Raw genomic sequence first — 57671 nt, 5'->3', positions numbered from 1 at the left:
ACGGACCTTTGCTCAGGCGCTTGTGACTGTTCCGAATGCTACTTTGGCGAATGAGGCAATTATGAACTGGAGCAAAGCAGGGAAGAGGCAGATTACCTTTAATTTAAAGCTGCCACAGGATACTTCACAGGAAAAATTAAAATCTGTTGTCAAGCAAATTGAAAACTACCTAAAAAATAACCCGGATATTCATCAGGACACAATCTACGTTACCTTTGACCAATATAAGGAAATGGAGATCTTTATAGACTTTTTTACAGTTACAGTTGAATGGGGAGAGTATTTAAAGATCAAAGAAGTGTTCAATTACAAAATCATGGACATTCTCGAACAAGAGAAATCATTGGCGGAGAGCCAGGCATAATGGGAAAAAGTCTGTTTCATTTAGAAGCAGACTTTTTCAATATATCTATTTTTGGTTAGCAGTTAAAAATACTTCCTGTGCCGCTTTTATCCCAGCTCCTGGTTCAAAGGAGTAAGAGAAGTCTTGTAATGCGGCCTCCATTAAGGAAACGGCTTGGAGAACATCACTTGGGAAGCAATAGCCCATATGGCCGAACCTGAAAATTTCTCCTTGCAGGTGTCCAAGCCCGCCAGCAAAATCTAAATGGTACTTTTGCTTTAGGTGCTTAAGAAACTGTGCCAGATCCAGACCTTTAGGGGTGCGGATCGCCGTAATGGTTGGTGATGCATATTCATCGCTCGTTAATAGCTCTATGTTTAGCGCCTTCATGGCTTCACGAACCATATTTTTCATAAGCTCATGCCTGGCAACGGTTTGTGCAAATCCTCCTTCTTCTTCGATAAGGTCACAGACAGCAGCTAATCCATAAATAAGAGTAACCGCAGGAGTGTTAGGTGTCATGCCTTTTGCTGCCCAATCGCGATAGCTCAGTAAATTTAAGTAATATGCTGGGGTTTTATTATTCTCGATGACTTTCCAAGCTCTGTCGCTGACGCTTAAGAGAGCCAGTCCCGGCGGCAGCATCATTGCTTTTTGAGAACCTGTTACGAGTATATCAATGCCCCATTTATCCATTTCCGCGGGTGCTCCGCCAATACAGCTAACCCCATCAACGATAAAAAGTGCATCTGAGTGTGTACGAACTGCATTCGCTAGCTTTTCGATTGGGTTCAAAATACCTGTTGATGTTTCGTTGTATGTAGCAAAAACAGCTTTCACATCTTTCAAGGGCTTTAGGAATTCCGCTAGATCTTCCTCTGTACAAGCCTGGCCCCATTCTTTTTCAAGCTTATGCACATTAAATCCGTATTTTTCACAAATCGAAACGAAGTAGTCCCCGAATGCCCCAACTGTAATAACAACAACGTTTTCTCCAGCCGAGACCGTGTTAACTGCCGCAGCCTCTAAAGCAGCAGTACCACCAGACGGCAGCAGAAAAATATCTTGTTCCGTACCAAAAACTGTCTTCACACGATTGGTTGTTGTACGATATAACTGAACAAACTCTTCACTACGATGGCTAATGATATCTTCAGCCATGGCTAGTTGAACTTTTTTTGGAATAGGAGTAGGTCCTGGGTGCCTTAAAATGTTTTTATACATAATTTTCCCTCCAGTAAAGATTATTTATTGAGTATTTTAGCCTAAAGGCGCGAGGTTAACCACTATTATGATCACCTCTATTAAAGCTTATATTGTTACCATATTTCCAATTTTCTAATTATAATAGTACCATATTGGTAAAAGTTAGTTAAGGTTAAGAAATTTATTTAATAAAACAGGAGGGGTCTAATGGCTACAATAGATTTGCAGAAAAAAAGTGTAAAGATTGTGTTAGAAAAGAAGAATTTAACAACGGTAACCGCGCGAGTTGGTTTAGTTCTAGACATCACCGGATCAATGAGAACATTGTATAAAAATGGAACAGTGCAGAAGGTGGTTGAACGAATATTAGCGATTGCCTCACAGTTTGATGATGACGGAATGCTGGATGTTTGGGTGTATGATAATGAATTCTCAAGATTAAAGCCGGTAACGGAACGAGATTTTGATGGGTATGTTAATCGAATTATTTTGGAAAATGACTTGATCCATAAATTTGGCCGAAATGACGAACCTCCTGTTATGAAGGATGTAATAAAAAAATATATCGATGAAGAACCGAGCATGGATCCAGCCTTTATTGTCTTTATTAATGATGGCGGCTGTAAGAAAACGATCAAGCCCATTATTGAAAGCTCTGCAAAACATCCGGTATTCTGGCAGTTTGTTGGGATAGGAAATGGGAATTTTGACTTTCTAAAGCAAATTGATTCAATGGAAGGCCGTATTGTGGATAACGCTAATTTCCTGCATATTGAGGAAATTGATAAAATGTCTGATGATCAACTCTATTATTCACTATTAAATGAGTTTCCAAGCTGGCTGAAGGAAGCGAAGGAAAAAGGTATTTTGGTAGATAATCGCACAGAGCCGCAGTTAAATGAGCCAGTGCAAAAAGAGCCAGAAAAGAAGGGGTTTTGGAACAGGTTATTTAATAGGTAGATAGGGGTTCGTTTCATTGAATTTGAGCGGTTGGCTGACAAAGTGGTGGAATTGGCTGATAAAGTATCTTATTTGGCTGACAAATCCCTAAATTGGCTGACAAACAGGTCGAATTGGCTGACAAATACTAAAATGCCAACCCAAACAAGTATCTGATAGCTGAATATATAGTCAGCTTTAATATGAATTTTGCAAGAGTAGGTGATTTCTTGATGATTAAGGGTTTAAATCACTTTTTATTCTCGGTTTCAGATTTAGAAAAGTCTATTGAATTTTATCAGAAAGTTTTTGATGCCAAGCTATTAGTGAAGGGGAGAAACACTGCCTACTTTGATTTTAATGGAATGTGGCTGGCGTTAAATGTGGAGAAGGATATTCCTAGAAATGAAATAGCCCATTCCTATACGCATATTGCTTTTACCATTGAAGAAAAAGACTTCGAAGTTATGTATAAAAAATTAACAGAGCTAAACGTGAATATCCTTCCTAGTCGTCCAAGAGACGAAAAGGATAAGAAATCAATTTATTTTACAGATCCAGACGGTCATAAATTTGAGTTACATACAGGGACTTTGCAGGATAGATTGGAATATTACAAGAAAGAAAAAAGGCATATGGAATTTCTCTAAAATGAAATAGGGTGAGAGGAATGGATAAGGAACTTTTTAATGCTGTTGAGCAGTCGATTGAATATATGAAAAATCACTTGGAGGAAGAAATTACTTCAGAAGAGTTAGCTGCTAAATTCGGCTATAGTACTTATCATTTCTTAAGAGGTTTTAAGGAAGTGACAGGGGTAACACCTAGACATTTTTTATCTGCATTACGGATTGAGGCATGCAAGGAGATTTTATCAAGCCCATCGAACTCGATACTAAAATCTTTATTAAGCGTAGGCTATAAAAGTATTGGGTCTTTTAGTTCGCGTTTTAAACAATTTGTAGGACAATCTCCAAACCAATTTAAGACCAAATCGGATTTTTTATATCACTATATTCATCAATACAATGAGAAGAGCGGTTATCCATCCCAACTAACAGTATCCTCAACAATCACTTGTCATATAAACTCACCCCCAACATTTAAAGGATTAATTTTTGTTGGACTGTTTCCACGCCCAATACCTGACCAAAGGCCGATTTTGGGAGGTGTTTTGAATAATGGAGGAACATATATTTTTTCCAAAGTTCCGGAAGGCACCTTTTACATATTGGCTGCTGCCATTCATTGGAGCAAAAACCCGAAAGATTATTTCGTACTGAATAAATCACTGCGAGGGAAATTTGATCATGCAATTAAAGTTAAAAAAGAAACGATAGCGGAAGTAACTATTAATTTAAGAGAACCAATGCCTTATGACCCGCCTATTTTAATTAATTTGCCAATGCTTTTATTTGAAAATGAGCAATCTAGAAGAAATTAAATGATTAATCTTTCGGTAAAATGGTGTTTGAAGAAGGAGGAGATGTCATGTTAAATAAAGTTTGTGTGCTTACTGTTCGTGTCAAAAATCTTCAAGAGTCCGTTGATTTTTATACTAATGTATTAGGTTTCGAGGTTTCAAAATATTATGGAGATAAGATTGTAAGTCTTAAACATGATGAAATACCAGTTGTGTTAGAGGAAGACGAGGAGGCTTATCAGGAGCCAAAGCAAAATGTACTATTAGGTGTACTGTCAAAGGATCTTGACAAGGATATCTCTGATTTTAAATCTAAAGGTGTGAAAATTTTGTTTGATGAACCAAGACCTTGCCCCCCTGGCCGTTACACGATCATTGAAGACCCTGTGGGGAACCAAATTGAAATTGTAGAATTTTCCGAGTGAGATAATGATTAATCATCAAACATACATAAAGGCTTCCTTAGATAAGGTTTATGAAACTTTAACTACGGGAGAGGGCTGGAATGCATGGTTTACAGATCATACAGTTTTACACTTGGATGAGAATGGGGAAGGGATAATAACCTTAAGATGGTCCAACTACGGTGTAAATAAAGAGGATATTGAAGACGGCGGGGATATTTTGGCTGCCGTTCCGAATAGATTGTTTTCTTTTCAATAGTCCCCTGGCAAAAATCCAACTACTGTAAAGTTTGAAATGCAGCCTTATCAAGAAGGAACACTTTTACTTTTAGAAAAGGCTGGCTATTCCACATCTTCCACCGATCTTTCAGCTTGTATAGGCTGTGCAGTTGGATGGGGAGAAGCACTGGCTTTGTTAAAGATGTACCTTGAGTATGGTATTGTGTGCAAAGAGGATTATCGCTTTTAGGTTGAGGGGGCTAGTAGATTGGTTTATGAAATAACGATTCAAATCAGAGTAAATGATTTCGAAAAAGGCCAAACATGGTACCAAACATTATTAAATAGGCAACCTGATTTTAGTCCTCATCAAGGCTTTGCCGAATGGGAGGTCATTCCCGGCTGTTGGCTGCAAGTGGCAGAAGGATTTCCTGCAGAGGGGAGCGGCCCGATCCGATTAGGTGTTTCAAATCTGGAAAAAGAAAGAGATAGATTAGTGAAGGAATTAAAAATAGAGGAATTTGAGATATTCGAAAGGGAAGGTGTTCCTGCTAAATGGGGGACCTTTCAAGACTCATGGGGAAACCAATTGGGCTTATTTGAGTATTTGGATGAGAATGAGAAGCAAGAAAAGATAAAATCGATCTTAGGTGATGTTTAGAAAATGAGCAAAAAACGAAGGGAAAACTAAAAGTCAGGACTCCAATTAATAGAAGTCCTGATTTTTCCTGTTCTAAATTTTGTTCAATTTTGAAAAAAGTTCAGATTAATTTACGCAATAATAAAATCCCCATCCCTTTCTCCATAAAAATACAACCGATGCAGTGGTCTTGTCATGGCCACATAAAGAAGCTTAATATCTAGTTCAGAGTCGCGACAGAATGATTCCTCAAGTGAAATTATGATAACAACGTCAAACTCCAACCCCTTTGCCAAAAAAGAAGGAACAATCACAATTTCATCTTTTGGAATCTTAGCTTGTTCTGCAAGCAGTGTGACAGGTTCATCTGAATGCTCCTCGAAAAGCGAATAAAGAAGCTGACAATCTTTCATGGTTTTGCCGATGACCGCGAAAGTTTTATAGTTTTCCTCTTTCAGACTAGTTACTTGCTCTTCAATTTGCTGAACAAGTTCTTTTCCGTTTTTTCTTTTTATAATCCTAGGCTGTTCTCCATGCCGGACAACGGGTTCTACTTTCGGAAAAGAGTAGGGAAGAAGCTTTAACAGCTCGTTTGCTTTCTCCATAATCTCAACGGTTGTTCGGTAGCTTTTTTGCAATTCTGTGTAGGTAGCTCGCGGAAAAATGTCCTCTAAAACTCCATTCCACGATGTTAAGCCTCTATAGGAATGAATTCCTTGTGCAAGATCACCCACTAGCGTAAACATATCAGTATCAAGTGCTTTCTTAAGAGATAGCAGCTCCATGAAGCTGTAATCCTGTGCTTCATCAATGACAATATTTTTGGCTTTAAACTCTTTTGGAATGCCAAAAAGGTTTACCTGCAAATAAAGCAACAGAGCAAGGTCTTCTCTTTCATACTTCTTTTTCGCAAAAAGGGTCTGGCTATATTCGCATAACAATTCTGCATCCTGTTCGGAGAGACCGCCCTCGGCCCATTGGCAAAGCTTAATAGGATCACTAAAAAGCTCGTGATAATACTGTAGGAGCGTTTTTTTCGGGAATTGTTTCATATAGGCAGGTACAGCATTACGAATGGCTTTTTTGATTTCCTCAAGCCTTAGCTCTTTTTTGTCTAGTGCATAAGAAACATACTGTCTCCTTTTCTCCGGATCCTTTCCACGATAAAGAGCACTTTCTATTCGTTCATCATAAAAGGTTTCGATTTTGCTAATTAAATTTTTCTTCTTTTTCGCCACGTCATTTTGCAAAACGGCCTTTAGTTTATCCAGCCTTTTAAAAAGAGGAAGATAGTTATAGTCGGCCTTAAAGAGATGAATAAACTTCTTGTGGCTGAATAGGCGAAATTTATCGACCACGAAATCTTCTGTAGGAAAAAATGTTTTATAAATGCTTGTTAGGTAGTTGGATAGAATGACATGAAAGACAGGAGATCCCTTTACTGATGAAATCCATGCTGAGATCTGGCAATCCTTGCTTTCGGGCTCTTCCAGCAGCCGAACCAATTTATTATTATTGACTATATTAAGCTTTTGACCAAGGCATACTTGCACATATTCCTGATAAGTGGTTTGCCGAACTCTCTCAACACCTAGTTCAGGCAGCGCTTCAGATATATAATCTATAAACAAGCGGCTTGGCGCCAAGATCATCAGCTGCTCTGGTGCAAAGTTTTCCTTGTACTGATAAATAAAATAACTGATCCGGTGGAGGGCAATCGTTGTTTTTCCGCTGCCGGCAGCCCCTTGAACAATAATGGGCTTGTTTAAGTCGGCTCGGATAATTCGATTTTGCTCTTCCTGTATCGTTGAGATAATTTCTGTGAGGCGGTTGCTTGAGCTTTTGGAAAGCGATTCTTGAAGCAATTCATCTGTTGTGGTTAAATCAATGTCACGAATTTCTTCGAGCTTGCCTTCCTCGATCATAAATTGCCGCTTTAAAGATAAATAGCCGTTAAAGCTTTCCTCGTAAGAATCGTAATGAACCTCGCCAAGTCTGCCTTCATAGTAAAGATTGGCTACTGGTGATCTCCAATCCACAATGATTTGCTCCTGATTTTCCCTTGAATATAAGGAAGTCTTTCCGATGTAGAGAATTTCCTCATCTTTAAGATCCTGTCTTTGAAAATCAATTCTGGCAAAATAAGGTTTGTTTCGAGCGTTTTTTAAGCTTTTTAATTCATCACGAGACATTTCGAAAAATCTGGCATTCGTTAATAGTGAAGAATAGCTTAAGCTCGATTCCAGCCAGTCTACATCTTGGAAAGCCTCCTTCATGTTTTCTTGAAACTGGTCTTTACTTGATTCAGCGGTCTTGATGACGACATCCATATACTTTTTCGTAAAATCTAATCGTTGAATTTCTGCTAGAAAATCGGGGTGTTGTTGAGATGACATTCAATCTTCCTCCCATTTCATTTTCAGCCGCAATGGGGAAGTAACGTTGGAGCATGAGTGATAAGAAATTTATATTATCAGAAAAATCCATAGGAAGCAATATTTTTCCAATGATTGCGACGATCGTACTTGGAAAGATCACAGTAAGTGCCGCTCATTTACCGAAGAAGGAAAAAAGGAAGCCCGCGGTAAATGAAGGCATAGTTCATTAACTCCAAAAGGGTCATGCAGAAACTTACGGGCAATGAAAAGCTTCTAAATATTTTACTCCGCTCTCTTCCCATTCTAGCTCCTAACAATTGTACACACTTGATTTATTTTCCAATTTATTATATAGTACATTACAACAGTAATGTACTATATGTGAGGAGGCGGTGACGATTCTTAATACAGACGGAACAAAGCCTATTTATATACAAATTGCGGAATGGATTGAAACGGAGATTATGAATGGACATTTTAAAAAGGATGATAAAGTCTATTCCCAATATCAATTAGCTGAAATGTATACCATCAATCCGGCAACTGCTGCAAAGGGACTTAATCTTTTAGTTGATGAAGCCATCCTCTACAAAAAAAGGGGGCTGGGCATGTTTGTCACAATGAATGCAAAAGAACAGATCATGAATAAACGAAAAAATCAAACATTGAAGCGGTTAGTGCAGGAAATTGTGTTAGAGGCAAATCGCTTGCATATTAGTGAAACAGAATTAATTGAAATGATAAAGGATGCACAATCTGGGGAGGGTGAGCAATGAAGGTGATAGAGTGCAAGGGCTTGACGAAGACCTATTTTCGGAGAAAGGTTTTAAATAATCTCTCTTTTACAATTGAAGAAAATACAATCACTGGATTAATTGGCCGAAATGGAGTCGGCAAAACGACTTTACTTAAAATAATTGCTGGTTTCATTAAAGAAACATCGGGAGACATTGAGGTTTTTTCGGAACGCCCTTTTAACAGTTTAAATGTCTCAGTGAATTCCATATTTGTAGATGACCAGATGAACTTTCCTCCAGCCCTTCAGCTCTATGAATTATTAGAGGAGGCGAGCAGATTCTATCCAAATTGGGATATGGAATTGGCCAAACGCCTGATTAATTATTTTTCCCTTGACCCAAAGCATTATCACAATCGCCTTTCAAAAGGGAAGACTAGTACATTCAATGCCATTGTTGGTTTAGCAGCCCGTCCATCATTAACGATCTTTGACGAACCTACAACAGGAATGGATGCAGCGGTCAGGAAGGATTTCTATCGTGCCTTGCTTAAGGACTATCTTGCACATCCAAGGAGCATTATCATCTCTAGCCATCATTTAGATGAGATTGAAGATTTGTTGGAGGATGTTCTTTTGATTAAGGATGGAAGAAATCATTTGCATATGCCGATGGAAGAACTAAAGGAATGGAGCATCGGTTTAAAAGGGGAAACAATCGTGATTCAAGAGTTGATTAAGGACCGTGAGATTGTTTATGAAAAGCTGATTGGAGGAAACACACTGTACGCGATTGTGAGAAATGATTTCTTAGAGACCGAATTGCAGAAAGCGAAACTTGCAGGAGTGGAGATTACTGCTGTTGCTCCTAGTGATCTATGTGTCTACTTAACGAACGAAACGAAGGGGGGAATTGACGATGTCTTTAAGGGCCGTTAATTTAACGGATATTGTAAAAAGGCAATATCTGTTCAAGCTAAAGGCGAATATCGATTCATTTAGTGCCCTTGTCGGAATTCAGCTGCTAGCTATGCTGTTTTCAATGGGTGGGGCCCATTCATTTCATTCTTCATCAGATCGCATGGTTTTAAGTGTTAATTATTTATCTGCAGATGTTGTCATTGCTTTCACAATGATTTGGGCTTTAGTTACCGGTATTACGATTACAACGAAGCCCCATCGTCATTTTGATTTTACGTTCGTAACTAATCGTCTGAGCAGCAGCTTAGCCAATATCATCTTTCTATTTTCAGCAAGCATCCTCGGCGGAATTACGGCGATGTTAGCTAGAAGCTTACCTTTAGTTGTAAGGTATATTTTCTTTGGTGAACAGTTTAATAACATGCCGATAACAACTGCAGAATTTCTTCTTGGTGTTGTCGCAACGATTCTATATTTGTTCTGTATCAGCGCAATTGGCTATTTTATTGGGTCACTCGTACAAATAAGCAAGCTGTTTGTTGTGTTAATCCCTGTCCTGATTATAGGATTGATGTTCCTTGATGGTTTCATGAATAGGGAGCCATTTTTAGTAAATATTTTTCAATTCTACCTTCAGGAATCATCCATCGGATTGTTCATTATAAAAATGACCGTTACGTCTGCCTTATTTTTCATTGGATCCATTGGAATCCTAAATCGGATGGAGGTTAGACGATGAATATCATGGGAACCTTATTGCTGTTTGCTGCATTTATTATCCTGGTTATGATTGTTACTAGCTTAAATGCAAAGAGAAAGTTTATTACTGTAAAGGTTACGCATTGGCTGCTAATGATATATGTTGGTGTGCTCCTGATTTCTGGATTTTATCTGGCGTTATTGCCGCAAGACCGTGCTGCTAGTCGGGAGGCGAAGGAAAATTGGAATGAAGATTGGGCAAGAGACCATTTCTACAATTCTTTACATGAAGGGAATGTTGATCAATTAGAGGGCAGGCAATTAATTCATGCAAAGACTTATGATTATGCAAAAAACACACTTAATATTGAAATAACGGGGTATGCTGACCGTATTTATGTGGAGCGAAAAGACGATGATGATGGTGTAATCGAAGCTCGTGTTTATACGGATGGTTTGATTGTGGGCGGATTTGATTTTTCGAATAAAATACCCCCTGTTAATTTCGGGTTAAACGATGATAGACTAAATATAAACTATCCTAACCATCAAATAATAAATATCTCAGTAGCCAGAAAAGAATTTACGATTAATCAATTTACCGGTCAACAGCCAATTAATGATGTCATTGGAGATGGAGTATTAGCTGTATATTTAATTATTCCTAAATCACTTCAATTGCAAAGCGAAATTGCAGATTTTCAATATGTTAATGAATAGGGGCTGTCCTAAAGCAAAGATGCCAGGCACCACGATTCATGATGATGTTTATCGTGGAGCCAGGCAACTTATAAAACAGCCTCAGGGAGGATGAAAACTTTGGAACAGGAAAAACAGCCTTATATGTCAAAGGAGCTTGATGAGGAGACTCTTTTTATTGTATCTCAAACCTTTAAAGCCTTATCAGATCCGACTCGAATCCGGATCCTGCATTTATTATTTGAAGGGGAGCATTCGGTAAATGAAATTGCTGAAAGTCTATCATTGCTCCAATCAACCGTATCACACCAGCTTCGTTTCCTGAAAAATTTACGCTTAGTCAAATTTAGACGAGAAGGTACGTCCCTTTTTTATTCTTGTGATGATGATCATGTGATGGATATATTAAAACAAACAATTGAACATGCGAACCATCATTAATTACAGCTTCCATGATGATTCGGGCAGCCGAATTCTATTTTTTCAACCTGAATGGTACTATGCTCAATCCCAAAGTCATCGTGGAGAATGGATTGGGCATGGTGCAAAATGACATCATGGATCCCATCATTTTCAATGACAAGATGGCAGCTTAACATCGGCATTCCAGATGTAATCGACCAAATATGAATATCATGAACCGTATTGACGAAAGGAATTTTATGAAGAGCTGTCATGACCTTCTCAATCTCAATGTGAGCGGGGGAGCCCTCCATCAAAATGTGCAAGGATTCCTTCGTTACCCTCCAGCCGCTTACGATGATGAGACCGGCTACAATGACGCTGGCAATCGGGTCAGCTATTCCCCATCCGAAGAACATCATTAGCAGTGCGGCAATGATGGCGCCTACCGATCCAAGCATATCTCCAATTACATGAAGAAAGGCACTTCGGACATTTAAATTCTCCTCTTTATCCCCCCGCATTAAAATCCAAGCTGCCAGAATATTGACTAATAATCCAATGGAAGAAACAATCAGCATTCCGACACTTTGAACTTCAGGCGGATTGAAAAATCGATGATAGGCTTCGTAAAAAATATAAAGTGAAATAAGAATTAATGTGATTCCATTTAAAGCAGCAGCAATAATTTCAAACCTTTTATAGCCAAAAGTCTTTGAAGCTGAAGCTTTTTTTTCTCCAAGTTTAATGGCAAATAGACTCAAGCCCAATGCCGCTGCATCACTAAGCATATGGCCTGCATCGGAAAGAAGTGCCAAGCTATTTGTCATAATCCCGCCAATTACCTCAACAACCATGAATGCAGCTATTAAGAGAAAGGCTATAAATAACGCTTTTTTATTTTCAATGCTTCCATGAGAGTGGTTATGTCCATGAGCATTACCATGGTAGTGACCCATAGTAAAACCTCCTATTTTCTTATATGAATACATAATCATATATATAGTATGACAAAAGCCGCAAAATGTTTCAACTATTAGTTGGAAAAACGAAAAAGAGCTGCTTCCTCAGGAATTGAAGGGAGCAGCTTGTTTGAAGAAAAAATTGATTTAATATTACATATTAATTTTACAATACCTTACTTAAAAATGCCTTCGTACGTTCATGCTGAGGGTTCCCAAATAACTCATTTGGTTCATTTTCTTCCACGATATAACCGCCGTCCATGAAGATAACCCGGTCACCTACTTCACGGGCGAATCCCATTTCATGTGTTACAACTACCATGGTCATTCCCTCTTTAGCCAGCTGCTTCATTACCTCCAACACATCACCGACCATTTCAGGGTCAAGTGCAGATGTCGGCTCATCAAATAGCATGATTTTTGGATTCATAGCTAAAGCTCTAGCGATGGCAACACGCTGCTTCTGACCGCCAGATAATTCCCCTGGATAGCTATTGGCCTTATCTTCAAGCCCAACCTTATCTAGAAGATCAAGTGCAATTTTCTGAGCAGCCTCTTTTGTTGTTCCGTGAATCTTTATCGGGCCAAGTGTAATGTTCTCCATGACTGTTTTGTGAGGGAATAGATTAAATTGTTGGAAAACCATTCCAACCTCTTGTCTGACCTTGTTTATATTTATTTTTGAATCTGTAATGTCATGTCCGTTAATGATGACCTGACCGCCCGTAATATCTTCAAGACGATTCATGCACCGTAAAAAGGTGCTTTTTCCAGAGCCAGAAGGTCCAATTACGCAAACTACTTCTTTTTCTTTAATATCAGCGTTAATATCTTTTAATACTTCTAACTGGCCAAATGACTTTTTTAGATTTTTTATTTGTATAATACTCATCGTAATTCAAATCTCCTTTCTAGGAAGCTAGCAAGCAAGGAAATTAAATAAATAACAATAAAATAAATGACACCAACGGCAAGCCATATGTTAAATGCATCAAAAGTAGCTGCGGATTGAATCTGGCCTTGCTGTGTTAAATCTGCAATTCCAATGATTGAAAGTAGGGAGGTATCCTTTAAACTAATAATTGATTGATTCGTAATGGTGGGAAGCATTCTTCTAAAAGCCTGAGGAAGTACAATATAACGCATAGACTGAGATCCTGTTAACCCAATAGATCTTGCCGCTTCGGTCTGACCTTTATCAATAGATTGTATTCCTGCACGGATGATTTCTGAAAAGTAAGCACCAGCATTAATAGCAACCGTAATAATCCCTGCTGTTGTATTGTTCAATGAAATAAAGCCTAATGTATTTAATCCAAAGTATATAAAAAATAATTGAACAATAAACGGTGTTCCGCGGATCGCATCGACAAATATCTTTGCAATAATATTAAGAATCTTAAACGGGGAAAGTCTAAATAATGCCATAACAAGTCCAATTAAAAAGCCAAGAATGATTGCAATGATAAAAATATAGGCAGTTACTTGCAGTCCCTTTAATAAATAAGGAAGAACAGATAAAATTGTCTCCATCTTGAAGTCATCTCCTTTCAAAAGAAAGCGCGCTTGAGGGCGCGCTTTTATGTTTGTTTCCTAGAATTATTATTCACCAAGGTAAGTTTTTAGAATTTCATCATATTTTCCATTTTCCTTAAGTTCAGCAAGACCTTTGTTGATCTTTTCTAGAACTTCTTGATTTTTGCCTTTTAATACAGCAATACCGTATTGGTCGTTATTTAAGCGGTCACCAGCAATTTGTAATCCAAGGTCTTTTTGAGCGATTGCATAAGCGATAACTGGATAATCTTCAATAAGAGCATCAGCATTTCCGTTTGCTACTTCTTGGAACATAGCTGGGCTGTCATTAAATTGAACGACTTTAAAGCCTTTGCTATCAGCATTTTCTTGTGCAAATAGTGCACCTGAAGTTCCTTTTTTTACAGCTACTGTTTTGCCTTTAAGGTCATCTAAAGTTGTAATATCGCTATTGTCCTTTTTAACGACTAATGTAATACCAGCATCAAAGTATGGTTCTGAGAAATCAACAATTTTCTTTCTCTCTTCTGTAATACTCATACCTGCAATGGCAATATCAAGCTGGTTAGCTTGCATAGCTGGAATGATTCCGCCGAAATCCATTGGATTTAAATCAATTTTAATTCCTTGGCTTTCTGCAATAGCATTGATTATTTCAATATCAATTCCTTTGTATTCTCCGCCTTCTTCAAATTCAAAAGGAGGATAAGTAGTATCAATTCCAACTTTATATACTTTAGAATCATCACTAGATGAACCTTCTCCTGACTTTCCTTCACTTTTATCTGTGCCACAAGCAGCAAGTAGAAGGCTAAGGATAACAAATAAACTAAATAAACTGAATTTCTTCATTTTCCAATCACTCCCTATATTCTGATTATTGATGTTTTACGAATATTTAACAAATATATCATAAAACATTAAAAACGCATACTAAATTCAACAAAAAATAGTATTTCGCATTTAAAAAAATTCTTATTCCAAAATAGTTTATTTTTGGATGTTTTATTGATGCTTTTAATAAATTCATTTAATAATATTATTATTTTCATAATATAAAGAAGGTTAAGGGTGCTGCAGCCGTTTAAATAATTATTACAAAAAAATCAGGACCGAATCAAAAATAGATTTGGTCCTGATTTATCTTAAGTTTACTTTAATGGCTCTTTTCGTATATAGTCCGAATACTGAAGAATTTGCAAGGTGTTATTAATCTTTTTTTGCAATTCTTTTGTGTTCTTGGATTTCTTCATGGTTTTTCGATCATATAACGAAGCAGGGTGCTTAGCACTTGGTGCAGTATACAGTATGTTATTGCTGATAAACGATCCGCCGGGCATATAGTAACGCATCCCAATAAGGTTATTTTCGTATTGAAAAAGATTATGGCCGATCATTTGCCTATCATGCTCAATTCCAAGAAGGTTTAGAAGGGTTGGCATGAGGTCTATTTGACCGCCAAGTCTAGAGTAAGTTTCCCCCATAAAAATATCCGGCGCGGTGAAAAGAACAGGTACAGTAAAGCGGTCATGGAGATTATAGCGATGACCTAGCGTTTCCTTCAACAACTCCTGGTCCTTTTCTGTTACGGGTGCTCCGTGTAATCCTGAATGGTCTCCGTATATTAACAAAATCGAATCCTCATAAATCTCAAGATCCTTTAGTTTTTGGATAAACAATCCGATTTGTTCATCCGTATAGCGTACTGATTGTAAATAGTTTCCGACATATGTCCCATTAAATTCTTCGGGCAAATTAAGATATTCCATTTCAGCTGGCATTTCGAAAGGGGTATGACTTGTAAGGGTGATGATATTTGAATACATTTTTTCCTGTGATTCCAGCTGGTCTGGTAATTGTGACACGACAAAGTTAAATAATATTTCATCGGCTGGGCCGAAGCCAATTAGTTTCTCGTTCGGGATTTCACTGTTTGTATATACATAGTCAAAACCAAGTGCAGGATATAATTTATCACGGCTCCAATAAGTAATATCATCCGCATGATAGGTAGCCGTTCCATAACCATGTTTTTTCAACGTGCGGACTAGTGAGGGGATCTTATTGCCATCAATGACATTTACAGTTGGATCCATGCCCTCTGGATAAAGGGATGTATGCATAAGCCACTCTGCATCCGATGTGTTGCCAGCGCCAATTTGCTGATACACATTATTGAAATAAGCACTATCCTTCAAGAGGTCATTTAGATGCGGCGTTATTTCCTGTCCCTCAATCGTTTGATTAATAGTGAATTCCTGTAAGGATTCTACTTGAATCACAAATACATGACGATCCTTTGCAATGCCATAAGTTCGATGCTCAGTAAAAGGCACATACACATTGCCTTTTAATTTCGCTAACTCCTCATCTGATAAGTGTTCATTTTGAGCAAAGGCTGTGCCAAACCCGCGTTCATACAATTGCACAAATTGGGATTGAATATATCCATGCTTTTTGGCGAAATAGGATACATCCACTAAAGGATAGAAAAAGGCAAGAACGGTAGTAGCGAATCCTAAACAGCTTAATCCGATCGCCCATCTTTTTGCATTTAAGAAATTGTTTCGTCTATTTGATTTTGTAAAATACCAGATTAGCGGAAGAATCAATGCTACATCTAAGAAAAATAAGAAATCATAAGGAGTCCCAAGCAAAGCAACTGTCCCTTTGACAGAGTTTGATTGGTAGATTTGTTTTACATCATAATAGGAAGGGACTGTTGAAAAATATCTTGTGTAGAAAACAACAACGATAAAAAGGACAGATAAGCCAAGATTATAAAGCCAGATCGTTAGCCATTTTCGTTTTTTACTTAAAAGAATGAAGATGGTTAAGCCAAGTGCCCACATTGGAAACTCTATTAACAGAATGTGGAAAATGGATTTGTTATCAAAAATAACAATTTGAAAAGCTGTAATTTTTAAAAAAAGAACAAGCATGATCAAGGTAAATGGATGGCATAGTACATTTTTTACTTCTGCAAGCCGAAACTTATTCATTGGAGAAGGCACCTCTTGACGTATTGATCATCCTAAACTTTACCAAACAAACATCAAGTCTTGCAAACAATATATATGAGATTGTAATTAAATTATGTAGGAGAAGTTCCTTGAAGTTTTTGGAAACTTTTTTTTCTGTCCCTCTGTGACTTAACAATTTATCACCATATAAAATGGAATCTATTCGATAACCAAACCATTATTATTTGTGTGTTAAAGATTTTTTTACTATTTGGTTTAACTTAGAAAAATATAGAAAAAATAATAATTAATGAAAAAGTACTTGTTTTTTTTATGAAATCCTTCTATAGTAATCTGGTAATGACAACTGTCAAGACAGGGGGGAGAACAACATGGCAGAGAAAACAATTTCACAGAGAAAGCTACTAGGCATTGCAGGGCTAGGATGGATGTTCGATGCAATGGATGTCGGTATGCTTTCATTTATTATCGTAGCACTTAAAACTGAATGGGGCTTGACACCAGCTCAAATGGGCTGGATTGGAAGTGTTAATTCAATTGGGATGGCTGTAGGTGCGTTAGTTTTTGGTTTGTGGGCTGACCGTATTGGTAGAAAGAATATTTTTATCATTACTTTGCTCATGTTTTCACTTGCAAGCGGATTTTCAGCATTCACAACAACACTTGCAGCATTTCTAATTTTACGCTTTTTCGTTGGGATGGGGCTTGGAGGAGAATTGCCTGTCGCCTCAACACTCGTTTCGGAAAGTGTATCAGCTAAAGATCGTGGGCGGGTTGTCGTTCTGCTTGAAAGTTTTTGGGCGTTTGGCTGGTTGCTTGCTGCTATTATTTCATATTTTGTTATTCCTTCATTTGGTTGGCAAATCGCACTTATTCTCGGTGCACTTCCTGCCTTTTATGCCATTTACTTGCGTTTAAATCTGCCGGATTCTCCAGCATTTTCACCAAAAAAAGTGGAAAAACGGACGGTTAGACAAAACGTTCGCGATGTCTGGTCTAAAAAATATGCCCGCTCCACCTTGGTGTTATGGACTGTCTGGTTTACAGTCGTTTTTTCATACTATGGCATGTTCCTATGGCTTCCAAGTGTCATGGTCATGAAGGGTTTTAACATGATTCAAAGCTTTGAATATGTTTTGATCATGACACTCGCTCAACTGCCGGGTTACTTTACAGCAGCATGGCTTATTGAACGTGTAGGACGGAAATTTGTGCTTGCTGTCTATTTACTTGGCACAGCCGTTTCAGCTCTTGTTTTCGGCAACGCTGAAACGACAGCCGTTCTTATAACAGCGGGAATTTTATTGTCATTCTTTAACCTAGGAGCGTGGGGTGCATTGTACGCCTATACTCCGGAACAATATCCGGCTGTCATTCGCGGCACTGGCTCTGGAATGGCCGCATCCATCGGCCGGGTGGGAGGAATACTTGGACCGCTGCTTGTGGGTTCACTTGTTGCTGCAGGCTATTCAATTGGCTTCATATTCGGCATATTTTGTGTGAGCATCATTATTGGTGTTATTACCCTTGTTTTTCTTGGCAGGGAAACACGCCAAATTGAATTAACATAATTAATACTAACTAAGAAAAAAAGCCAAAGAGGCGGCATTGTCCGCAACTTGGGCTTTTTTTCTATTTTTTCCAAAAGGGTATAAAGGTAAATGATATAAAAATGAGTAGGTACTATGACATGCATTGGGGACTGAGTATTCGAAAAATATTATACTAAATAGTCCTACTTTTACTTCTAAGAAATATATATAGGGAGAAGGCTTGTATTTCAAAAAGAAGAAAATAGGAGGGTCAGTATGAAGTTTAAAAAGTCTTTGGCACTATTGTTAACTGGAGGTTTAATAGCAGGTATATTAGCTGGCTGTGCTGAAAAAACAGAAACAGGAAGCTCAGGTTCAGGTGAGCAAAAGGATTCGGCCGTTATAAAAATTGCTACACAGACTCCGCTCTCAGGTGGAAGTGCAACGATAGGGGAAGCTATTAAATTAGGTGCACAGCTTAAATTAGACGAAGAAAAGGCCAAATTTAAAGAATTGGGTTTTGAGTTGCAGCTTGTTCCTTATGATGACCAAGCGGATCCAAAAAAAGGCGTGGCCAATGCACAATTAATTGGTTCAGATAAATCGATCCTCGCTGTTGTCGGTCACTTTAACTCAGGTGTGGCGATTCCTTCATCAGAAGTATATGAAAAATATGCGATCCCGATGGTTTCTCCTGCTAACTCAGCAACAGATGTTACGGATAGAGGATTAAAAACTGTCAACCGAATCGTCGCTCGTGATGACTTTCAAGGTCCAGCAGGCGCTGAATTCGCAGTTAACACATTAAATGCAAAGAAAATCTTTGTTGTTCAAGATAAAACAGCATATGGTACTGGTCTAGCAGAAGCTTTCAAGAAAGCAGCGGAAGAAAAAGGTGCTGAAATTCTTGGGTTTGAAGGGATTACAGTCGGAGAAAAAGACTTCAATGGTGTTGTTAACCAAATTCTTTCCAAGAAGCCAGATTTAGTATTCTTCGGAGGAATCTATTCAGAAGCAGGTCTGTTAATTAAACAATCCCGCGAAAAAGGCATCGATGTTCCGTTTTTAGGGGGAGATGGACTGGATTCTTCTACTCTTGTTGAAATTGCTGGAGATGCCGTTAAAAATACGTACATCACTGCTTTAGCAGGGGATTCTACTAAAACTGAAGAAGGTAAAAAATTCATAGAAAAATACAAAGCCACATTTAATAAAAATACGGAATCCTACTCAGTTTACGGTTATGACACAATGGGGCTAGTTTTAAAAGCGATTGAAGATTCGATAAAAGCAAATGACAACAAATTGCCAACACGTGAACAAGTAAGAGATGCCGTTCGCGCCGTGAAGGACTATCAAGGTGTTCTGACAAAAGTTAGCTTTGACGATATAGGAGACAATGATTTTGCTAAAGTATTTATTTATCAATTTGCAGAAGTTAGCTATCCGCCACAAGCTGTAGGTGAAATAAATAAATAAGATTCATTGGCTGAAAGGGGTATAACCCATTCTATTGGGAAAATACCCTTCTTTGTCTAGCCTCCAGCGCCTACCCCCTCGAGGTCACAAGCCAATCCTCCCAGAAAGGTAAAGTACACCTTTCCGTGAGGATCGACTTGTGCTTGTCGGGGGTGACCAAGGCGCTTACGCTTTTCTATTTTCTACATTTGAAAGAGGAGGTAACGTATGCTGACTGAATTATTGCAAACAATCCCTCAAGTTTTAATTGACGGTCTGACCTTAGGAGCTGTGTATGCTGTAATTGCTTTAGGGTACACGATGGTTTATGGGATATTAGAATTAATCAATTTTGCTCACGGTGAGATCTTTATGACAGGTGCTTTTATCGGTACAGCGATTCTCATCGTTTTGACAGGAATAGGGTGGGTTTCAGCGGTGCCTGCAATTGTTATGCTGATTACGGTACTTTTATTAACAGCTATCCTAACTGGCTTTATAGGGATGGGGATTGAACGAGTAGCGTATCGACCGTTACGAAAAGCACCTAGATTAATCCCCCTTATCACTGCAATTGGTATTTCGTTTTTATTACAAGATATTGTGAGATTCATAGCTGAATTGAAAAAAGGAAACTTTATCGTAACGGGACCAAGTCTTTTTACAAATCAAATTTCAATTAAAGCTTCTTCCATTAGCTCTATTTTTAACGATGCATCTATTAAAACATCATTTGTTATTGTGCTTGTAACGGCCATAATTATGATGATTGGTCTTGACTTCTTTGTTAATCGAACAAAATGGGGAATGGCTATGAGGGCTGTAGCTCAAGATCGTGAAACTGCTTCCTTAATGTCAGTCAATGTGAATAAGGTCATTTCAATCACCTTTTTTGTTGGGTCTGCTCTAGGTGGAGCAACGGGGGTACTATTTGCCGTACAATACGGAACAATCGATCCGTATATTGGGTTTATTCTAGGGTTAAAGGCATTTACAGCAGCAGTATTAGGCGGCATCGGAAATATTCGTGGTGCTATGCTAGGGGGGCTGTTGCTCGGAGTAATGGAAATGTTTGCATCTGCCAATTTAACACTATTAACCGGTGGATTATTCGGTGCCGAATACAAAGATGTCTTTGCCTTTGCCATCTTGATCATCGTGTTACTTTTTAAGCCGGAGGGTCTACTTGGCAAACCGGTCGCTGAGAAAGTGTAGGTGGGAAGAATGAAAACTCTATGGGATAAATATAAACAAAACAAAATGGCACATGGAATTTTTCTTTTAATTTACATCGGAGTTTCTTCATTAAGTTTATTTATGGCACAAAGGTCAGTTACTGCATTCCTGCTATTATTATCTTCCTTGTTATTGCTATATTTTACAAATTTCAAAAATCTGACGAAATGGCTGATTGCGGGAATTGTTCTTGTGTTTCTACTCCCGTTCACAGCAAGTCAAGGAGATGCCTATCAATCCTATATGGAAGTTGCTACACTTGTTGGAATCTATATAGCAATGGCTCTCGGATTAAATATTGTCGTTGGAATGGCTGGTCTTCTTGACTTGGGATTTGTCGCCTTCTTTGCTGTTGGAGCATACACATATGGGATTTTTGCTACAGCCCAAGCTTCGAATTTTATGCCGTTTGGTACGTTTCCACTTTCAGGAGAAAGCTTTTGGATCTTTATTATTTTGGGCTGTTTAGTTGCAGCGTTGTTTGGAATTTTACTCGGAATTCCGGTTCTTCGGGTAAAAGGGGATTATTTAGCAATCGTTACATTAGGGTTTGGCGAGATTATTAGAATTATTTTTAATAACCTTGACCGCCCGCTTAATATTACAAACGGTGCAATGGGAATTCCTTCTGTTACCCCGCCTCGATTGTTTGGAATAGATTTTCTTTTTCCAAGTCAATTTTATTACATTGTACTCGTACTCCTGTTATTTACCATTTTTACGGTCCGTCGTTTCGAGCATTCAAAAATTGGCCGTTCATGGAAAGCGGTCAGAGAAAATGAAATTGCTGCTCAAGCGATGGGTGTTCCTTTAGTGCGGACAAAACTAATGGCTTTTGCAATCGGTGCCTCCTTCTCAGGGATGATGGGTGTCGTATTTGCTGCAAAACAAGCCTTTGTCGATCCTACAAGCTTTACTCTTCTCGAGTCGATTACGATTTTAGTTATGGTACTCTTAGGCGGGATGGGCAGTGTCCCAGGTGTTATTCTAGGTGCGGCTGTGATGACGATTCTGAACCTTCAAGTATTAACTGAAATAACAAATTGGTTGAATCAGTTAAGCTTGTCAGGGGCAATTTCAATCCCAGATGCCCTTTCACCGGCTAAAATGCAAAGATTAATATTTGGTTTGCTATTAATCTTGTTTGCTTTATATAGGCCAAAGGGACTTTTGCCGGCAAAAAATCGTGTCTATGATGAAAAGGTTTTACAAGAGGGAAGCAGTCAAGCTGCTTTAGGAATTTTACCTGAAAATGAGAAGCTCAATGCGAAGGAGGTGTAGATGCATGTCTATTTTAGAGGTCCAAAATTTAACAAAGCAATTTGGCGGCCTTACTGCTAATCAAGATGTATCGATGAAGGTGGAAAAAAGCTCAATTACAGCGGTGATTGGACCGAACGGGGCAGGAAAAACAACATTTTTTAATATGATTACAGGTGTGTACCAGCCAACATCCGGCAGTATTTTGCTTGAAAATGAAAAAATAAACGGTTTAAAACCGGATGAGGTATCAAAAAAAGGAATATCAAGAACCTTTCAAAATATCCGTTTGTTTAATGAAATGTCAGTTCTCGAAAATGTTCTTGTAGGCATGCATACACATTTAAAAGCAGGACTTATGGGGATTTTATTCAATCTTCCAGCCATTCGCAAAGAAGAAAGAGCATCTGAAATAAAAGCGTATCAATTATTGGAATATGTAGGACTTGCTCCCCTTTTAAATGAGAAAGCAAGCAATCTAAGCTATGGTGCTCAAAGAAGGCTAGAAATTGCAAGAGCTCTTGCTGCGGATCCAAAGGTCTTATTACTAGATGAGCCTGCTGCAGGTATGAATCCAAAAGAAACAAACGAACTTACTCAGCTTATCAAAAGAATGAGAGAAGAATTCAATCTGACTATTATTTTAATTGAGCATGATATGAAGCTGGTCATGAAGATTTCTGAACATATCGTTGTACTGGACCATGGCGAAAAAATTGCAGAAGGAAAGCCTGAAGACATTCGAAACAATCCTAAGGTTATCGAAGCATACTTAGGAACTGGGGCTGTTCAGGTTGGATAGGGGGATAAAACATGCTTCAAATAAAAAATGTTGAAACCTACTATGGCGGGATACAGGCCTTAAAAGGGATAGATGTTGCAGTGGATAAAGGTGAAATTGTTACTCTTATCGGCAGTAATGGAGCAGGAAAATCAACCACTTTAAAATCCATTAGCGGCCTAGCGAAAGTAACGAATGGTAACATTGTCTATAACGGATCAGAAATATCAAATAAGCCTGCCCATGAAACGACTTTGTTGGGGATTGCACATGTGCCAGAAGGCCGAAAGATTTTTCCAAAACTGTCGGTCAAGGAAAACTTATTAATGGGAGCCTTTTCTGTAAAAAATAAGAGTGTAATTGATCAAAGAATGGAAAGGGTTTTTCAATATTTTCCTAAGTTGAAAGATCGTTTTGAGCAAAAGGGCGGTACGATGAGCGGAGGGGAACAGCAAATGCTTGCCATCGGACGAGCCCTTATGATGGAACCTGATTTATTAATGCTAGACGAGCCTTCAATGGGGCTTGCGCCAATCATTGTGGAACAAATTTTTGAAATCATCAAAGAACTAAATCAAGAAGGCATAACCATCTTACTGGTTGAACAAAATGCTTATCAAGCTCTGCAAATTGCCCATAGAGGTTATGTGATTCAAACAGGAGAAATTAAACTTCAAGGAGACGGCAATGAGTTGCTTAAGAATGAAGAAGTCCGTGAAGCATATTTAGCATAAGATAGCCTAAATCTCATATTAATCTAACGCTTAGATACTTTCTATCCAAGCGTTTTTTTGTTGTTCTGAAAACTATTGAGAGGTATTATTCCATATTGGTTTTTATTTTAGAAAAAAAATGATACTATCACTAGGTATGAGTAAGGAACAAAGCTAGCTATAAGTTTAAGAAAATGGAGGATTTTATGGAATCCTGGATTCAAGATTTAATAGAGCAATTTGGGTATTGGGGAGTATTTTTACTAATTGCCGTTGAAAATATTTTTCCTCCCATTCCTTCAGAAGTTATTCTTACCTTTGGGGGATATTTGACAAATAGCATGAATCTAAGTGTCACAGGTGTTATTATCTCAGCAACATTAGGCTCTGTCATGGGAGCTGTTATATTGTATGGTCTTGGTTTATTAATGGATGTAAAGAGATTAGAAAGAATCATTGATCGGTATGGACGTTTTTTGCGTTTGACAAAAGATGATATTTATCGTGCAGATGCTTGGTTTGATAAATATGGAATTTTGACTGTCCTGTTTTGTCGATTAATTCCTCTTATTAGGAGTTTAATTTCTATCCCAGCTGGAATGTCCAATATGAACTTTTGGTTATTTTTACTTTTTACAACTATAGGAACACTCATTTGGAATACAGTTTTAGTTAATTTAGGAGCCGCGGTTGGATCTAATTGGGAGTATATTGTAGAAATTATGGATAAGTTCTCGACTGTCGTTTATACACTAATCGTTATATTATTTGTCTTGGTTATTGTTTGGTATATTAAAAAGCGAAAAGAGAGAAAACCTAATAGCTAATTTATAGAAAAAGTTGAGTAACTGCCTAAGTTGGATTAGGAGGGCGGTTGCTCTTTTTCATTTGGATGGGAGTTTCAATTTAATTAATAAATTGATAGCGACAATTATTAAAAATAGAGCATTTTCTTAATGTAATTTGAATCAGGGTATACAATGTATTAGGATAGAAAATAATACCACAAAATAATACAATAAAATTATAGAATTAAAAGTTTTTCTGAGAGGACAGATTTTCATTGGAAACTAAAAAAGCATTGCCTATTTTATTTTTAGTTATGTTTCTAGTAATGGTAGGCTTCGGAATTATTATCCCTGTCATCCCTTTTTATGCAGAAGAAATCGGGGCAAGTCCAGCCCAGCTAGGCTGGTTAATGGCTGTGTATTCCTTAATGCAGCTGCTTTTTGCGCCAGTGTGGGGGAGAATATCAGATCGAATTGGGCGGAAACCAGTCATTGCAATCGGGATCGCCGGATTGTCGCTTTCGTTTTTTTTAACGGCATTTTCAAGTCAGCTTTGGATGCTGTTTGCTGCAAGAATTATAGGAGGAATGTTATCTTCTGCTAATATGCCAACAGTTATGGCATATGTTGCTGATATAACGTCAGAGGAGAATCGCGGGAAGGGCATGGGGATTATAGGTGCCGCTACGGGTTTAGGCTTTATTTTCGGACCGGCTATCGGCGGTATGTTCTCAAAAATAAGCTTAACGATGCCCTTCTACATAGCAGGTACAACATCGGCATTAACGCTTATCCTCGTTTTATTCATATTAAAAGAGTCTTTAACCGAGGAATCCAAACTTAATCAAACACAGAAAAAAGCTTCGATATGGAGTGCATTCAAAGGCTCGGTATCCATTTTATTTATGCTCCAGCTATTTATTTCCTTATCGCTCTCTGGCTTGGAAGCAACATTTGCTTATTTCGCTGCGAAAAAGGCTGGATTAGGAACCGTACAATTAGGTTATATCTTTATGATTATGGGACTTGCAAGTGCCGTTGTTCAAGGAGGGCTCATAGGGCGATTAACGAAGAAGTTTGGTGAGGGAACTGTTATTCAAGGCGGAATTATCGTTTCAGCCATTGGGTTCGCCTGTATTTTGCTCGTTGATAGCTTTGCAACTGCTGCTCTGTTTTTAACGATTTTTGGGGTTGGAAATGGTGTAATTCGTCCTACTGTATCAGCTTTAATTACGAAAAGGTCGATGGCAGGTCATGGAAGCTCAACAGGACTGCTATCTTCCTTTGATTCGCTTGGCAGAATTATTGGCCCACCATTAGGAGGCTGGCTATTCTCGATCCAAGCAGGACTTCCATACATATCTGGGGCTGTTTTATCACTCATAGCCTTTGTTTTATATAGAATATATGCAATAAAATCTAGTAAAACAATTTTTTATAAGCCCGAGCTAAATAGAAAATAGAGCAATGTGAACATAATAATAAATCCCGAATCTCTATAAAGACTCGGGATTTTTGCTTTATTTTATTATTTAGTTGCACCTTCAACGTTTGGTCGGTTGTTTTCATCAATGAAACAGACGGCAATTGTACCAACAAGGAGCAAAGCACCAGCGAAATAGAATCCTGTGTTTAAGCTTCCTGTAACGTCTGTAAGGAATCCGGTAATGTAAGGTGCTAGGATAGAACCACACATACCGATAAAGTTATAAACACCAAATGATGTACTATAAGCATTTTTTGGCGCATTATCAGCGATAACCGCAACTAAAACAGGGTTTGTACTGATTTTACCGAAAATACCATATCCAATTAAAGCGGCATATAATACTGCCATACTATCGAAGAAAACAATGGATACTAGTGCAATGATGGATAATGGCATCATGACTAAAAGAACAGGCTTACGTTTACCCATTTTGTCTGCAATCCAGCTGAATAAAATGGAGCCTGGAATCGCAGCCCAAGGAACAAGGGATGATACGAATGCAACACTTCCGCCGGTAATGCCGCGCTCCTGCTCTAAGTAGAAAGGAATCCAAGTAATAACTACGAAGAATGCATAGATGGCACTGAAAATCGTGATATAAGCTGCAATTAAATTTCGATTCTTAAATAACTCTCCAATTTTAAGCTTTTCGCCATTATTTTCTGCAGCTTTCTCTGCTTTCGATTTTGGCTTTTCTTTTATTACCCACCACATAGCTAATCCGATTAGAACGACAGGAATAGCGATGATGAAGAATGGTGATCTCCAGCTCATTCCAAACTCATGAACAGAATAACTTGAAATATAGTAACCAATAGAGGTACCGAAAGCCATTCCGCTGTTAATGATCGCGCTACCTAATGTAATACGGTGTGGAGGTATCGCTTCAGATGATAGACCGTAAGATGGACCATAGAAGAAGCCTTGGAAAATACCTACCATTATCCAAGATGTCATAAATAGGAAGAATGTTGGCATCATACCAGTTACTGCGGCAAAAACACCGAATAGAATAACCCCTGGTACAAGCACTCGCTTTTTCCCGATTTTATCCCCTAGAATACCTGAAGGAATGTTAAGTCCTGCATATCCTAAGAAGAAAATACTCATAATTAAACCAAGCTGTGAATTACTTAAACCAAACTCACTTTGAATGTCGCCCATGATCGGGTTCAGAATTGTACGAGTAGCATATAGTGCGACCCAACCTAAAAAGAATACGGTTACAATTTTGACCCAATATGGGATTCCGCCTTTTCCAGCGGGCTCATTTTGCTCCAAAACCTTTGCCATTTTGTCTTCCTCCCATTTGATTATTTTTATATGCTGGCAGTAAGGAAAGGTATTAATAACTACAATCTCACTATAAGTCATCTTGCGTTGCAGACGAATAAAAAAGGTAAGGTTAACATTACAAAAAGATTAAATTCAAAAAAAATACCCATATTGCATCTAGCAATACGGGTAACAAAAACATTAAATTTTCGGTATGCTTCTGAGCATATATCCAAGACCGGGATACGTTACAATATATTCTTCTTTACTGTGCAAAAGATCTTTGATCTTTCGGCGTATTCTTGCGATACTGACACGCAAATATTCTACATCATCTCGGTATTGCGGACCCCAAACTTCTGATAATAAGGTTTCATGCTGGACAACTTTATCTAAATTAAGCGCTAATATTTCCATAACTGAATACTCAGTTTGAGTAAGCTTAAACTCTTCATTATTAATCCAGCATCGCTTGCTGCCAAGATCGAGTGCTAAATCTCCCGTTCGAATAATCGGAGTTTTTGCCAATCCAGGCTCAGCATAGCTTGATTGACTTCTTCTCAAAACAGCATTAACCCTGGCAAAAAGCTCATCTAATGAGAAAGGCTTTGTTAAGTAGTCATCTGCACCAACATTCAAACCGTGCACTTTATCATGTGGATTGCTTCTAGCTGTCAGCATAATGACAGGAACATCCGAGAACTTGCGAAGTTTTTCAAGCACATCGAAGCCATCCTGTCCAGGCATCATAATATCAAGCAGTATTAAATCAGGTGAAATAAGGTCGAATCTTTCAAATAACTCTTCACCTGAATTGACCGTTGTTACTTCATAACCAATGGATTTTAAGTTGGCAGAAACAAATCGCAATATTTTTGGTTCGTCATCTACAATACAAATCTTTTGGCCCTTCAATTCATTCTCCTCCTCTCATGATCGGGAAATATAGAATAAAGGTACTTCCTTTATTAAGCTCACTCTTCACCTCAATTTTTCCATCATGAGCTTCCATAATCCCTAAACAGATGGAAAGACCTAAGCCCGTACCGCCTGTTCTTCGTGTTGCTGTAACATCTACTTGATAGAAGCGATTGAAAATCTTTGTTAAATGATCCTCTGATATACCGATCCCATTATCAGAAACCGTAATTTTAATATAATTATTTTCAATCTCTAGCGTAATATCGATTTTCTTTTCAATGGAATCGTTGTAACGAAGGGCGTTCGTAAATAAATTGACTAGTACTTGCTGAACGCGTATTTTATCTGCGTAGAAGGTGAAGCCGTCCCGCAGTTTGTTATTAAACTTCAAACTAGCCTCTGCTTTAAGTGATAAAGGTATTTGTTCTATCGATTGTTCAATAACATGGTCCGCACGAATCATGTTTCGTTCCACATACATAGTTCCTGATTCAATCTTAGAGATATCCATCCAGTCATTAACTAAATGTAAGATCCGTTCAATATCCTCGTGAACGCCTTCTAAAAGCTCCTGCTGGAATTCAGGCTCCCATTCAACCTCAGAACGAAGAAGCGTTTCTACACTGCCTTTAATATTTGTTATCGGTGTTTTAAATTCATGAGAAGTCAGCGAGATTAAATTGTTTTTTAATGTATCAATTTCCTCTTCCTCTGTAATATCTCGTAAAACTAAGCCTTCACCGATAATGTTTTCATCTAGCATAACAGAGAATTTATGAAGCAAATAATATTTTGGCTTCTTTGATTTATTCTTTTCCTCTAATTTAAGTTCTCCTCTTTCGTTCGCGAAGAATGCGGACAAATCTTCTTTATCCACATCAAAAAGAGTAATAAAGCGTTTATATACATCATCTATGCTTACTAATCCGTTACGGTACTCAAACTCATACTCAATTTCATCGTCAACGTCTTCATTATTTGCCACAACGTTCAAGAAAAATTCATTTACATACTCCACTTCTTTTTGATTATTCAATAGCATTAATCCTTCTGACATACTTTCCAAGACAGCCTCAAGTATCGCATGCTTATTGCGAATTTGTTCAAATAAAAACTTGTTTTGCAGCATAACGGATAATGAACTGGCAAACGTATGAAGGAATTCTTGATCACTGGCCTTAATTGATTTATCGCTGGTCATGTCGACAATTAGATATCCTTTATTTTTTTGTTCTATTTGTATTGGCTCCAAATACTGCTGATCTCCAATCATATTTTCACTGAGATACTGCAGTAAATTTTGGTTTGTACGAATGGAATTGTTTGTAACAGCTAAATCTAGAAAGAATATATGAATAGAATAGTCCATAAACGCTTCAATTTCTTTCAAACAGTGCTGAATAAAATGGGCCAAGTCCTTATTAGAAGAAACGGAGGTAATCAATTTATTTACTGCTTTTAATTCTGAGTTTTTATGCTCTAGGACAGCCGTCCTTTCCTGCACTCTGCCTTCAAGCTCTTTATTTAGTTCCATTAAGCCTTTTTTATTTCTTTCTACCTCTTGAATCATGTTATTAAAATAATAAAACAACTCTTCCATTTCCTTGGGTCCCTTAATCTTCTTTGTTATTCGATGCTTCTTATTGATGCCAATCGTGTAATCTTTAATGTAATTCAGCAATTGATGAATCGTTCGTTCCAGCCGATTTGTTAAGAGCAGGCTGACGCCAATCATCAGAATGACTGTAATAAGCAGAAAGACTACTATCATCATAATGGCATTTTTATACGTTTTCATAATCGCATCAGTCGGTTTTTCTATCCAAACAGTCCAATTAAGAGGGGGGATCTTCACATACGTAATGTAAAATTCCTCCTGCTGATTTTCAATATTAAAAAAACTGCTGCCCTCATCATTACGCTGTTCTTCGATATACTGTGTAACCTCTGACCCTGAAAAATTGACGAGCTCTCTTCTCGTATCAATGGTTGGATGAACAATCACATTTTTATCCTGGTCAATCACAACAGCTTGGCCGCCTTCTCCAAAGGTGCGTTTTTTTATATGTTCACCTAATGCGTTCAAATCTAATGCTCCAAGCACATAGCCGATCATGTCTCCGTTGTCATTCTTGATCGGAGAAACGATCGTCACTAATAGAGTGTCTGTTCCGCCCCGGCCATGGAAGACGGGAGAGATGACAGCGTCCTTCGTTTTTAATAATTCCTTATAGTAGGATCGGTCACTGAAGTTATGATTCTCTCTCTCTACTCCATCTGTGAATACTTCGGGATAGAAAACGATGGACTGTCCCTTAATATTTCCAACATACATATTAACGAATCCAGGATAGTTTTCTTTTATATTTTTAAGCTGGATTTGAATACCTTCCACATCTTGATTCATAAACTTTTCTTGGATAGTAAGTGACTCTGTTTGAATGGCTCTTTTATGTTCTAATACATAGTTTCGAATATAATCAGATAAATAATTAGTCGTTTGTGCCTGACTTTTTTGATTTTCATTAATTAATGAATACAACTGATAAACCTGGAATACTCCAAGTAACGCAATCGAGAAAAAAGTTATAGTTAAGAAGGAAGAAATAAGTTCTTTTTTAAAGGAACGGGGTTTTTTCATGGTTTCTTTCCTTTCGAAAGAGGTTAGTAAAAATGGTATCTGCCCATGCTTTATAATAAGCATAAACAGACACCATGTTAATACACTTTGAACGGCTTCGCAATGAATATGAATACTGACCAGAAGCTTGCCGCTTTTTACGGTTCCAATAAAAAACAAATGATTTCCCATAAGGATGTTCATACGGTTATAAAAAATTCTTTTGTATAGCTCCAACCTTATTGTTTACAAGGAATAGAGGAATATTCTTTTCATATTCCTCCATTCAAATAAATTTGTTCTTTGATTATATTAGACAAGGCCTAATTTAATTGCGTATGCTTCAAGTGCTTTTTCGAAACATTCTTTTGGAGCACGCACTGTTCCGGCACCAACTTGTCCTACACCGGCATTTTTATGAGCGATACCTGTGTTAATTACTGGTTCAATGCCAGTTTCTACGACTTTACGTGCATCAATTCCAAGACATGCTCCTTGGAAATCCCATGTCGGGATCGTGAAGTTGCTGTTTTGATCAATACAGATTTCCATCATTTCATTACTTGTGGTAAGGGCATCATTAAAACCACCTGCTCCAACGAAACGAGTTACACCAGGAGCGGCGATCATAGCCATACCACCTACACCGAATGTTTCGGTGATGGCACTATCACCAATATCTGGGTTAGCATCATCTTGTGAGTATCCAGTAAAGAACAGACCTTGAGGAGTGTTAACAGGAGCTGTAAACCACTCATCACCCATACCGCTAATACGAATACCGAAGTCTTTACCATTCCGGCACATAGCTGTAACAACTGTACCTTCCTGGATTTGTCTAGCTCCATCCATGACAGCTTTGCTAGTTGCCATAGCAATATTTAGGAAGAATTGATCAGTATCAGCTAAGAACTTAATTACATCTTTCAGATCCTTACCCTCTATATCTAATTGTACAATATATGGGCTGATTTCTTTAAGGAAAATAAGGGACGCAGCAATATTACGCTGGTGGAATTCATCACCCATTGTAATGGCTTTTGCAATCATAACGTTCAGATTTAAACCATCTTCTGTAAGCTTTAATGCTCTAGAAATAGTCGGTCCTAACACATTTTGCATCCATTTTAAACGATTGATCACTTCATCAGAATAAGCACCGAAACGAAGAACTTTACCAATACCTTCGTTCATGATACAGTATGCTTCGTTTCCATCTAAACGGTTTTCCACAACAAAGACAGGCATGTTTGCAGAAGTAATACCGCCCATTGGACCTACAGCGTTTACATGATGGCAAGGAATAAATGTAACTTCCCCATTAGCAAGCATTTGGATAGCTTCTTCGTCAGAACTAGCCCAGCCTTCAAATAAAGCAGCACCAATACAAGATCCTTGCATTGGACCAGTCATATCATCCCATTTAATTGGCGGTCCAGCATGAAGAAGGACTTTGCCTTCATTTAATTCTTTAATTTTTTCCTTTGCGGGGACTACATCAACTAGAAAAGGAGCTGCTCCAGAGATTTTTTCTATTACGGCTTTGTTTGCTTCGTCCATTGAATTGTGTTGGGTGTTTAACTGAGCAAGAATTTTTCTCATTTTTTCATTTCCGCCTGCAATTGGTCTCCAGTCATATTGAACGACAGAAGCGCCATTTGCAACTAATGCATCAGTAAAGCTCTTTAATCCAACATTGATGATGGTTGGCTTATTATTTACGAGCTTGGAAATTTGTTCTGAAGTTGTTAAATCAAAATCCTTTGCTGAGGATGCTGATTCTTCATGCGCTTTTTTCACATCATTTACTTCAAGGCCAACAATACTTAAAGCCGTACGGACTGCTTCATTATTATTATCCTTAACAATAATTCCAGCATCTGCAAGACGCATTTTGTGGCCGTTATAATCCTGTGGATCGTTTAATGTTCCGCAAACGGATGCAACTACATACAGGTTGCGGCCATTTTCTTTCGCATGTGCCACTGCCTTTTGAATAGAAGGAAGCAATGCAGTAGCCATATCCTCATGAGAACCGTAGCCAAGTACGAAATCAAGCAGGATAACAGCTGTCTTCTCATCTTGTGCAGCTTTTTCAATAAATTTAGCACGTGTTTCAGGGTCAATCATTGGATGCGGTTTACCTTGTGTATATTTGTCATCACCAAGGTCAACTACTTCGTGGCCATCTTGTCTTAAAACATAACCCTCTTCATTCTTGATTTCAGTGCCAAGTCCAAGTGCATCTGAAATTAAAACGGCTGCCTCAGAAGCCATTGTTCCGCCTGAGAAAAGTCCTTTAATTGAAGTTTGTGCAGGTGTTAATGAAACATCAGCCACTTTATAGTCGCCAGCATTATATTCTTCTTTAATTGGATTTCCTCTTACAAGGTCAACAGCAATTTTTGCAGTTTCTGCAAGTGTATAAGCTTGATAAACATTGCCTTCATGCTTTGTTGGCTTTTCTCCAATGAAAATCGTTACAACTGGCTTAGATAAGCTGTGCAGCAATTCAACTACCTTGTTGCGTACTTCTTTTGCTGGCGGCTTAGAAATAACAACAATAATGTCTGTTTGCTTATGACTTTCTAATGCTTTAATTCCATCCATCATCGTAATGGCACCAATTGAATCTTTAAGGTCGCGTCCGCCTGTTCCGATTGCATGGCTAACACCTTCACCAAGACGATCGATAATTGTAGATACCTCTTGAATACCTGTTCCAGATGCACCAACAATTCCAATTCGCCCTTTGCTTACAACGTTAGCAAATGCTAGTGGAATCCCGTCTAAAATACCTGTTCCACAGTCAGGACCCATAACAATAAGTCCCTTGTCATGCGCCTTTTGCTTAAGTCTAACCTCTTCCTCCACAGGAACGTTATCACTGAATAGGAATACGTGAAGACCTGAATCTAATGCCTTGTCAGCTTCTTCCGCCGCATACTGACCAGGTACAGAAATAAGTGCCAGATTAGCATCAGGGGCTGACTTAAGGGCTTTATCCCAAGTACGAACCGTTTCAAACTGCTGGCTTTTTCCGCTGATTGCTTGATTTTTTAAGTATTCTTCTACCTTTTCAAGAACTTCAGCAACTTTGCTTTCATCATCTGTATCAACAACAACGGCCATATCGTTTGATTCAGCAGCGCCTAATTCATCTGTATACAAGCCTGCATCCTTAAAAATATCTTTGTTAGAAGGGGTTGCCATCATGATTTGAACTTTGTTAACTCCCTCTGTTGTTGCCACAGCATTCGTGAGCAGCATTAAGTTAATAGAATCTTGATACGAATTCTTTTGAATAATTGTGTGAAGCACTCGTAATCACCTCTATATGATTTTTGTTGGCCAGACTTGAGAATTCTTTTTGACTATCCCAACTAAGCCAATCCTATCTCTTCTAATTTATCGTAGCCTAACAACCATTACATTCGAATAAAATAGTAAGCGATTACATTAAAAAAACATAAAAATCTCATTTTAGGCGGGTTTTCTTTGAATGGCGTAAGAAAAACTATCTAAGTATTTTTGATTTCGTTTTTTTATTTGCCAAAACTCCACAAATTGCTTTCCTATTAGTATTCATTGAGTAAAAGCATACAACGTAATTGTTCCGAAATAGACCAGAATATGTATTTTTTTAGAGGGACAAGGTGTGAAAAATAACGGAGAATGATCAGATGAGGTAAAATTGTGCAGTATTTTTGTTGTTTAATCCTTGGCATTACGACCGATATAAGAAATGACCAAAAATAGAAAATATTAGAGGGGAAAAAGTATGAAACTAAATCTTAGAACTAAGCTCGTAGCCATTACCTCTGTATTGTTAGCCCTCCCAATATTGGTTATTGGAATCGTTAGTTATACTTCTGCAAAGGATAGCTTGGACGAGTTAGGGGCAACCGGATTGAAAAACAACGTCAAGATGGCTATTCAAATGATTGATGTATTGAATATGGAGGTAGAGAAAGGAAGTCTGTCTCTTGAGGAAGCTCAGGAACAGGCAAAGCTTAAATTACTCGGGGAATTGAATGCAGAGGGTAAGCGCTCCATCGATACAGAGGTGGATATGGGGGAATATGGCTATTTCTTCGTGCTGGATAAACAGGGGCTAGCCATTGCTCATCCTATGAAAGAAGGAGAAAACCTTTATAATTCTCAGACGCCAGATGGTACATATTCCACTCAGGAGCTCATTAAAAAGGCTGAAAGCGGCGGGGGATTCGTTACATTTGACTTTGCCGTTCCCGGAAATGAAAAAAGCATAGAACCAAAAATTAGTTATGCAGAGATTGATCCTAATTGGGGGTGGGTAGTGATAGCAGGCTCCTACTTGATGGACTTTAATAGTGGAGCAAACCACCTCTTATCAGTGCTCTTAATTGTCCTAGGTTGTTCCCTCTTAATTGGAGGCACTCTGATTATCTGGTTTTCAGGGCATCTCTCTAAACCAATTAAATTAGTTACGGAGCAAATTGCTAAAGTAGCAGAAGGCGATTTGAGCTCCGAGCAGCTAATGGTAAAAAACAAGGATGAAATTGGGCAGTTAGCTAACTACTTTAATCAGATGACGGCCAATTTAAAAGAGATTATCAAGGATGTCTCAAATACATCTTTACAAGTGGCTGCAACATCGGAAGAACTATCAGCAAGCAGTGAACAAATGAGTCAATCCGTTGAACAGGTAGCCGTTTCTATTCAGGAATTAGCGATAGGCGCGGATACTCAAAAAGAGAAAACATTGGAATCGAATCAAGTCGTTTCAACCATTTCTAATAAAATTGCCCACATTGCAGAAAATGTAGAGATTGTTCATGGGATGTCGCAGCAGACTACTTCTGTAGCGGAAAATGGAAATGATGTCATTAAAAGAACCATTAATCAAATGAGACAAATTCAAAGCCAAACAGACTCTACAGCAAATCGAATGAATGCTTTAGAAGAAAAATCAAACGAAATTGACAAGATAGTTTCGATGATTACGAGTGTTGCCGAGCAGACAAACTTACTTGCACTGAATGCGGCTATTGAAGCTGCAAGAGCGGGTGAACACGGAAAGGGATTTGCCGTAGTTGCTGATGAAGTTCGTAAATTAGCTGAGCAATCAAGGGAAGCAGCAAAGCTTGTCAATCAACTCATTATGGGTGTTCAAGAAGATATTAATCAATCCGTATTAGCGATGAACGAAGGCAAGCTTTCAGTAGATGGAGGAATCGAACTAGTCAATCATGCCGGTGATTTCTTCCAAAAGATCGTTGAGGATATTAAACAAGTATCCTCTCAAATGAATAAGGTATCGATAGCAGTCCATGAAATTTCTTCAGGTGCTGAATCGATGGTATTAAAAATAGAGGAAACAACCAATATTGCTGAAGAATCCGCTAATCATTCACAAAATATTGCAGCGATCGCGGTAGAACAAAATGCTTCAATGGAAGAAATCGCATCAGTCTCCGATGAGCTGGCAAAAATGGCAGAAAAGCTTCAGGATTCGATCAGAACTTTTACAATTTAAACAGATTTAAAAAACATGTAAGCCGCTCCGGGATTTCCCTCGAAGCGGCTTATAACATTTAACCCAGAAACTACCTATGCTATTTGGCCGAAATTATTGATTATCTCTTGCACGGTTAAGTAATTGTATGTCAATATCTATATAGCGAAGAATATCGTAAAAAGGTATTCAAGGAGATGAGAGTTTGAATAATAAAGCTGTAATTTTAGGATGTAATTATTATATAGGTTTAAGTACAATTCGTTGTTTAGGGATTCATGGCATATATACAGTTGCTGTTGATTATTCAGAAGAGGACCGATATGGCTCTGAATCTAAATATTGCTCTGAAAGGCTAATTGCCCCGTATTATAAAGAAGACCCAAAAGGGTTTATTAATTATTTAATAGATTATGCGAAAAAGCAGAGTGTAAAGCCTGTTTTAATTCCTTGTCATGATTCATATGTAGAAATCGTTGATGAGCATTTAGATGAGATAAGAGAGCACTATCTTATTCCTCAGACCGAAAAGGGCCTTTACACGAAAGTTATGAATAAAGAAGCTTTGCATGCTTTAGCTGTGGAAAAAGGAATGGCTGTCCCAGAAACGGTTAGAATAGATGAAGAAAACTTTATTGAAAAAGTGGAAACAACGCTTAAATATCCGTGTATCGTAAAGCCGACAGATTCACCGGCCTTTGTTGCGCATTTTAGAAGAAAGTTGTTTAAAGTTTCTAATCGGGAAGAATTATTAGCTGCTCTTGAAAAGTCGAAGAATGCCAATTTAGAAGTTATCGTACAAAGAATTATTCCTGGCTTTGATGATCATATGTACACATTTGATGCGTATTTAAACCAGGATGCAAAGGTTACTCATTGGGTGACATGTCAAAAGCATCGCCAATTCCCAATTAATTTCGGTGCATCCGTGTATACAGAGCAGAAATATGTTCAAGAGCTGTACGATATTGGGGCTCCATTTTTAGAGTCCATCGGGTTTAAGGGATTTGCGGAAATTGAGTTTAAAAAGGACGCTGAGACAGGTAAGTACTATTTAATTGAAATCAATGCCCGCATTACAAATCTAAACAATCTATTATACGAGGTTGGGGTGAATTTCCCTTATATTACTTATCGAGAACTAACAGGATCCCCGCTTGAACCATATGCAGTAAAAGAAGATAAACACCGTGTGTTTTGGTATGCCTATGAAGATTTATTGGCCATCCGCGGCTATATTAAAACTGGGCAGCTAACAAGAAAACAAGTGCTGCAATCACTGATGAAACGAAAGTCCTATGCTATTTGGGATTGGAAGGATCCAAAGCCTGGACTTGTTAACTTTAAAAAACTCGCAGGAAAGATATTGAAGAAAAATTAAGTAAATACTTATTCCACAACGATTGTTTGCTGATGCAGAAAAGAGGTAAAAACGATGAAGCTTGAAACACTTCTTCAATCAATACAAGTTAAAGATGTTATGAATGAACAAGATTTAAATATATACGGCGTTTCATATCATTCCCAAAAGGTTACGAATGGACACCTTTTTGTTTGTGTGCGAGGATATAAAACGGACGGGCATAAATATTTGGCACAAGCTGCAGAAAACGGAGCTGTCGCAGCGGTTGTAGAGGAATTCCAAGAAGGAATCGATATTCCTCAATATTTAGTAGAAGACAGCCGGATTTCTTTAGCCCGATTAGGTGCTCACTTTTATCATCATCCGTCTAAAAAGCTGAATATGATTGGAATTACCGCGACAAATGGAAAAACAACCACTTCTTATATGACGAATGCCATCCTAGAGAATGAAGGCTTCAAAACTGGATTGATCGGAACAGTCTCTATTAAAATTGACGATACTTCGATCCCTTCTGATTTGACGACACCAGAATCTCTAGATTTACAATATTACTTAAACGAGATGGTGGAACGAGAAGTTACTCATGTAAGTATGGAAGTTTCGTCCCAAGCTTTAGAAATGCACAGGGTCGAGCAAGTGGATTACGATATTGTCTCACTTAATAATGTGAGCCGTGAGCATATTGATTCACATGGCTCTTTTGAAAAATACTTTGAAGTTAAATCTAGTTTAATTAGAAATGCGAGTGAAAATAGCTTCGCCGTCCTAAACTTAGATTGCCCATATTCCTCTTCTTTAGTCAATGCAACAAAAGCACAAGTCGTTACATTTGGTGTGAAAAGCAAGGAAGGGCATATTCATTGTAAAAACTTAGATTTATCGACTGGAAGAGCTAAATTTACAGTGGAAATTTTAAAAGCGTTTAAAGTAAAGGATACAGAATATATCCCGGGAGAGTTCGATATTGAACTTGCTGTTCCAGGGTTGCATTCTGTTTATAATGCAATGGTAGCCATTACAGTGGCACTGCTGTCCAATGTTTCTGTTTCAACAATCCAAAAGACTCTAAAGACATTTGGCGGAGTAGAGCGCCGATTCGAGTTCATTTTTGAAGATGATTTCAAAATCATTGATGATCATTTTGCGAATGCTGGGAATATTAATGTGACTCTTGAAACATTGAAATTTATGGATTATAAGAAGCTTCATTTAGTTTATGCAATCAGAGGAGAAAGAGGTCCTACAGTCAATCGGGAAAACGCGGAAACCATTGCAGACTGGGCTCCAAAGCTAGGCTTTAATGAGGTGATTGCCACAAAGAGCATCTCCCATGTCACGTCAAAAGATAAGGTGACAGATGAAGAGCAGCAGGTGTTTGAAGAGGTAATGGATCAAGCTGGCATAAAGGTTAAGCTATGTGATGAGCTTCCGGATGCCATCGCTAAGGCACTGGCAAGAGCAGAAGAAGGCGATTTAATTCTTCTGGCAGGCTGCCAAGGAATGGATCACGGGGCTGAAATTGCTTTACATCAAATTGAAAAAATCAAGGTGGATTTTTCAAAAGAAAAATTATTCATGCCTCTTCGAAACCGTGTTTCAGGCCAGTGAGAAATGGTGTGAAATTACAATTTGCATGGCGGGGGCCTCAGGGTCCCGTTTTAAGGTTAACATTCTAAAATAAAGGTGATATAAAATGTGCGGTTTTGTTGGTTTTGCTCATGCTAACCCAGAATTAGATAAGAAACAAACAATAAATGATATGATGGATACCATTATTCATAGAGGCCCCGACAGCGGAGAATCTTATACAGATAAGAATATTGCCTTTGGCTTTAGACGCCTAAGCATTATTGATTTATCTGAAGAAGCTGGTCAGCCGATGTTTAATGAAGATAAAAGCTGTGTGTTAATTTTTAATGGGGAAATTTATAACTATCAAGAATTGAAAAAAGACCTATTAGAAAAAGGCCATATTTTCAAAACAGATACAGATAGTGAAGTATTAATCCATGGTTATGAAGAGTACGGCGTAGACTTATTGCAGAAGCTTCGAGGGATGTTTGCTTTTGCTATTTGGGATACGAAAAAGGAAACGATGCTCCTGGCACGTGATTTCTTTGGAATTAAGCCTCTTTACTATACACAAAACACAACAGACAACTCCTTTATCTTTGGTTCCGAAATTAAATCATTCTTAAAGAACTCAAGCTTCAAAAAAGAATTAAATAAGGATGCTTTAATGCCTTATTTAACCTTCCAATATTCAGTTCTAGATGAAACCTTCTTTAAAGGTGTGTACAAGCTCAAGCCAGGTCATTACATGATCTATAAACAAGGCAAAATGGAAATAAAGCAGTACTGGAATATTAACTTTGATGAGCAAGAGAATAGCTTGGATTACTATATTGAACAAATTAATAGCACGATGAGAGAATCGGTTAACTATCACAAAATCAGTGATGTAAAGGTTGGCTCCTTCTTATCAGGCGGTATTGATTCCAGCTATATTACGGCATTACTGAAGCCTAATAAAACATTCTCAATCGGATTTAAAGATCACGAAGGGATCTTTAATGAAACGAATTTGTCTAAAGAGTTATCAGACATTCTCCATATTGAAAATTATAGGAAGCTTATGAATGCTGATGAATGCTTTGAGACATTGCCAACGATTCAATACCATATGGATGAGCCGCAGTCGAACCTTTCTTCCGTTCCTCTATATTTCTTATCCAAATTAGCTAGGGAACATGTAACAGTCGTTTTATCCGGTGAAGGTGCAGACGAGATTTTTGGCGGATATGTATGGTATCAAAAATCAGCCAAACTAGAAAAATATGAAAAGGTTCCATACGCGATCAGACGTGTGCTATCTAAGGTCGGCAGTGCCCTTCCACAAAATAAAATTACAACCTTCTTAGTAAAAGGCGGCCAAAAGATCGAAGAGAAGTTCATTGGACAGGCTAAAGTCTTTGAAGAAGAAGATGCCTTTAAAGTGTTAAAGGATGGGTATAAAAACGGGCCTACTGTACAAAGTATTACGAAACAAGTATTTGATCAAGTTAAGGGGAAAGATGATGTAACGAAAATGCAGTATCTTGACCTAAAACTTTGGCTGCCTGGAGATATTCTTTTAAAAGCGGATAAAATGAGTATGGCTCATTCCATTGAATTAAGGGTTCCATTCCTGGATAAAGAAGTCATGTCAATGGCATCCAAATTGCCTAGCTCACTTCGCGTGAACCGCAAAGATACAAAGTATGCATTGCGGGCTGCTTCAAGTGAGGTGCTTCCTGATGAATGGGCAAATCGTCCAAAGGTTGGCTTCCCAGTCCCGATTCGTTTTTGGCTGCAAGAAGAGAAATACTATCAGATCGTGAAGGAAATGTTCCAATCAGATATGGCGAAAGAGTTCTTCAACACGGATGAACTTTTGAGATATTTGGAAGAGCATTATACAAAGAAACATAACTATGCCCGCTACATTTGGACGGTTTATGTGTTCCTTGTTTGGTATAAGAAGTTTTTTAAAGAAATGTAAGAGATTAAAGTGGAGGCGCATTTAAGCGCTAGGGCCAGACATAAGTTATAGGGGATGAATATGAGTGAGGAAAATAGTAGTCAGCACTATTTTTATAGTCCTTGTATTTGTCGTTTATTTGACAATAAACACGGTAAATAACCAATTGAAAGTAAACAGCAGTGCTAATTCGGAAATAGACTTTACAGGCATTGAGGCCATTACAAAACTCAATGTTCCGACTTATGTGAAGAGATATGACTGGACAAAAGAAGGCCAGATGAAAATAACAGAGGTTTTTATCCCTGTTCAAACAGTCAAACAATTGCCGGAACTCCCGCATGGCTGTGAAATTACTTCTTTAACAGCTATTCTGAAAACGTATGGTTATGAGGTTTCTAAAACGAAGATGGCAGATCAATATTTGCCTAAACAGTCATTTTCCACGAAGAACAATCGCCGATATGGAGCCAATCCTTATAAGGCGTATGCCGGAAACCCTAGAAGCGAGACTGGCGGCTTTTTCAGCTATGCCCCTCCAATTATTACTGCAGCGGAGAAGTATTCTGAGGTTGCGGGTGAAGAGATTCAGACCCTCGATTTAAGCGGAAGCAAGAAAGAGGACATAATTCAACAGCTTAATAAAGGAACTCCTGTATTAGTTTGGGTAACTTTGGATCTCGGGAAGCCCAAACTAAATTATTCTTGGTATTTTCATGATACAGGGGAGAAATTTACTGCTCCAACTAATTTACATGCTGTCGTTTTAAATGGCTATGATGAAAAAAGAGTACATGTTATGAATCCTTTAGTCGGCCAAATGACTTATGATAAAAACGCATTTTTTAAAAGCTACCAAGAGCTTGGCAGTCATGCGATGACCGTAATAGTCAAAAGTGGAAACTAAACAGTGAGAGCAAAAGAAATTCCCGCTTCATTTAGATGCAGGTGAAATTTCTTTTGCTTTTCATTTTCTGATAGAATACGAATATAAAAATGTCATTACATTAAGAAGGATGAGACATGCAAAAGAAAAGCTTAGGCGTTATTGGTGGGATGGGGCCAATGGCCACATCTGTCTTTTTTGAAAAGGTTATTGAAAATACGGTGGCGAATTCTGACCAGGAACATATTAATATGGTTATCCTAAACCATGCGACATTACCTGATCGCACAAGTGTAATTATAAACAAGAAAGAAGAGTTATTTCTAAACGCAGTTGCCAAGGATATGAAGCTTCTTGAAGCGGCATGCGTTGAACACATTGCCATACCATGCAACACCTCCCATTTTTTCTATAATCAAATGCAGGAAATGACGAGCATCAAGATTATTAATATGGTAGATGAAACTTGTAAAGAAATTCATCGAAAACATGGAGATCATAGCAAGGTCGCGATACTAGCTACTAACGGGACAGTTAGCAGCGGCATCTATAGACAGGGATGTCAAAACTATAAGATGGAATTACATATCCCTGATGAGGTCTCTCAAGAGCAAGTAATGAATACAATATATAATATAAAAAGTGATTTGAAGGTAGATACTGCTGCAATTGAACAAATCATTATGGATCTTATATATAGAGAAAATTGCTGCTGTGTTATTCTTGCTTGCACTGAACTATCATGCATGGACTTAAGTGATGATGTCATGAAATATTGCATCGATGCAATGGATGTTCTTGTTGAAAAGTCGATTGAATATTCCGGTGGCATTGTTAAGAATTCAATGAAGTGGGGCAAGCCTTAATCCTTTTGCTTGTGATGTTTAATAGGAACGTTGAATCTTTAAAGGGAGGGATTAATCTTGAAATTAAATGAAGCGGAAAAGTTTAGAGAGTTTTTGAAAGAATCTTTTGGTGATGGAGTCAACATTAGAGAATTAAGGTTATCTGATGAGGAAACAGAATACATTAAAAGAATTTATCCAAAGGCTAGTTTAAATAAAAGCATCCCAACTGAAGCTCCTGACGGAAAGAGATGGTATAAAGTATCCCTTCAGCCTCCTAAGAACGACAGAGAATTACAAGTAAATGATCATCTGGCAGCCATTCAACAAGAAAATCTGCGATTGAAGCGAGAACTTGAAAGGTTAAAGAAAGATAAAAGACGAGCCGAATAATGACTTTTGATAAATATTATAGATTCAAATATGCTGCCGCCAAGTTTTGCTTGGCGGTTTTTTATGTTTGGAGCCCACTTTATTCGACAAACAGCACATTCTCTTGAAATATATTTGTAATAATTTTCGGGATTAATTTTTGAACGGACAATGTTATAATATAAAATGTGCGATTATGGGACAAAAAATGACCAATATTGCGAAATTCTTCCACCAATCTCTTTTATGAAATTCTACAATCAGTTACAATTTTCAACATTATTAGTTTTCATACATAACTTTGTATCATTGCAGATTGGAAGATAAAAAGATTAACAGAAATAATATACATACTGACATGCAAGAAAAAACGAATTAGGTACATAGAAGGGAGAAACGGAACAAAATGAAACGGAAATTTCTCATTCTAGGAATTGGAATCATCGTTGGGCTTGGCAGCTTATTTCCTCCGGTTTCTAATACAGCATACGCAGTCCAAGTGAATAAGCAGCTGGAAAATAAAAAGAAGGATATACAAAACAAACGCTCAACCATTCAATCTGAAATTAATGAAACTCAAGATAAAGTGAATGAAATCAATGCTGAACAGGCAGCTACGACAGCCGAAATTAAAAAATTAGATTTTGCCGTTGCGGATACAAATAATCAAATTCGAGAAAAAGAAGCGCAAATTGAAGAGGCACAACTAGAAATTAAGAGGCTCCAAGAGGAAATCGCCATCCTAAAGGAGCAGATTAAGAAACGGGACGAGCTTCTCAAGGAACGTGTTCGCTCTATTCAGGAAAATGGCGGGGTCATCAACTATGTAGATGTTCTCCTCGGTGCACAAAGCTTTGGCGATTTTATTAATCGTGTAAGTGCTGTAACGACCTTTATGCAGGCGGACAGGGATTTGCTGAAAACTCATCAAGACGACAAGGCAGCCCTTGATCTGAAAGAAGCTGAAATGAAGCAGCAGCTTGAAGAATTAAGCCAGAATAAGGCACAGCTTGAGGAAATGAAGAAAAAGTTAGAAGGTCAAGTAGCTGAGAAGAATAAGCTTCTTGCTCATTTAAATGAACAGGAAGAAAAAATGCATGAGGAGCTTCATGAGCTTGAAGATCAAGCTGGGCTTCTTGCAGCACAAGAAAAGGCCATTAAAAAAGAAATAGAAGCTTGGAATAAGAGACAGCGTGAGCTTGAAGAACAGCGGAAAAGGGCAGCGGCAAGCGGGTCATCCGTTGGGCCTATCCCAACTATTTCAAACGGGGCTTTCATGAATCCAACAACAGGCAGACTTACATCTCACTTTGGCCAACGCTGGGGAGCGTTCCATTCGGGGATTGATATTGGGAAAGGCGGCCGTGGGGGATCGATACCAATCGTTGCAGCAGCAGCAGGTTCAGTCATTCGTGCGAATTACGATCGAAGCTATGGAAATGTCGTGATGATCACACACGTTATCGATGGACAAGTAATGACGACTGTATATGGACACATGGAAAGTCTTAGTGTTTCAAACGGCGCCCGTGTTGAAAAGGGACAAATGTTAGGCTATATGGGTAGTACGGGTCATTCTACCGGACCACATCTTCATTTCGAAATCCATCATGGCCCATGGAACGGGAGCAGAACGAACGCAGTAAATCCACTTAAATATGTTTCTTATTGATAGATAATCTTAAGATTGAGAGAATGCAAGAAGTTCTTGTGTACTCTCAATCTTTTTTTGAAAGAAATAATGTTTGTAGGCCCAAATTAATAAGCCATTATATTTAGAAATTAATCTTCAGTAGGTGGGATTGCGTTTATTTAGGTTTAAAATAGTGGGAAAAAAGAAGGGAATTCACCTTTTTTTGTCGAATTATTCGTATAATTGGGTCAACTATACTAATTTTGAAATGGGGAGGGGGAGGCTTATGAAGATTATTAAAAATTTTAAAATAAAAAACAAGCTATTTATTTTAATTATAACTTCCATCATATTTCTTATGACGATTAGCGCCATTGGTTATGTATACATGAGTCAAATGTCTAATAATACGAAGGAAATGTATACGGAACGGTTAATCCCAATAAAAAATATTAATCTTATACGGAATAACAATCGTGCGCTTGATTCTTATGTACTAGAATTAATAATAACGGATGATAGAGCAAAGCAGGTTGATTTAGAAACAAAAATTAATGAGAGATTTGAGCAAAACAATCAGCTTATGAAGGAATATGAAGCGACTGAATTGGATGGGGATGAAAAGCAAAACTTCACACATCTTCAAGAGCATCTGAAAGCTTACGAAAGAGAGCTTAATGGAATTGTTGATTTGGCTTTAGCAGGTAAGCGGGAGCAGGCCTATTTGGCGTATTCTACACAGCTTAATAGTGTTAGGGTTTCTGTTAGCGGATATTCAGATGTAATTAGCGACAGCAATATTAAAGCATCTGAACATCTAAATCAGGTCAATGAAGAAATGAAGAACCAGGCAACGATGATCATGCTATTTGTTTCTTTGCTTGCGGCTATCCTCTTTACAGGCATTGGATGGGTCATTATTAATCTTATAACGAAGCCCGTGAAGGAAATTCAGAATCTTATGTCAAAGGCTAAAAAGGGCGATTTTACTATACAAGGTAAAATTGATTCCAAAGATGAAGTTGGACGATTAACTGAATCATTTAACAGCATGATAAACGGAATTCAAGGGCTGATCAAACAAGTTACCCTGACATCTGAACATGTTGCCGCTTCCGCCGAAGAGTTAACAGCAAGTACAGAAATGACAAACAAAGCAACAGAGCATATTGCAAGGACTATTCAAGAATTAGCATCAGGTACAGACCAGCAGGTTCATAGTGTTGGAGAAACAAAGAAAACTATTAATGAAATGTCTGATGGTGTTCGTCAAATAGCTGGTAATGCGCAAAATGTGTCCGATGCGGCATTAATTACCTCTGAAAAAGCATCTGAAGGAAATGAAACCATTTCAAATGCTATTCTCCAAATGAATTCAATCAATCAAACCGTATCGTTATTAGGAGATACAATTAAGGGGTTAGGAGAGCGGTCAAAGGAAATCGGATCTATTATCGAGGTGATTACAGATATATCAGCTCAAACAAACCTTCTTGCCTTGAATGCGGCAATTGAAGCTGCTAGGGCAGGGGAAAGCGGACGAGGATTTGCTGTTGTAGCTGATGAAGTTCGAAAGCTCGCAGAACAATCAGCTGGGTCAGCTCAAAAAATTTCAACATTAATTACCTCCATCCAAAGTGAAACACAATCAGCTATTTTATCAATGGAACAAGCTTTTACTGAGGTAAATGAGGGAATTGGAATCGTAAATACAGCAGGAGAATCATTCCAGCAAATTCAAAGTGCTGTTAAAGAGGTAGCTAGTGATATACTTGATGTCTCATCGGCTGTCCAGCAAATGGCTGCAAGTTCAGAGCATATTCTTAATGCGATTAATATCGTGAATGAAGTCGCGGCCACAGCTGTAACCGGAACAGAGGAGGTTTCATCTGCAACCGAAGAACAGCTCGCATCCATGGAAGAAATAGCTGCGTCTTCCCTTGCTTTATCGAAAGTGGCAGAGGAATTGAAGCTGTTAATTGGAACCTTTAAAGTGTAGATCTGTAAAAGTGAAATAAAGAAAAGGAATATAAAACGTTAAAAAGCCCGAATCTAGGCAGGTTAGACATTGCCAAAGATTCGGGTTTTGCCATATCGGTTATTTGCTGCCGGGTGCGGGATGGTCAACACCTTTTACCCGATGACGATGGCCATCGCTTTCAGTTGTATAGAAGTCATAATAATGAACATGCATGCCATTGCCGACAGGGATTGCAGGGCCTGAATAAGCTTTGTAATGGTGATTATGACCATCCTCAAAAAGGACATATCCCTCTGTATAATGAATATGATTCCCGTCCTGGGTTTGGATAGGTGGAGAAGTAATATCTAAACACTGATGGACATGTCCGTCACTAACAGAAGTATAATCTACAGAACCATGATTATGATGAGGCACAAAGCCTAGCTTAAAATCATCTTTTCCTACTCTATTCAACGCACTCACCCCAAAAATAATATTTTTCCCTCTAAATGTATATGCACATAAATTGGATAATAATTCTTGAGAAGTTGTAAACAGATCTTAATTTGGAATTAATGGAAGGATTAAATTATGGATGGAGGAGAAGTGAGGGAAATAATTAAAAGTTATTTTTGCATAATAGTTAAACATGATTAAAGATGTTAATCAAGCGATTGATTAATACGTTATTTTTCAAATTCAATCAAACGTTTGATTAATGATCCGTGCTTACAGCCCCAAGCAATTAAAAATTAATTAAACGTTTGTTTAAAGGCTGAAATCTGGATATTAATTAAACGTTTGATTAATAAATTCTTGGTCAAAATTCACGTGTTTAATCAAATATGGAATAATATTTTTTAGTATGTAACAGAGTGCAAGGTTATTTCGAGCATTAAGGACAAGTTCTGCTAAAGACGATGACGATTTGTTTTACACTTAAATAAAGCACTGCTTATAAATAAATTACCACTTTGATTAGCTGTGAAAATAGCACACCCTCAGAGGATTATGAACTGAGTACTTTAAAATGATGAGTGAACAATAACGGAACCACAGTCCGCTTTAAATTTTTTCGGACATTTATTCCGCTAATTATTAAAAATCCCGCTACTTCCAAATGCAAGCGGACCCCAGTGCCGTTAATCGATGAAATTATACAAAATTTATCCATTTTAACCGTAATAGAGGAGCCTAAGTCCGATAAACTATGAAATAAAGACTATTTTGCAAAATAGCGTGACCATAGTCCGCCAATTTGCTCACCCTGAACAATTCTATCCGCTTTTTACTTCCTATTTCCATTTAGTATTTTAATATTCATACGAAATCAAGGGTAGTTTGATCTCTTATTTACAATGTTTCTTCACAAAAACAGACCCACTCATTATTTAGACCCACCTCTAAATAATTTCTTACAATAACAAATAATTTCCACCAGAATTTCAATCAAATGTTTGTTTAAATGGCTTTTTTCATAATTTAATCAAACGTTTGATTAGCCGTTTAATGCAACAGCCCCAAGGGGTTGAGGGTTTAATTAAACGTTTGATTAATTAGATTTTATTCGGATTTAATTAAACGTTTGATTAAAACTTTTTCCCGAAAATGCCATGATGCCCCCTGTATTTCGAATAATATCTTTCCACATTGGACTACTCATAATAAAGGGAAACCATTATATTTAGGAGAATAATATAATTAAACAAACGGGACATCATTCATACCATGTTTTAAGGGGTGTTTGCTATGGATATACACATACTCGGTAAGGATTCATTAGAAGCTCAGGGAATCCGCTGGATTATTGAATCACATTTAGCTGGAGTGAGGCTGAGTCAGTGGGATACTATTGAGGAGCTAATTCAGTCTGTACATAAACAACTGCCACAGCTTGTCATAGTGGATATGGATCGATGGGGCCCCGAAATTGAGCGGCTATGCAGCAGGCTCCAGCAGCTAAAAATTCGCTGGCTGGGGATTTCTTCGGAACGGATTTTTCAAACGGCGTATCGGGCTCTCCGATTTCGGGCGGAGGATGTTTTGTTTCGCCCTTTTTCAGCAGATGACCTAGTTAAACATATTCAACAGCTTCGTTACCAAACGCGTAATGAACAACCCTTCTATTTGAATCAAACAGCTAGTAAACCTAATGCTGATATGATCGATTACCCGGACCTTTTTTTATCAGATAGAAAGTATAGCTTTCCAATCACAATGGTAGCGTTCTTAACACCTAATCCGGATACTCTTCGCCTTGTGTATGATGCCCTGCAGCGATACTCTTTTCCAGGTAACTATACATTATTTGCCCTATCCGATTTTATCCTTTGTGTTCAGGAAACGGATAAGATTGAAATTTTACAGGAGGTTTATCAATCTTTTTTAACGAAGTGGAAGGAAAGGATGGACGAGCCTTTAGCTATTGTGATTAATATCGAGTCGACCGAATTTTCTCTAAAGGCTAAATACCAGCAAACACGGCAGCTGACGAAGAGGATTTTCTTTGAAGGATACGATATTATTTTAGCGGAAAATGATCAAATGCTTTCTAGAGAATTAGACCCCTTCCTCACTCCTCTTGAACAGCGGCAATGGATTGAGATGCTGGAAAAGCAAAATATACGGGCAATTAAGGACTGGGTAGAACATGAATTTCTGACATATGAAAAGCCATACCCCGATCCTGAAATGGTTCGTATTCGTCTAACAAGTGTGCTTGCCCAAATTCGCAGGCATATGAAGTCATATAATCTTCAAAGTGCAACATTAGAAGCTGCTTACCATGAAATCTTTCAGCAAATTATTCACAAACCAGTCATTTATCAAATTGTTCAAGAGCTTCTCACTTTTACTAGCCGTTTGCTTAATCAGGTTGAAGCCCAGCTTCTTCAGGAAGGTCCGCGTTCTCTAGTTGAAAAAGCAAGAGAATTAATAGAAGCAAATTATTGGGATGCAGGATGGAATCTAGCGGCTTGCGCTGAGGCTCTTCGAATCAATAAAAGCACACTTAGCCGGCGTTTTTCAATGGAATCAGGAATATCCTTTAGGGACCTCCTTCATCAAGTAAGAATTCGGGAAGCAAAACGCCTGCTTCAAGAAACGAATTTGCCCTTAGAGGAAGTAGCAAGATTAACGGGCTATTCCCATCAAACGTACTTTAATTCTAAATTCAAGCAGTATGAATCCTGTACACCGTCAGCATACCGCAGCGGTTATAGTAATTTCTAATATGTTATTGAAAATCATCAAGCTAATGAAACATTTTATAAAAAACAGTAATAATATAAAAATCAATGCAATAAAGTATAAGATTATCATTATTTTATAAATAATTATCTGAAATTTCCCTATACAATAAAAATATAAACAAAGGGAGGTAAAGATAATGAAAACAGTTGCAAGTGAAAAGGTTGTACGTTACCGAGGAACAGAATTGAATACAAAGGGCTGGCAGCAAGAAGCGGCACTTCGTATGCTTATGAATAACTTGGATGCTGATGTTGCTGAGCGCCCGGAGGATCTCGTTGTATATGGAGGAATAGGCAAAGCCGCGCGAAACTGGGAATGCTTTGATGCCATTGTAAAATCCTTAAAAGAACTCGAAAATGATGAGACCTTACTTATTCAATCAGGAAAGCCAGTTGCTATTTTTAAATCACATACAGATGCACCGAGGGTTCTTCTTGCAAACTCTAACATTGTCCCTGCCTACGCGAATTGGGATACTTTCCATGAACTCGATAAAAAAGGTCTAATGATGTATGGGCAAATGACAGCAGGCAGCTGGATTTATATTGGTTCACAAGGGATTGTTCAGGGAACCTATGAAACGTTTGCTGAGCTTGCAAAGCAGCATTTTAATAATTCGCTGAAAAATACGATTACCGTAACAGCTGGACTTGGAGGAATGGGTGGCGCTCAGCCTCTTGCGGTTACGATGAATGGCGGCGTTTGTATTGGGATTGACGTTGATGAAACGAGAATTGACCGTCGAATCGAAACTCGTTATACAGACGTAAAAACAGATTCTCTCGATAAAGCAATTCAGTTGGCACAGGAAGCTAAGTTAGCTGGAAAGGCTCTATCCATTGGCTTAATCGGAAATGCATCTGATATTTTACCAGAAATGATTGCAAAAGGATTTATTCCAGATGTTTTAACAGATCAGACATCTGCTCACGATCCACTGAACGGCTATGTTCCTTCAGGAATGTCTTTGGAGGCTGCAGCTGAATTACGCCAAGCAGACCCAGTAGAATATGTGAAACTCTCTAAGGCGTCAATGGCAAAGCATGTTCAGGCGATGCTTGATATGATGGAAAAAGGCGCGATTACATTTGATTACGGCAACAATATTCGTCAGGTTGCGAAGGATGAAGGAGTAGAAAATGCATTTGCGTTCCCTGGCTTCGTTCCAGCCTATATTCGTCCACAATTCTGCGAAGGAAAAGGACCTTTCCGCTGGGTAGCTCTTTCTGGCGACCCTGAGGATATTTATAAAACAGACGAGGTAATTCTGCGTGAATTTAGCTATAATACCCATCTTTGCAACTGGATCCGGATGGCTCGCGAAAAAATTCAATTCCAAGGCCTTCCATCCCGTATTTGCTGGTTAGGCTACGGAGAGCGTGCACGATTTGGAAAAATCATCAACGATATGGTAGCAAGAGGTGAATTAAAGGCGCCGATTGTGATAGGACGTGACCATCTTGATTCTGGTTCAGTAGCTTCACCGAACCGTGAAACAGAAGGAATGAAGGATGGATCAGATGTTGTAGCTGACTGGCCAATTTTGAATGCGATGATTAATGCAGTTGGCGGCGCAACATGGGTTTCTGTCCACCATGGCGGCGGTGTTGGCATGGGCTATTCACTGCATGCGGGTATGGTTATTGTTGCAGACGGAACGAAGGAAGCGGAAGCCCGTCTTGAGCGTGTGCTAACAACTGATCCAGGTATGGGAGTTGTCCGACATGTCGATGCAGGTTACGAGCTGGCAGAGAAAACAGCGCGTGAAAAAGGTGTCAATATTCCGATGCTAAAAAAAGGGAATGAATAAGAATGGTAAAACCGATTTGGATTAAACATATTACGCAGCTAGCTACACTTGCTTCGGAAGTAAAGGGGCCGCGTTCTAGGGAAGCGATGTCTGAGCTAGGATTAATAGAGGACGGAAGCCTATGGATTGAAGATGGTGTTGTTCAGGCTGTTGGGACTACGAAGGAACTTGAAAAGCTTTACGCCGCAAGAGTACAAGATGCTGAAATTGTAGATGCTGCTGGGCACTTAGTTACCCCAGGGCTTGTTGATCCACATACACATGTTGTTTATGGCGGCAGCCGTGAACGTGAATTTGAAATGCGTCTTGAGGGCGCAACCTATATGGACATTATGAATGCGGGCGGCGGGATTCATGCAACGACCCGCATGACCCGTGAAGCATCTGAAGAAGAATTGATTGAACAAACAACACACAGACTTAATTCTTTCTTAAAGCATGGTGTGACAACTGTGGAAGGAAAAAGCGGCTATGGGATGAATCTTGAAACGGAATTGAAGCAATTAAGGGTGATGAAAAAGCTGCAGGAATCTCATCCTATTGATCTTGTTCCGACCTTTATGGGGGCGCATGCGGTTCCGTCTGATTTTAAAGGAAGAGAAGATGAATTTGTTGATCATTTAATTGAAGAAATGCTGCCTGTAGTAGCAGAGGAAAAGCTAGCAGAGTTTAATGATGTTTTCTGTGAAAAGGGTGTTTATACTCCGGAACAATCAGAGCGTATTTTAGAAGCAGGGAAACGATTAGGCCTAATTCCTAAAATACATGCGGATGAAATTGAAGCGTATGGCGGAGCGGAGTTAGCGGCCAAGGTTGGTGCCATTTCAGCTGAGCATTTATTGAAGGCATCAGATGAGGGCATTCAAGCAATGGCCAAATCTGGAACGATTGCTTGCTTACTGCCGGCGACTGCCCTTTACTTGCGTGAGCAGGCAGCGGCAGGAAGAAAAATGATTGATGAAGGTGTTGCAGTTGCCATTTCTACTGACTGCAATCCTGGATCTTCACCAACTACTTCTATGCCGCTCGTTATGAATCTAGCTTGCATCTCTATGAGACTCACACCTGCTGAAAGCTTAACAGCAGCAACCTATAATGCAGCTTGTGCGATCAATCGTCAGGAAAAGATTGGGTCTTTGGAAGTTGGCAAACAAGCAGACATCGTTCTCTGGAATGTTAAAAGCTATCAAGAATTGCAATATTTATTCGGCGTCAACCATGTGAAATCAGTGTGGAAAAAAGGCGTTCAGGTGGTGTAAGAAATATGAAAGAAAATTGGCTTCAAAAGCCGGAATGGTCTTGGAATAAAGGAGGAGAGCCCACTTATGTTCATCATTGGGTTCGTCTTCTTCATGAAATGAAGGAACAGCCTGATCTGATTTTATATGGGGCACCGATTTCACGGTCCTCTATAAGCGTATCTGGCGCCTCATTGTATCCGACTGAATTTCGGCGGATGTGGAAAGGCTTTTCCACCTATAATTTAGATGAGGATGTAGACTTATCTGCCTATCGTGTGGCAGATGCGGGCGATGTTGCCATGCATACAACAGATATTTTGTTATCCCAGCAGCGTATCCAATCCTCTACAGCATCAATAGTGGAGGCTTATCCGGAAACGGTAACGTGCATGATTGGCGGTGACCATTCCATAACTGCCTGCTCTGTTCGCGGGATTAAGGATGCTTTTCCAAATGAAACGATTGGGATTTTGCAGCTAGATACCCATCTTGATGTAAGAGATCCTGCCGAACTAGGACCAGCCAATGGAACCCCTATCCGTCAATTAATTGATGGTGGCATCGTAAAAGGGGAACATGTTTTTAATATCGGACTGCACGGTTATTTTAATGGAAAGCCGCTTGTTGATTACGCAAAAGAGCATCAGATTCAAATGGTGACTTTAAAGCAGGCACGTAAAAATGGAATGATCAAAACCATTCAGGATGCCTTAACAAAACTATCAGATCAAGTTGACCGCATTTACGTAACTGTTGATATGGATGTGCTAGATATATCCCTAGCACCAGGTGTACCTGCATCAACTCCAGGTGGAATGACAGCTATTGAATTATTTGAAGCTTTATTGGAAATCGGACAGAATCCAGCTGTAAGACATATTGATTTTGTTTGTTTAGACCCAAGTAAGGATTCCGCTGTGGCAGAAACGGTTAAGACAGGGGTTTATGCGTGGATGCAGTTTGTGACGGGGCAAGTAAAAAAGGTCAAGTAGGATTAATTGCATAAATTGATTTTACGAGAAATGGGATCATCTCCTATTTCTCTTTTTTATGCGGCCTAGTATTCTATTGGAAGTACCAAATTGACATCCAATATCCAGTTTTGTATAGTAAGTGGCGAGGATTATGATGGGAGTGAATCATTTGATTTCAAACTCTGAATTACAAAATTTAGATCTTATCGATTTAATAAGTGAACGTCATAGCTTGGTCCGAAGAATTTCAGAGAAAGCCTGGAACGATAAAAGTGAGATTTATATCTCAAATTCTGAATGGTATATTATGGCCAGGATTTATAAAAAGAGACCTACTATTTCTTATGTTACAAAAAATGTAAATATTTCTCGCCAGGCGATCCATAAGTTTATTAAAAATCTTTCTGCCAAAGGATTAGTAGAAGTCCATAATGTAGAAAACAACAAGAAAGAAAAGTGTATCCAGCTAACAGCCTTAGGTGAAGAGTGCTACGAAAAAAACGAAGCCTTAAAAGCCCAGCTTGAGAATAAAATTGCTGAAAAAATAGGCACTGAACAAGTAAATATGCTTAAAAATTTATTAAAATTAGAATGGGACATTTAATAGCTAAAAAGAAACTAAAACCCCTCGCTTTGTTAATTTTGTTAACGAAGCAGGGGTTTTTTTAGATCAAAGCATTATGAGAAAAATTTATCTATTCAATTCCCTTAATCAAGTTTATGACCATTTCATTTACCGCATCAAAAGTAAGATTCAATGAAATAGCTAATTCTTTAAACAAAATATTTTGTGTAGAGTTCAAAAGTTTACGGTCTTGTTCATAAAGTTTTTTTTCGTTCAGCTCATATTCTATTTTTTTCCTCATCAACGTGTTAACCACTTTAGCAATTTCTTTTCGATCACCAGCATTTACTATTTCACAATAGTCATTGTAACGCATGTTTGCATGTTCAATCCACTTTACCCCTGGATCTTTAAAAGATTCAAGTATTTCATTGGCTTCCTCTTTACGAATTAATTCAAGCATGACTACTTTATCATTATCAACAGGAGTACTTATCGTTAATTGATGATCATTTTCCATGGGGTGTAATACATAATACGGTCTTGTAATACCTGCAACTGTTTTTTCACAAATATCATCAATTTTACAAATGCCATGTGCGGAATAGATGATTAAATCTCCAATATTAAACATTTGTTCCTCCTCAGATATATTGTCAACTAAGTTAATAATAACTTAACAAAAAAATATTGTCAATTTGGTTGACATAAAGAAAAAATTTTTGATATATTTATGAACATTCGGCTGGTATGCAGGAGGTTACCACGAAAATGGATACAAAATCGCTGATAATCGACATCGCGACAACGATTTTCCAACAAAAAGGAATTAAGGGTGTTGGGTTTATTTAATTTAAAAGGAGATAAAGAGATTTTTATGAATACACAAATTCAAGTGAAAAATCCTAAGACAATGGCATTAATCCTAATGCTAGGTGCTTTTATTGGGTTATTTGGCGAAACAGCATTAAATATGGCATTATCAAATATTATGGAACAATTCTCCATCACAGCGGCTACTGCACAATGGCTGACAACAGGCTATTTATTAGTCCTAGCCATTTTAGTGCCGATTTCAGCACTGTTAATGAAATGGTTTACGACTAGACAATTAGTTATTGGGGGACTTATTATTTCGCTGTTGGGAGCGGTTTTAGCAGCATTATCCCCAAGTTTTGTTGTATTATTAGCTGGCCGTTTAGTTCAAGCAATCGGAACAGGTATTCTGATACCGGTCATGACGAGTGTTCTTTTAATTATTTTCCCTGTTCATAAACGTGGAGTTGTAATGGGGCTTATGGGGCTTGTCATTACATTAGGCCCAGCCTTAGGACCAACACTTTCAGGGGTTATTATTAGTACATTGGGCTGGCATTATATTTTCTGGATTAGTGCTATTTTATATGTATTATTGACACTTTTTGCTGTAGCTAAGATTGTAAATGTTTCGGAAATTACAAAACCTAAAATCGATGTTTCATCAGTTGCTTTATCAACAATCGGTTTTGGCGGATTAATTTATGCGCTGGCAACGCTGGCAGAAGCGAGCTTTGCATCTCCTAAAGTATTGGGACCTTTACTTGTAGGGATTATCGCACTTCTATTATTTGGTGTTCGCCAAATGAAAATGCCTCAGCCTATGGTTAATTTACGTGTGTTTAAGTATCCTATGTTTACATTGGGAACAGCGATGATGTTTCTTGGTATTTTAATGATTTTAGCAACTGGAATTCTATTGCCTATGTATCTAAAGGGTGCTTTATTATATAGTGCGATGGTGGCTGGTTTATTATTACTTCCTGGTAATGCCGTCAATGTGGTTATGTCACCGGTTGTTGGGACTCTATTTGATAAATTTGGCCCACGTGTTTTTGTCATTATTGGTTCTATTGTTATCTTGATTGCAAATCTCATGTTTGCGTCCGTAATCTCATCAACAACACCTGCTTGGCAGATAATCGTAGCATTTATGATCTTCTTCTTTGGGATAACGATGGTAATGATGCCATCACAAACAAATGCACTTAATCAATTGCCGCGTGAATTATATGCAGATGGATCAGCGGCTATGAATACATTGAACCAAGTAGCCGGGGCAGCAGGTACAGCTATCGCGATTACTTTATTTACTGCTGGTCAAAGTGGATATGTGATTGATGTTCCTAATGCTTCCCAACCAGAGGTATTAGCTGCTGGAATAAAATATACCTTCTCCTTTATTACTGGGATTTCTGTAGTTGGGTTAATATGCTCTTTATTTGTAAAAAAATCAAGTGCAGTAAAGGAGAAATCTCCTGCTGCTGTGAAATCGACAGAAGCAGTACGCGGGTAGTAGAATTTCTTTTAAGGATAGAACAGCATTTTTCAAATGCTAAAATAATTTCAAGAAACCATTCGTAAAAGTGTTGCGAATGGTTTCATTTTTTTGGGGTTAAGTTGAAATAATCTTTTTCGAAATATTATTTATTATGTCTCCTCTACTCAGAACACCAATGACGCGGCCAGCCCCATTGACTACAGGAAGTTTTTTATAATGATGCCTGGATAATAATCGAATTGTTATTTCAAAATCATCATCAGGTGATACGAAGAGGAGATTTCTTTTGGTCATAATTTCTTTTACTTGTGTATCCAGCTTTTCTTTTATTACATCCTCAATTTTCCCATCTTCTATTATATAAACAAGGCCAGCAATACCTATGGGCTTTGGAGACAGGTAGCGTAATATGTCTCCATCTGATACCATACCGACCAAATGACCTTTATCATCAACAACTGGTACACCGCCAATTCGATTGGAATTGAGTATACTTAACAATTCCTTGACAGTATTCGAAGGTTTCACAGTAAAAACTTTTGTAATCATGAAGTCTCTTACTTTCATAATAAATCCCTCTCTTTGTGTTGTAACCGCATACATTTTTATCTTAACATAATGTTCCCTATCCTTGTAATGATGGAATTTGTCTATTCTATATATTAAAAAAAATCACCTACAGCCACTGGTTCCCGCTCCAGGGTTTTGAGTGGTGAGCGGTTATCATCAGCCCGTTTAGGTGCACGCCCCCGTCCAAAATAGCCCATCACAGTCACCAAACATAGGCTATGGTTCCTGCCCCAAGGGTTTTGAGCTGCGAGCGGTCATCAATAGCCCGTTTAGATGCCCGCTCCCGTCTAAAA

At 38.2% G+C, this 57671-nt stretch carries 51 protein-coding genes and 2 pseudogenes (1 of these 53 running past the window's edge); 38 read left to right on the top strand and 15 right to left on the bottom strand.

The features are described from left to right. Window positions 1-364: the 3' portion of a mechanosensitive ion channel family protein gene (locus V7127_RS11595; protein WP_335486129.1), read on the top strand. The gene continues 548 nt to the left of window position 1, outside the view; the window shows 364 of its 912 coding nt (coding positions 549-912); its start codon lies off the left edge, out of view; its stop codon occupies window positions 362-364. 45 nt (window positions 365-409) lie between these two features. Here the strand turns inward: V7127_RS11595 and V7127_RS11590 are convergent, their stop codons facing one another. Beyond that, window positions 410-1567: a pyridoxal-phosphate-dependent aminotransferase family protein gene (locus tag V7127_RS11590; protein WP_335353577.1), complete on the bottom strand. Its 1158-nt coding sequence runs from the start codon at window positions 1565-1567 to the stop codon at window positions 410-412. Between the two features lie 189 nt (window positions 1568-1756). Between V7127_RS11590 and V7127_RS11585 the strand changes: the two genes are divergently transcribed. From V7127_RS11585 to V7127_RS11555, 7 genes are all read left to right on the top strand, one after another. After that, window positions 1757-2509, top strand: a complete 753-nt coding sequence (locus V7127_RS11585; RefSeq protein ID WP_335348025.1) for a vWA domain-containing protein — start codon at window positions 1757-1759, stop codon at window positions 2507-2509. A gap of 212 nt (window positions 2510-2721) precedes the next feature. Continuing rightward, a complete protein-coding gene (gene fosM / locus V7127_RS11580) occupies window positions 2722-3138 on the top strand; it encodes a FosM family fosfomycin resistance protein (RefSeq protein ID WP_438823996.1) in 417 nt (138 codons plus the stop codon). Between the two features lie 20 nt (window positions 3139-3158). Continuing rightward, the gene (locus V7127_RS11575; protein WP_335486125.1) at window positions 3159-3932 is read left to right on the top strand and encodes a helix-turn-helix transcriptional regulator; all 774 of its coding nucleotides are present in this window, start codon (window positions 3159-3161) and stop codon (window positions 3930-3932) included. 47 nt (window positions 3933-3979) lie between these two features. Then, window positions 3980-4336, top strand: a complete 357-nt coding sequence (locus V7127_RS11570) for a VOC family protein (protein ID WP_335486121.1) — start codon at window positions 3980-3982, stop codon at window positions 4334-4336. A 4-nt stretch (window positions 4337-4340) separates the two neighbouring features. After that, the gene (locus V7127_RS11565; protein WP_335486118.1) at window positions 4341-4574 is read left to right on the top strand and encodes a hypothetical protein; all 234 of its coding nucleotides are present in this window, start codon (window positions 4341-4343) and stop codon (window positions 4572-4574) included. A gap of 36 nt (window positions 4575-4610) precedes the next feature. Next, window positions 4611-4784 (top strand): hypothetical protein, encoded by a 174-nt coding sequence (locus V7127_RS11560; protein WP_335486115.1) that lies wholly within the window; start codon window positions 4611-4613, stop codon window positions 4782-4784. A gap of 18 nt (window positions 4785-4802) precedes the next feature. Beyond that, window positions 4803-5195: a VOC family protein gene (locus tag V7127_RS11555; protein ID WP_335348447.1), complete on the top strand. Its 393-nt coding sequence runs from the start codon at window positions 4803-4805 to the stop codon at window positions 5193-5195. A 110-nt stretch (window positions 5196-5305) separates the two neighbouring features. On the opposite strand, the gene helD is transcribed toward V7127_RS11555, so the two are convergent. After that, window positions 5306-7570: an RNA polymerase recycling motor HelD gene (gene helD / locus V7127_RS11550; RefSeq protein ID WP_335486112.1), complete on the bottom strand. Its 2265-nt coding sequence runs from the start codon at window positions 7568-7570 to the stop codon at window positions 5306-5308. A 53-nt stretch (window positions 7571-7623) separates the two neighbouring features. On the opposite strand from helD, the gene V7127_RS11545 reads away from it, so the two are divergent. The 6 genes from V7127_RS11545 to V7127_RS11520 all read left to right on the top strand — a co-directional run bounded on the left by V7127_RS11545 (window position 7624) and on the right by V7127_RS11520 (window position 11048). Beyond that, entirely contained in the window at window positions 7624-7782 is a 159-nt protein-coding gene (locus V7127_RS11545) for a hypothetical protein (RefSeq protein ID WP_335486108.1), read from the top strand. Between the two features lie 162 nt (window positions 7783-7944). Next, window positions 7945-8328, top strand: a complete 384-nt coding sequence (locus V7127_RS11540) for a GntR family transcriptional regulator (protein WP_335345090.1) — start codon at window positions 7945-7947, stop codon at window positions 8326-8328. After that, a complete protein-coding gene (locus V7127_RS11535) occupies window positions 8325-9227 on the top strand; it encodes an ABC transporter ATP-binding protein (protein ID WP_335486105.1) in 903 nt (300 codons plus the stop codon). Before V7127_RS11540 ends, V7127_RS11535 begins: the two co-directional genes overlap by 4 nt. Beyond that, on the top strand, window positions 9208-9948 hold the full coding sequence (locus V7127_RS11530) for a hypothetical protein (RefSeq protein ID WP_335486102.1): 741 nt from the start codon (window positions 9208-9210) through the stop codon (window positions 9946-9948). Before V7127_RS11535 ends, V7127_RS11530 begins: the two co-directional genes overlap by 20 nt. Then, window positions 9945-10628 (top strand): hypothetical protein, encoded by a 684-nt coding sequence (locus V7127_RS11525; RefSeq protein ID WP_335486098.1) that lies wholly within the window; start codon window positions 9945-9947, stop codon window positions 10626-10628. The genes V7127_RS11530 and V7127_RS11525 overlap by 4 nt, the downstream gene beginning before the upstream one ends. 123 nt (window positions 10629-10751) lie before the next feature. Further along, the gene (locus V7127_RS11520; protein ID WP_191969124.1) at window positions 10752-11048 is read left to right on the top strand and encodes an ArsR/SmtB family transcription factor; all 297 of its coding nucleotides are present in this window, start codon (window positions 10752-10754) and stop codon (window positions 11046-11048) included. On the opposite strand, the gene V7127_RS11515 is transcribed toward V7127_RS11520, so the two are convergent. The 5 genes from V7127_RS11515 to V7127_RS11495 all read right to left on the bottom strand — a co-directional run bounded on the left by V7127_RS11515 (window position 11045) and on the right by V7127_RS11495 (window position 16512). After that, on the bottom strand, window positions 11045-11968 hold the full coding sequence (locus V7127_RS11515) for a cation diffusion facilitator family transporter (protein WP_335486095.1): 924 nt from the start codon (window positions 11966-11968) through the stop codon (window positions 11045-11047). The two genes, V7127_RS11520 and V7127_RS11515, sit on opposite strands and share 4 nt — an antisense overlap. A gap of 169 nt (window positions 11969-12137) precedes the next feature. Continuing rightward, on the bottom strand, window positions 12138-12866 hold the full coding sequence (locus tag V7127_RS11510) for an amino acid ABC transporter ATP-binding protein (RefSeq protein WP_335345095.1): 729 nt from the start codon (window positions 12864-12866) through the stop codon (window positions 12138-12140). Beyond that, on the bottom strand, window positions 12863-13507 hold the full coding sequence (locus tag V7127_RS11505) for an amino acid ABC transporter permease (protein WP_335345096.1): 645 nt from the start codon (window positions 13505-13507) through the stop codon (window positions 12863-12865). The genes V7127_RS11510 and V7127_RS11505 overlap by 4 nt, the downstream gene beginning before the upstream one ends. 69 nt (window positions 13508-13576) lie before the next feature. Then, window positions 13577-14362 carry a transporter substrate-binding domain-containing protein gene (locus V7127_RS11500; protein ID WP_335345097.1) on the bottom strand — a complete coding sequence of 262 codons (786 nt, stop codon included), beginning with the start codon at window positions 14360-14362 and terminating at the stop codon, window positions 13577-13579. A 299-nt stretch (window positions 14363-14661) separates the two neighbouring features. Beyond that, on the bottom strand, window positions 14662-16512 hold the full coding sequence (locus V7127_RS11495; RefSeq protein WP_335353571.1) for an LTA synthase family protein: 1851 nt from the start codon (window positions 16510-16512) through the stop codon (window positions 14662-14664). 353 nt (window positions 16513-16865) lie between these two features. On the opposite strand from V7127_RS11495, the gene V7127_RS11490 reads away from it, so the two are divergent. The 8 genes from V7127_RS11490 to V7127_RS11455 all read left to right on the top strand — a co-directional run bounded on the left by V7127_RS11490 (window position 16866) and on the right by V7127_RS11455 (window position 25725). Continuing rightward, window positions 16866-18065: an MFS transporter gene (locus V7127_RS11490; protein WP_335486092.1), complete on the top strand. Its 1200-nt coding sequence runs from the start codon at window positions 16866-16868 to the stop codon at window positions 18063-18065. A 237-nt stretch (window positions 18066-18302) separates the two neighbouring features. Next, complete coding sequence (locus tag V7127_RS11485) at window positions 18303-19505, top strand: branched-chain amino acid ABC transporter substrate-binding protein (RefSeq protein ID WP_335345100.1); 1203 nt, start codon at window positions 18303-18305, stop codon at window positions 19503-19505. Window positions 19506-19712: 207 nt separating this feature from the next. Further along, window positions 19713-20699, top strand: a complete 987-nt coding sequence (locus tag V7127_RS11480; RefSeq protein WP_335345101.1) for a branched-chain amino acid ABC transporter permease — start codon at window positions 19713-19715, stop codon at window positions 20697-20699. Between the two features lie 9 nt (window positions 20700-20708). Then, entirely contained in the window at window positions 20709-22001 is a 1293-nt protein-coding gene (locus V7127_RS11475; protein WP_335345102.1) for a branched-chain amino acid ABC transporter permease, read from the top strand. Between the two features lie 4 nt (window positions 22002-22005). Then, window positions 22006-22782: an ABC transporter ATP-binding protein gene (locus V7127_RS11470; protein ID WP_335345103.1), complete on the top strand. Its 777-nt coding sequence runs from the start codon at window positions 22006-22008 to the stop codon at window positions 22780-22782. A gap of 11 nt (window positions 22783-22793) precedes the next feature. After that, a complete protein-coding gene (locus tag V7127_RS11465) occupies window positions 22794-23495 on the top strand; it encodes an ABC transporter ATP-binding protein (protein ID WP_335345104.1) in 702 nt (233 codons plus the stop codon). 185 nt (window positions 23496-23680) lie between these two features. Then, window positions 23681-24301: a DedA family protein gene (locus V7127_RS11460; protein ID WP_335486089.1), complete on the top strand. Its 621-nt coding sequence runs from the start codon at window positions 23681-23683 to the stop codon at window positions 24299-24301. Between the two features lie 236 nt (window positions 24302-24537). Further along, the gene (locus V7127_RS11455) at window positions 24538-25725 is read left to right on the top strand and encodes an MFS transporter (RefSeq protein ID WP_335345106.1); all 1188 of its coding nucleotides are present in this window, start codon (window positions 24538-24540) and stop codon (window positions 25723-25725) included. A 65-nt stretch (window positions 25726-25790) separates the two neighbouring features. Here the strand turns inward: V7127_RS11455 and V7127_RS11450 are convergent, their stop codons facing one another. The 5 genes and pseudogenes from V7127_RS11450 to fdrA form a co-directional block, all read right to left on the bottom strand. After that, window positions 25791-27044 carry an MFS transporter gene (locus V7127_RS11450; protein WP_335345107.1) on the bottom strand — a complete coding sequence of 418 codons (1254 nt, stop codon included), beginning with the start codon at window positions 27042-27044 and terminating at the stop codon, window positions 25791-25793. Between the two features lie 183 nt (window positions 27045-27227). Continuing rightward, the gene (locus V7127_RS11445) at window positions 27228-27941 is read right to left on the bottom strand and encodes a response regulator transcription factor (RefSeq protein ID WP_335486085.1); all 714 of its coding nucleotides are present in this window, start codon (window positions 27939-27941) and stop codon (window positions 27228-27230) included. Between the two features lies 1 nt (window position 27942). Then, entirely contained in the window at window positions 27943-30771 is a 2829-nt protein-coding gene (locus tag V7127_RS11440) for an ATP-binding protein (RefSeq protein WP_335486082.1), read from the bottom strand. Between the two features lie 108 nt (window positions 30772-30879). Then, entirely contained in the window at window positions 30880-32169 is a 1290-nt protein-coding gene (locus V7127_RS11435) for a DUF1116 domain-containing protein (protein ID WP_335345160.1), read from the bottom strand. Further along, a pseudogene (gene fdrA / locus V7127_RS11430) lies at window positions 32155-33888 on the bottom strand (acyl-CoA synthetase FdrA); the annotation flags it as partial. The pseudogene fdrA and the gene V7127_RS11435, both read right to left, overlap by 15 nt. A gap of 460 nt (window positions 33889-34348) precedes the next feature. Here fdrA and V7127_RS11425 point away from each other — a divergent pair. The 10 genes and pseudogenes from V7127_RS11425 (at window position 34349) to V7127_RS25885 (ending at window position 46685) form a co-directional block, all read left to right on the top strand. Next, a complete protein-coding gene (locus V7127_RS11425; protein ID WP_335353570.1) occupies window positions 34349-36085 on the top strand; it encodes a methyl-accepting chemotaxis protein in 1737 nt (578 codons plus the stop codon). 184 nt (window positions 36086-36269) lie between these two features. Next, entirely contained in the window at window positions 36270-37445 is a 1176-nt protein-coding gene (locus V7127_RS11420; RefSeq protein ID WP_335345111.1) for a carboxylate--amine ligase, read from the top strand. Window positions 37446-37499: 54 nt separating this feature from the next. Then, a complete protein-coding gene (locus V7127_RS11415; protein WP_335486079.1) occupies window positions 37500-39038 on the top strand; it encodes a Mur ligase family protein in 1539 nt (512 codons plus the stop codon). 85 nt (window positions 39039-39123) lie between these two features. Continuing rightward, complete coding sequence (gene asnB, locus V7127_RS11410; protein ID WP_335486076.1) at window positions 39124-40971, top strand: asparagine synthase (glutamine-hydrolyzing); 1848 nt, start codon at window positions 39124-39126, stop codon at window positions 40969-40971. Between the two features lie 64 nt (window positions 40972-41035). Beyond that, window positions 41036-41857, top strand: a complete 822-nt coding sequence (locus V7127_RS11405) for a C39 family peptidase (protein ID WP_335486072.1) — start codon at window positions 41036-41038, stop codon at window positions 41855-41857. 116 nt (window positions 41858-41973) lie between these two features. Further along, window positions 41974-42702, top strand: coding sequence for an aspartate/glutamate racemase family protein (locus V7127_RS11400; protein ID WP_335345115.1), 729 nt, complete (start codon window positions 41974-41976; stop codon window positions 42700-42702). Between the two features lie 57 nt (window positions 42703-42759). Further along, window positions 42760-43074 (top strand): hypothetical protein, encoded by a 315-nt coding sequence (locus V7127_RS11395; protein WP_335345116.1) that lies wholly within the window; start codon window positions 42760-42762, stop codon window positions 43072-43074. A 385-nt stretch (window positions 43075-43459) separates the two neighbouring features. Next, complete coding sequence (locus V7127_RS11390) at window positions 43460-44725, top strand: murein hydrolase activator EnvC family protein (RefSeq protein WP_335486069.1); 1266 nt, start codon at window positions 43460-43462, stop codon at window positions 44723-44725. A gap of 229 nt (window positions 44726-44954) precedes the next feature. Further along, window positions 44955-45743, top strand: a pseudogene (locus tag V7127_RS25890) (MCP four helix bundle domain-containing protein); the annotation flags it as partial. Next, window positions 45738-46685 carry a methyl-accepting chemotaxis protein gene (locus tag V7127_RS25885; protein WP_438823998.1) on the top strand — a complete coding sequence of 316 codons (948 nt, stop codon included), beginning with the start codon at window positions 45738-45740 and terminating at the stop codon, window positions 46683-46685. The pseudogene V7127_RS25890 and the gene V7127_RS25885, both read left to right, overlap by 6 nt. A gap of 99 nt (window positions 46686-46784) precedes the next feature. Here the strand turns inward: V7127_RS25885 and V7127_RS11380 are convergent, their stop codons facing one another. Continuing rightward, window positions 46785-47123, bottom strand: coding sequence for a YmaF family protein (locus tag V7127_RS11380; protein WP_335486063.1), 339 nt, complete (start codon window positions 47121-47123; stop codon window positions 46785-46787). A gap of 1275 nt (window positions 47124-48398) precedes the next feature. Between V7127_RS11380 and V7127_RS11375 the strand changes: the two genes are divergently transcribed. From V7127_RS11375 to V7127_RS11355, 5 genes are all read left to right on the top strand, one after another. Next, window positions 48399-49880 carry a response regulator transcription factor gene (locus V7127_RS11375; protein ID WP_335486060.1) on the top strand — a complete coding sequence of 494 codons (1482 nt, stop codon included), beginning with the start codon at window positions 48399-48401 and terminating at the stop codon, window positions 49878-49880. Window positions 49881-50037: 157 nt separating this feature from the next. Further along, window positions 50038-51711, top strand: coding sequence for a urocanate hydratase (gene hutU, locus V7127_RS11370; RefSeq protein WP_335486057.1), 1674 nt, complete (start codon window positions 50038-50040; stop codon window positions 51709-51711). A 2-nt stretch (window positions 51712-51713) separates the two neighbouring features. Beyond that, window positions 51714-52970 carry an imidazolonepropionase gene (hutI, locus tag V7127_RS11365; RefSeq protein WP_335486053.1) on the top strand — a complete coding sequence of 419 codons (1257 nt, stop codon included), beginning with the start codon at window positions 51714-51716 and terminating at the stop codon, window positions 52968-52970. Between the two features lie 5 nt (window positions 52971-52975). After that, window positions 52976-53944: an agmatinase family protein gene (locus V7127_RS11360; protein ID WP_335486050.1), complete on the top strand. Its 969-nt coding sequence runs from the start codon at window positions 52976-52978 to the stop codon at window positions 53942-53944. A gap of 133 nt (window positions 53945-54077) precedes the next feature. Beyond that, window positions 54078-54530 carry a MarR family winged helix-turn-helix transcriptional regulator gene (locus tag V7127_RS11355; protein WP_335486047.1) on the top strand — a complete coding sequence of 151 codons (453 nt, stop codon included), beginning with the start codon at window positions 54078-54080 and terminating at the stop codon, window positions 54528-54530. 91 nt (window positions 54531-54621) lie between these two features. On the opposite strand, the gene V7127_RS11350 is transcribed toward V7127_RS11355, so the two are convergent. Beyond that, entirely contained in the window at window positions 54622-55125 is a 504-nt protein-coding gene (locus V7127_RS11350) for a CarD family transcriptional regulator (RefSeq protein ID WP_335486044.1), read from the bottom strand. A gap of 243 nt (window positions 55126-55368) precedes the next feature. On the opposite strand from V7127_RS11350, the gene V7127_RS11345 reads away from it, so the two are divergent. Beyond that, window positions 55369-56823, top strand: a complete 1455-nt coding sequence (locus V7127_RS11345) for a DHA2 family efflux MFS transporter permease subunit (RefSeq protein WP_335486041.1) — start codon at window positions 55369-55371, stop codon at window positions 56821-56823. 99 nt (window positions 56824-56922) lie between these two features. On the opposite strand, the gene V7127_RS11340 is transcribed toward V7127_RS11345, so the two are convergent. Next, on the bottom strand, window positions 56923-57375 hold the full coding sequence (locus V7127_RS11340) for a CBS domain-containing protein (protein WP_335486037.1): 453 nt from the start codon (window positions 57373-57375) through the stop codon (window positions 56923-56925). Between the last annotated feature and the right edge of the window lie 296 nt (window positions 57376-57671).

The organism is Bacillus sp. JJ1773 (assembly GCF_036962035.1).
Classification (GTDB): Bacteria; Bacillota; Bacilli; order Bacillales; family Cytobacillaceae; genus Cytobacillus.
Note: the sequence above shows the minus strand (reverse complement) of the source record. Positions and strands in the feature narration are given on the sequence as shown.

Excerpts from the sequence above, each read along its gene's own strand:
- V7127_RS11590 (WP_335353577.1), bottom strand. The coding sequence starts at position 1,567 with ATGTATAAAAACATTTTAAGGCACCCAGGACCTACTCCTATTCCAAAA.
- V7127_RS11585 (WP_335348025.1), top strand. The coding sequence starts at position 1,757 with ATGGCTACAATAGATTTGCAGAAAAAAAGTGTAAAGATTGTGTTAGAA.
- fosM (WP_438823996.1), top strand. The coding sequence starts at position 2,722 with ATGATTAAGGGTTTAAATCACTTTTTATTCTCGGTTTCAGATTTAGAA.
- V7127_RS11575 (WP_335486125.1), top strand. The coding sequence starts at position 3,159 with ATGGATAAGGAACTTTTTAATGCTGTTGAGCAGTCGATTGAATATATG.
- V7127_RS11570 (WP_335486121.1), top strand. The coding sequence starts at position 3,980 with ATGTTAAATAAAGTTTGTGTGCTTACTGTTCGTGTCAAAAATCTTCAA.
- V7127_RS11565 (WP_335486118.1), top strand. The coding sequence starts at position 4,341 with ATGATTAATCATCAAACATACATAAAGGCTTCCTTAGATAAGGTTTAT.
- V7127_RS11560 (WP_335486115.1), top strand. The coding sequence starts at position 4,611 with ATGCAGCCTTATCAAGAAGGAACACTTTTACTTTTAGAAAAGGCTGGC.
- helD (WP_335486112.1), bottom strand. The coding sequence starts at position 7,570 with ATGTCATCTCAACAACACCCCGATTTTCTAGCAGAAATTCAACGATTA.
- V7127_RS11545 (WP_335486108.1), top strand. The coding sequence starts at position 7,624 with ATGAGTGATAAGAAATTTATATTATCAGAAAAATCCATAGGAAGCAAT.
- V7127_RS11535 (WP_335486105.1), top strand. The coding sequence starts at position 8,325 with ATGAAGGTGATAGAGTGCAAGGGCTTGACGAAGACCTATTTTCGGAGA.
- V7127_RS11530 (WP_335486102.1), top strand. The coding sequence starts at position 9,208 with ATGTCTTTAAGGGCCGTTAATTTAACGGATATTGTAAAAAGGCAATAT.
- V7127_RS11525 (WP_335486098.1), top strand. The coding sequence starts at position 9,945 with ATGAATATCATGGGAACCTTATTGCTGTTTGCTGCATTTATTATCCTG.
- V7127_RS11520 (WP_191969124.1), top strand. The coding sequence starts at position 10,752 with ATGTCAAAGGAGCTTGATGAGGAGACTCTTTTTATTGTATCTCAAACC.
- V7127_RS11515 (WP_335486095.1), bottom strand. The coding sequence starts at position 11,968 with ATGGGTCACTACCATGGTAATGCTCATGGACATAACCACTCTCATGGA.
- V7127_RS11510 (WP_335345095.1), bottom strand. The coding sequence starts at position 12,866 with ATGAGTATTATACAAATAAAAAATCTAAAAAAGTCATTTGGCCAGTTA.
- V7127_RS11505 (WP_335345096.1), bottom strand. The coding sequence starts at position 13,507 with ATGGAGACAATTTTATCTGTTCTTCCTTATTTATTAAAGGGACTGCAA.
- V7127_RS11500 (WP_335345097.1), bottom strand. The coding sequence starts at position 14,362 with ATGAAGAAATTCAGTTTATTTAGTTTATTTGTTATCCTTAGCCTTCTA.
- V7127_RS11495 (WP_335353571.1), bottom strand. The coding sequence starts at position 16,512 with ATGAATAAGTTTCGGCTTGCAGAAGTAAAAAATGTACTATGCCATCCA.
- V7127_RS11490 (WP_335486092.1), top strand. The coding sequence starts at position 16,866 with ATGGCAGAGAAAACAATTTCACAGAGAAAGCTACTAGGCATTGCAGGG.
- V7127_RS11485 (WP_335345100.1), top strand. The coding sequence starts at position 18,303 with ATGAAGTTTAAAAAGTCTTTGGCACTATTGTTAACTGGAGGTTTAATA.
- V7127_RS11480 (WP_335345101.1), top strand. The coding sequence starts at position 19,713 with ATGCTGACTGAATTATTGCAAACAATCCCTCAAGTTTTAATTGACGGT.
- V7127_RS11475 (WP_335345102.1), top strand. The coding sequence starts at position 20,709 with ATGAAAACTCTATGGGATAAATATAAACAAAACAAAATGGCACATGGA.
- V7127_RS11470 (WP_335345103.1), top strand. The coding sequence starts at position 22,006 with ATGTCTATTTTAGAGGTCCAAAATTTAACAAAGCAATTTGGCGGCCTT.
- V7127_RS11465 (WP_335345104.1), top strand. The coding sequence starts at position 22,794 with ATGCTTCAAATAAAAAATGTTGAAACCTACTATGGCGGGATACAGGCC.
- V7127_RS11460 (WP_335486089.1), top strand. The coding sequence starts at position 23,681 with ATGGAATCCTGGATTCAAGATTTAATAGAGCAATTTGGGTATTGGGGA.
- V7127_RS11450 (WP_335345107.1), bottom strand. The coding sequence starts at position 27,044 with ATGGCAAAGGTTTTGGAGCAAAATGAGCCCGCTGGAAAAGGCGGAATC.
- V7127_RS11440 (WP_335486082.1), bottom strand. The coding sequence starts at position 30,771 with ATGAACATCCTTATGGGAAATCATTTGTTTTTTATTGGAACCGTAAAA.
- V7127_RS11435 (WP_335345160.1), bottom strand. The coding sequence starts at position 32,169 with ATGAGAAAAATTCTTGCTCAGTTAAACACCCAACACAATTCAATGGAC.
- V7127_RS11425 (WP_335353570.1), top strand. The coding sequence starts at position 34,349 with ATGAAACTAAATCTTAGAACTAAGCTCGTAGCCATTACCTCTGTATTG.
- V7127_RS11415 (WP_335486079.1), top strand. The coding sequence starts at position 37,500 with ATGAAGCTTGAAACACTTCTTCAATCAATACAAGTTAAAGATGTTATG.
- asnB (WP_335486076.1), top strand. The coding sequence starts at position 39,124 with ATGTGCGGTTTTGTTGGTTTTGCTCATGCTAACCCAGAATTAGATAAG.
- V7127_RS11400 (WP_335345115.1), top strand. The coding sequence starts at position 41,974 with ATGCAAAAGAAAAGCTTAGGCGTTATTGGTGGGATGGGGCCAATGGCC.
- V7127_RS11390 (WP_335486069.1), top strand. The coding sequence starts at position 43,460 with ATGAAACGGAAATTTCTCATTCTAGGAATTGGAATCATCGTTGGGCTT.
- V7127_RS25885 (WP_438823998.1), top strand. The coding sequence starts at position 45,738 with ATGATAAACGGAATTCAAGGGCTGATCAAACAAGTTACCCTGACATCT.
- V7127_RS11375 (WP_335486060.1), top strand. The coding sequence starts at position 48,399 with ATGGATATACACATACTCGGTAAGGATTCATTAGAAGCTCAGGGAATC.
- hutU (WP_335486057.1), top strand. The coding sequence starts at position 50,038 with ATGAAAACAGTTGCAAGTGAAAAGGTTGTACGTTACCGAGGAACAGAA.
- hutI (WP_335486053.1), top strand. The coding sequence starts at position 51,714 with ATGGTAAAACCGATTTGGATTAAACATATTACGCAGCTAGCTACACTT.
- V7127_RS11360 (WP_335486050.1), top strand. The coding sequence starts at position 52,976 with ATGAAAGAAAATTGGCTTCAAAAGCCGGAATGGTCTTGGAATAAAGGA.
- V7127_RS11355 (WP_335486047.1), top strand. The coding sequence starts at position 54,078 with ATGATGGGAGTGAATCATTTGATTTCAAACTCTGAATTACAAAATTTA.
- V7127_RS11350 (WP_335486044.1), bottom strand. The coding sequence starts at position 55,125 with ATGTTTAATATTGGAGATTTAATCATCTATTCCGCACATGGCATTTGT.
- V7127_RS11345 (WP_335486041.1), top strand. The coding sequence starts at position 55,369 with ATGAATACACAAATTCAAGTGAAAAATCCTAAGACAATGGCATTAATC.
- V7127_RS11340 (WP_335486037.1), bottom strand. The coding sequence starts at position 57,375 with ATGAAAGTAAGAGACTTCATGATTACAAAAGTTTTTACTGTGAAACCT.